This is a genomic window from candidate division WOR-3 bacterium (assembly GCA_039801085.1).
GTDB lineage: Bacteria > Hydrothermota > Tepidihabitantia > Tepidihabitantales > Tepidihabitantaceae > JAOABP01.
This window is the reverse complement of record JBDRTY010000002.1, coordinates 57,672-115,342: the sequence shown is the minus strand read 5'-3', so window position 1 is coordinate 115,342 and position 57,671 is coordinate 57,672. Positions and strand designations below refer to the sequence as shown.

Genomic DNA, 57,671 nt, shown 5'->3' with positions numbered 1-57,671 from the left:
GATTGGTTTCCTTGGTTGTACCGTAGATTGCGCCCAGCATGCCCGCGATGGTGGGCGGCGGGGGAAAGGGAAATGTCAATGGTGAGGTGGTGGTGTAGAACTTGCGGAAGTGAGCAAGATCACCCCAGACATCAAAAGCCAGAACCTTCATAACCGTCGGCTCAGAATGCAAACTGCTGAATGTTTATTTTTTCATTCCTCAACGCCGTGGCGAGATCCACCGGCTGTCCATCTCTTACAAGCTGCAACCGGTCGTCGATCTTTATCCGCACCTGCTCAATAATGTCATTCACCGCTTTGATTGCGTCAACCAGCTGTCCAACCTCCAGTTTCAGCTCGCTGACATTCCGAATCGCCTCGTCCGCTTTTTCCGCACGGATGCTGAGCCGCCGGTCAAGCTCACCGATGAAGTAGTTATTGCCAGGCTTGTAGACGATCTGCAGCAGCAGGCGCGGATTCTGACCAAACTTGGAACCGGAAATGAGGTTCTTGGTACCATGCCAGATCGCCTCAAGCATTAATTCGATATCATCGGAGGTTAAGGGGATCTCCTGGGTACTCGCCGCGGTTTCGTTGACAATTCCGTAGAAGGCGATCAAACTGTAGGGCAGAATGTAGCGTTCAGTAAAGGTACCCTGCTCCTTGCCCTCGCCCGAAGGTATAACCGTCGTGCCTTTGACATATGTGAGATCAACCCGGTGCAGCGACCGGCCATATTTGAACTGAACCGGTCCGGTGAGCGTCATCCGGTCCTTGCCTTCAACTGCGGTGGTCGCACCAAAGAGACGCAGGTCAATGCATTTCTTCAGCAACTCCTCGTTGTTTTTAAATTCCTCTAACCGCTCCTTCTTGGTTTTCCTTGTACCACTCTCGTTCAAAGTTTCGCGGATAAAAACCTCCTGCTTTTTGTATTCGTAAAGGTAGTCCCGGATCGTCCGCTTCAAGCGGACATCAGTAACAAAGTTTATTCCGGTCTCCTCATCAATCCGCGGCTTGTTTTCGTCGTTGGGATCGCCATTGGGATTGGCGTCAACGACATCGTAAACAAACAGGATCTCCGAACGGTTTTCAATTGTTTTATCCATTCTGTTCCTCCTTGGGATAAAGAATTTTTGCTACATCCTCATAAAGGTTCATGCCGCAGGCGAAGTAGAAGTTGAGTTCGTCGCTGGGAATATCCCAGTTTTCACCGGCTGCTAAGAGATAGCGCGCAGCCTCTGCGGCAATAAGCCTTTTGCCCTTGTCAAAGGACTCATACTCCTCCAGCTTGTTTTCCACCCTGGGCAACAACTCCCGGAAATCCCGCTCATTCATCCTCAGACCTTTAAGGTACTTGCGGAATGGAGTGGCTTTACGCTCAGTATACTGCCTATTCAGCAGCAACTGAGTTAATGCCCCGAGCAGAAATACACCCCGCTTTGCCGGCTGTCCAAAGACCGGGCCGTAACGGCTGAATAAAGGTTCAAAGATACTCTGATTCATATCTTTTGCCTCCTGGAATTTAAGCACCGACCTTTTTATCAGAAAAAGCAGCGTCATCAGGCCATCAGTTACCCGCTGCCTGAAATGACGGTCTTCAATAAATTCCTTCCGTATGGCAGGCATCAGAAACCGGAACAGAAACCCGGGCGCAATCTGCCGTTGTTTGAAGACGCTTTCTGTAACGGTGAGAAAATATTTGTCAAGGTCATTTTCCCGCTTCTCCTCGCTTGATTTGCTGAAAAATATCCGGATCCGGGCAAATGTAAACTCCTCGCCGAATATATTTTCAACCGCATCCTTGGCATCGTAAATCTGCCGGATCTGAGATGGAAATATGTCCTCGAGCAGTAGCAGAATCCGTTCTGCACTGTTTTCCTTTCGGAGAAACAGTAGATTGACCGTCAGGATATCCTGCTGTTCCTTAAGCAGATCAAGGATCTCCCGCTCATCGTTGGTGAGTCGCCTTTTAACTCGGCGATCAAGGGACACATTTTTGCCCGAAAATACAAGGATATCAATGATATCGCTGCGGGTTTCTGGAGTGCCAATGATAAAATTGGGAATCAGCCAGTAATCGAAACCGTAGAACTTGAAGACAAGATTTTGCTCAACGAACTTCCGACCCTCCTCCAGATCCAGTTTGCAATCCTCGCAGACCGGAAAGTTTTTCCAAGCGGTCTTCTGGTTAAATCCGCCCGCAACGAATCCCGGTTTGTCGATGGTGTAAAAGGTAAATACCCTGGGGTCACCCGTTACTGACTTTTTCTCCCCACAGAGCGAACAAATTTTATCCTCTGCCACCGCTTTATCGGTTGCCGCTCTGGCATTTTCAATCAGCAAATTGCGAAACTCCGGGAAATCGCCTACATAACGCCAGCTCCCCTGATGTTTAATCTTCAATGTTAACAGACGATTCTTTTCCTTTTTGGGTAGAGAGGTGTTATACTGATTGATGTCATCCATGATCTTTTCGGCATTGCTGTTGAGCAACCCACCGATCGTTGTGAGTAGAGAAGAGCCCGTATGCTTGTTGAAAAAGGCAAGCAGTTTTTTGTAGAATGTTTTCTCCGCTTCTGTCAATTTTGATGTCGGTGAACAGTCCGGTCCGTTAGAGCTCAACCGCCGGTAAAGATAACTTGCTGTTTTGCTGACATCAAAATCCTCAAGTTCTACGCCGCAATACCGGTTATTATCTAGATCAATTTTGATCAGCAGAACCTTGCCCTGCTTAAACGGTTCCTGAATTAATGTCGTCAGCTTTTCTGACTGTTCTTTTTTGCGTAACCAGTTGCCAATTTGTCTCACTGCGGAAATCATCTTTACCTCCAAAGGTCTCGGTCATTGCGGTATTTATAACCATCGGCGGTCAACTGTCAAGAAAAGAACTTTGCCCTGCCGGGGTTGCCAGAGTCGTTTTTCTGTGTTATTATTTGACGCTATGAATACAAGCGAAGCGATCCTCAATGGCCTGAAGGAGGCAATGGTTGCCGAGCGGACCGGCATCGAGTTCTACCGGACCGCAGCTGAGCGCACCCGGGATGAGCAGGGGAAAGCGGTTTTTCTCCGGCTTGCCGCCGATGAGCAGAAGCATCTGGAGTATCTGCAGGAGCAGTACCGACATCTGTTGAAAAATACCGTGAGTCCGGTGAAGCTGGAGCTGCCCGTGACTGACACCACCGGCGCGAGCCCCATTTTTTCGCCTGAGCTGAAAGCCCGGATTAATCAGGCACACTGGGAGATGACCGCCCTTTCGGTCGGGCTGGCACTGGAGCAGGCATCAATCGCCCGCTACCGGCAGCTGGCAGCAGAAGCGGAAGGGGCAGAGCTGCGCCGGTTTTTTGAGTCGCTGGTGCGCTGGGAGGAGAGCCACGCCGCTGCCCTGCAGCAGCAGTTCAATCTGCTGCGCGAGGACTACTGGCGGGAAGCCGGTTTTGCCCCGTTCTAACGGCTTTTGGGTGCGCGGGCGAAATCGGAGATCAACTTGTTGAGCCGGCGCTCAATCTCGGCGATCTCAGCCTGAATTTCGTTCCGGCGGGCGGAGCTGACACCGGCGCCGAGTTCGGCGATCCGGGAGTTCATCGTCCCGAGCTCACGCTGGATCTGGCTCATCAGGTTCTGCTGTTCGGAAGTAGGTTTTTCGCCCAGGACCTGTGACCTGACCTTTTCGTAGCGGGCACGGACCTTTTCCACCCGTTCCCGCAGTCGCATCAGCTCTTCATCACCGGTCCGGACCTTCTGGCTGTCTGACACCCGCTTTCCGCGGAGTGAATCCTGAAGCTGGACTGCGGGTTTGACCCGCACCGGTTTTCTGGCGGCGGTCTGCTTCTTTTTACCGCTGAGAAGCACGCCCATGATGCCGGCAAGGGCGATGACGAACAGAACTGCCGCAAAGATTATAATCCGCGGGTCGGGTCCGGTACCGCGGTGGAGGCGCCGGACTCGCAGCTTTTCTCCGCAGGCAAAGCAGCGCTCCTGTCCGGGCTGAACCGGTTCACCACAGTGGGGACAGCGCATATCACACCTCGTTGTCCGATTGAAAGTTTTCACTCCTGTCCGGCTCAACCGCCTGCGGAATCATGCTTATCCTGTGGCTGTGGTATACGGGCAGTTGCCTGTGGGCAGCGGCTTTTCTGATTTTGTTTCTGATCACCAGACCGCCAATACCGATGCCGAAGAGCAGGCAGCAGAAAAGGATAATCCGGAGATTGACCGGGTTTGCCAGATACCGGAACCGGCGAAACCGGAAATCGGCATCACAGGCAAAGCAGCGGATCTGCTTCGGGTGAATCGGTTCGCCGCAGTCCGGACAGCGCATTTTCAGCTCCGAAGCAGGGCTTCAATCTCCACCTCAGCCAGCACCACCGGCACGCCGACGCCGAGCCGCTCCAGAATTTCCGGATGAATTTCACCGCCGTAGCCGAGTGCAACACCGGCAGGTGAAATGATGGCTGCGGACCTGCCGGCGATGAAGGGCATCCGGTCATCAGGGGTGAGGTTCAGCTCCCAGTCCATTTCCCGGAAGAGCGCCTCCAATACTTGGCGCAGCTCCGCAAAGCCGGTTCGGGCATCGGCAATGCCGAAACCGAGATGACGCCGGCTCCGGGCACCCGTTTCTGCCTGAGGCTCAATGGTAAAGATGTCGCCAATTTCAAATATCTTCTGAGGATAGGGCTGGGTGGAGTTGAAACTGAAGGTTTCCATGATCCCGGCAAGGAGATGGCGGCGCAGAATCCGCTGTTCAACACTGATCGGATTTTCCAGCACCACGGTCCTGCTGTCGTCCGCGATGCCCAGTTTTGCAAACTGTGCCTCCGGGCTGGAGAGGTTGAGGCTCATAATCTCAATAAACCCCAGACCGGTCATGACCCGGCGCACCAGGGCACAGAACTCCTCCAGCTGGCGGGGCTGGCTTGCGGTGACGGTGGGCAGGATTTCAGGCTTGAGCCGGTGATAGCCATAGGCGATCGCAATATCCTCAATCAGATCCCGGGTGTGCATCACATCGCTCCGATAGGGCGGAACGAGCACCCGGATTTGCCGATCGGAGAGCGGCTCGGCGCCATAGCGCATCCGCCTGAGAAGCTGAGCCGCCTCGTCAGTATCAAGGCTGATCCCGATGATCTTCCGGACTTCAGCCAGCTCCAGGACCATCGGCTCGGGGCTCATTTCCGGGGTGTTCCAGACCCTGCCGTCCGGATACTGGACCTTAACCCGCTCCACCCTGCCACCCAGATCAGCAAATACCGCCGCAATCACATTCAGGGTCCGGCAGACCGCATCCGGCTCCGGTCCGGTGACATCGATGAAGATGTCGGCAGTCTGCGGGGTCACTCTGGTCTGTTCGCTGTTGATGATCGGCGGCATTGAGAGCACCCGGTTCTTGGAGTCGGCAAGCAGGGGATAGAGTGAGAGTCCATCAAGCAGGTGCCGGTATGCCTGACCCTTGGGATGGGTGGCAAGAATTTCCTCCGGGGTCTGGAGTGTGCTTCCACCCAGCGGAACAAACCTCACTCCATCCGGTCGAACCGGCTGATAGACGATATCCGGCGTGATGGTGTTCAAATCGTAGATGCCGATTGATGCCCGGCGCCGGTCCCGTCCCAGACCCCAGTGCAGATTCTCCTGCAGGTCCATAACAACGCCCACCAGTTCATCATCAAAACGCAGCCCGCGCACCACCGCCGAGGCGATGAAGGGTCGGACTTCCTCCAGCCCGGGCTTGACCCACACCAGAATACCCGAATCCGGAAACCGGTATTCAGCCAGTCCGGTTTCAATCCCGAGGTAGCCCTTCAGCGCCCTTGCCAGTCCGCAGACATCAAACAGGTCCGGCCTTGCCGGCAGGAGGTTGATCTTCAGCGCACCAGTCTGGCTGTCAATCTCCTCAATATCACAGCCCAGCTCTGCCAGCACCCGGGCAATCTCTGCTTCAGAAAGCGTCTTACCCATCAGCCGGCACAGCAGTGCCGGTGAAATCGTTACTACCGGCACAGCTTTGCCTCCCGCAGCCAGCTGATATCTGCCCAGTATAATTTTCTGATGTCGGAAACTCCGAAGCGGAGCATCGCCAGCCGTTCCAGCCCCAGACCCCAGGCGAGCACCGTTGCCCGGCAGCCCAGAGGCAGGGTCACCTCAGGCCGGAAAACACCTGCACCGCCCATCTCCACCCATCCAAGCCGGCCGAGGTTGGCAAACACCTCAACGCTGGGCTCGGTATAGGGAAAGTATGAGGGACGGAACCGGACCTCAGTTGCCCCCATCTTGCGGTAGAACTCCGCGAGTGTCCCGAACAGTGTTACAAGGCTTGCCCGCTCGTCAATGATGATGCCGTCAATCTGGATGAACTCGGGCAGATGGGTGGCATCCATGTTTTCCCTTCGGAACACCTTGCCGATGCAGAACACCTTGCGGGGCGGAACGGGGTTTTCCGCCAGCGCCCGGATGGTTGCGGCGGTGGTGTGGGTGCGCAGCAGCAGCCGTTCTGCCAGCCCCTTCTGCCACCGGTAACGCCAGCCGCGGGAGCCGGTCTCACCGCCGTTCTCATGGGTCTGTGCCACCCGCGCCACCAGCTCCGGATCCGGGAGTCTGCCTGTGCCCGGTGTTGCCAGATAGAATGTGTCCTGCATCTCCCGTGCCGGATGGTCCTGAGGCTGAAACAGGGCATCAAAATCCCAGAATGCGGTCTCAACCACTGGCGAGGCGGTTTCCTCAAACCCCATCTCCAGAAACGCCCGCCGCGCCTCGCTGATGATCCGCTGCAGCGGGTGCTCCTTGCCGGGATAAACCTCCTTTGCCGGCAGGGTGACATCATAGCGCCGGAACCGGACCTGACGCCATCTGCCGGTGGTGATCAGCTCCGGAGTGAGCTGGGTTACTTCAGCGGTCGGTTCGCCGCCTTCCGCCTGCTTCTGTGCCGCACCGACTCCTGCCGGAGTCAGTTTCAGCTCCCGCTCCACCCGCTGCCGGATGCGCACCAGCTCCTCCCTGCCTCTCAGGAGTTTCACCGCTGATTCAACATCAACCCCCGCAAGCCGCTGTTTCAACTCGGGCACTGTGATCCGTTCCTTAACCTGCTCCAGAATCAGCTCATCCGGCTCCCGGACACCGGCAAGCGCCTGCCTGCCCTTTTCGGTCAGAACCAGCCGGTACCGCTCCCGGGAAAACCAGCCCCTTTTTGTCAGCCACTTAACCTCGGAGCGCACATCCTCCTTGCCCAGAATTACCGGCAGCCGGCTGAGCTCAACTGCCGGGATTTCACCCAGCTTCTCCAGCGCGGTCCGCTCCGGCAGTTTTCCGCTCCATTGGGGACCCGGGATCAGCTCTTCAAAGGTATGCTCAATAATCTCCACCAGCCCGGACTCCTTCAGCTTCACCGCCGCCGCCATTACCAGCGACTGATCGGTTTTCAGCCGGTTTACCAGTTCAGTGACAGTCAGCCGGTTTTCCGGCGCCTCAAGCAGAGCCCGCAGCAGTTCCGGCTCGAGGTTCATTTCTTCAGCTGAAGCCGGGTCAGAATCAGCTCCTCCAGATCCGGCCTGGACTTCTCCTGGAGCCGGTAGCGGACCCGGATCACCGGTTTGTTGGTTTTGATCAGCCGGCTCAGATCAATCGGGGTTCCGCTCACCACCACCTCACACTCCGCCCGGTTGATCGCCTCTTCCAGCTCTTTCAGCTGTTCCGGTGAATAGCCCATTGCCGGCAGGACCCGGTCCAGATGCCGGCTCCGCTCCAGCTCTTTTGCCAGCGTTCCCCGCGCATAAGGTCTGGGATCGATGATCTCCCGGGCGCCGAACCGCTCCGCCGCAATCCTGCCCGCACCATAGGGCATCTCACCATGGGTCACGGTCGGACCGTCCTCAATCACCAGCACCCGCCGGTCCAGGATCCTCTCCGGATCATCAACACTCAGGGGGGAATCGGCATGGACGATCACCGCCTGCGGATTGACCTGCCGGATCTGCGCCATCAGGCTGGCGATCGCCTCCGGTGTCGCGGAATCCTCCTTGTTGATCACCACCACATCCGCCATCCGCAGATTCACCTCACCGGGATGATAGGCAAGGGTATGCTCCTGGCGCAGCGGATCGGTGAGCACAATCAGCAGGTCCGGCACATAGAACGAGATCTCGTTATTCCCGCCGTCCCAGACAATGACATCCGCCTCCTGCTCCGCCTGTTTCAGGATCTCCTGATAATCACAGCCCGCATAAATCACCATCCCCTGCTCAATATAGGGCTCATACTCCTCCCGCTCCTCAATCGTCACCCCGGCACGGTCCAGGTCCTCAAACGATGCAAACCGCTGCCAGATCTGCTTCTCCAGCTCGCCGTAAGGCATCGGCTCCCGGATCGCCACCACCCGCAGGCCCTGACCCTTCAGAATCTCATAAACCCGCCTTGAGGTCTGGGATTTGCCACAGCCGGTCCGGACCGCACACACCGCCACCACCGGCCGGTTCGCCTTAATCTGCAGCAGGCGCGGCGGCAGCAGCCCGAACCGGGCACCGGCAACCAGCGCCTCGGATGCCCGGTGCATGACAAACTCATGCTTGACATCCGAATAGGCAAAATACACCTCATCCACCTTCAGTTTTTTTATCAGCTCGGGCAGGTCATGCTCATAATAGGTCGGGATTCCGTCCGGATAAAGTCTGCCTGCCAAGACCGGAGGATAGCGCCGCAGCTTGCCAACCGTTCCCAGATTCTGCTCTGCTGCCATCGTGAACCCCACCACCTCATACTCCTCATTGTCCCGGAAGAACATATTAAAGAGGTGGTAGTCCATACCGGCAGCACCCATGATAATTACCCTTCGGCGCATCAGAACCTCTCCGTCATTGACTTCGCCTGGAGAAACAGCAGCAGATAGTCCCTTCCGCCCGCCTTGGAATCGGTCCCGGACATGTTGAACCCGCCAAACGGCTGGACATCCACCAGTGCACCGGTGCACTTGCGGTTGAAATACAGATTACCGACATGGAACTCCCGCTTTGCCCGCATGATCTTCTCCCGGTTTTTCGTATACAATGCACCGGTCAGCCCGTATTCAGTGCCGTTGGCAATCGCCAGCGCATCGCTGAAGTTGCGCGCCCTGATCACCGCCAGCACTGGTCCGAAGATCTCCTCCTGGGCGATCCGGGCGTTGCGTTTGACATCGGCGAAAATCGTCGGCTGAATGAAATAGCCCTGCCGGTCGTCACCTCTGCCTCCGCACACCAGCCTGCCCTCGTTTTTACCGGTCTGAATATAGCCCATAATGCTCTTGAACGCCCGCTCATTGATCACAGGTCCCATCCAGTTCTCCGGCTCCTCAACCGGTCCGACCTTAATCTTCTTCACCCGCGCCACCAGCATCTCCAGAAACTCATCATAAATCTTGGTATCCAGCACCAGCCGGGAGCAGGCAGAACACTTCTGCCCCTGAAAACCGTAGGCGGAAATCGTCACCCCTTCCACCGCGCTCTTCAGATCCGCCTCCGAATCCACAATAATACAGTCCTTACCGCCCATCTCCGCAACTACCCGCTTGATCCAGATCTGACCCGGTGAAATTTTGCCTGCCCGCTCAATGATTCCCAGCCCGACATCCTTGGAGCCGGTAAAGGAGATGAAGCGGGTTTTCTGGTGCTCAACCAGATAATTGCCCACCGTGCTTCCCGGACCGGTGATAAAATTCACCACCCCCTCGGGCAGTCCAGCCTCCTCCAGACACTCCATAAACAGGCTGGCAATCAGCGGAGCATCCGATGCCGGCTTCAGCACCACGGTATTACCGCTTACCGCCGCTGCAGTGGTCATGCCCGCCATGATCGCACAGGGAAAGTTCCAGGGCGGAATCACCACCCCGACCCCGAGCGGAATATACCGGACCTCCTGAATCTCACCCGGATACGGCGTCACCCCGCACGGCTGTTCATACCGGATCGCCTCCCGGCTGTAAAACTCAAGAAAATCAACCGCTTCCGCAAAGTCGGCATCCGCCTCAATCCAGTTCTTACCCACCTCCAGCACCATCGCCGCATCAAACTCAAACCGCCGCTGCCGCATAATCCGGGCAGCACGGAGAAAGATCGATGCCCGCTCAATCGCCGGCACAAACCGCCAGCTCTCAAAGGCGCGCCAGGCCGCCGAAAGCGCCGCCTCCGCCTCCTTTATGGTTGCCTGCTGAAAGGTGCCGACCGGACTCCTGTCTGACGGGTTAAAGGACTGAAACTTCTCCCGGGTCTTAACCCTTTTACCGCCGATGATCAGCTCAAACTCCCGGTCGCTTTGCGCCTTCAGCCGGGAGATCGCCTGCTTCATCCGTTCAATATTTTCCGGCTTGGAAAAATCAAGATACTGCTCATTGGCAAATGGTGTCAGCATAACTCCTCCTGATTGTTTTGATAACACCTGCTGATTACTATTATTTTCAAACAGTGGTGACCGCCTGCAACCATTTAAAATAAAATACCCGCTCCTGCCTCAAAAGTCAAATTCACCCCTGCCCTGAAAAAGGAAACCGCCCGGAATTTGCGGTCCGGGCGGCATAAACTGCAACCGCTTTTTACCTGCCAATCACCAGCTTGCCTGTTCCCGCAAACCCCGGTCCCCGGACCTGAAGATAATAAACACCCGGTGCCAGCCGACCGGAGCTGAACTCCGCCCTGCCCGCATTAAACCTGCACCAACCGCGCTGAACAGCCCTGCCCGCAGGATCAAACAGCACCAGCTCCGCCTGCCCGTTGCCCGCACCCGGCACCTGAATCCAGACCCGGTTCTGCGAAACCAGCCCGGCTTGCACCCGCAGGACCGCACCCGGCTTTGCAACGCCCGGACTCATCCCTCCGCTCCGGATGTCCCCTGGCGGCAGGGCATACCGCCAGAACTCCAGGGTCTTATTCCCCTTGAACGCATAAAACGCATCGCCACCGTAAACGATATCTGCGCCCGCCTTCACCCGCTTCTTCTTACCGGTTGACCCCTGCGACGGCATCGTATCAATCTCCACCCAGCTGTCGCCAGCAATATCGTACCGCCAGAACTCGCAGGTATTGGCACCCTTCAGCGCATAGATACTCCCATTAAAATAGGCACCACACCCGCCATCCTTGAGCTTCGTGCTCCTGCCGCTTCTGCCCGCAAACGGCAGACCGCTCAACAGATGCAGGGTATCCCAGTGGCCCGCACCGATATCATAACGCCACAGCTCATTATACTTCGCCCGGCAGCCATAGATACTCCCCGCATTGTCATACACCATAAACGAACCGTTATCCCACTTCGGCTTGCCCGCAGGCGGAGCCGGCTCCAGCTCCTCCCAGGTCCCGGTGCTGATCCTGAACCGGTAAAACTCATTCTTATAACCCTTAAGCAGGTAGATGCAACCTTCCGCCTCAATATAAACCATGTCGGTCCCGCCCTTCACCGCCTTACCGCTCACGCCTGCAGGAATGTCCTCAAGCTGAACCCACCCGCTGTCCGCATTGAACCGCCAGAACTCCCGCGTGTTATTGCCCCGCACCAGATAAACATTACCCTGGTTATCACTTGCCAGCCGGGCGCCCTTACCGGGCAGCTTACCGTTCGGCCCGGTCGGAATCACCGGCAGCGTCACCCAGCTTCCCAGATTCGGCTGATAGAAATAGAAATCACCGCTCCGATTACCTTTAATCGCATAAATCCGGTTCTCCGCCTCACAAAAGGCGAGCGCACCACCATCCTTAACCTGTCTCCCCGAAGGTCCGCTCGGCACTTGTGTCATCTCCATCCAGCCATAAGGACCGGCGGTGATCTGAAATTCAGCCTGAACTACATTATTGTTTAGGTTCTGGTCAAAAGCCCGGTAGGTGGAACAGCGCACAACATAACTGCCGAGTGGATGGGGCTTGAACCATTCAACAAAGGTGACCTGAGTGGACTCACCCGGACCCAGACCGGTCACGGTCACACTGTCCAGATATAGCCGCGCACCGCCCGCACGGAAAATTGCGCAGTATGCCTTCAGACCGCTCGGCGCACTCCCCCGGTTTGCGACCACCGCCCGGGGCTGGATTACCGTGGCGGTATCAATTGTTCCGGTCGGAAAGAGAACTCTCAGCGCGGCCACATCCGGCTGAATGTATTTAATGACCAAAGCATCATACCCGCTCATAGAACCGCCGTAACTCACTCCGCCTACAAACACATTCCCCCAGGCGTCAAGTCTGAGCCCGTAGCCGTAATCCATCCCGTTTCCCGGTCCGTTGTAGGTTGCCTCCCAGCGCAGATTTCCATCCGGACTGTAGGAAATGGTCAGAAAGTCGTAATTGGAGCCCCGGGCAACTGAACCGGTAACATACACATTACCCCTGCTGTCAATGGCAATCGCCCGGCCGTATTCATTATTGTTCCCGGTATCATACCGCCGCAACCAGACCTGCTGGCCCAGACTGTTATACTTGATGGTCACCACATCGTAAACCGTATTCAACCCGGTACTGTAGCCGGTCACATACACATCACCATTCCGGTCCGCAATCACCCCATAGGCATAATCATAATCGTTACCATCGCCATTGTAACGGGCAACCCATTCCCGGATGCCCGAGGGCGAATACCTGATCGTCAGATAGTCATAATCAGCGGTCCCGGTACCCAGACTGTAACCGGTAATATAACAGTTACCCAGGCGGTCGGTACAGACCGCAAACGCCATATCGGCTCCATTGCCATCACCATTATAACGATCAAGCCACTGCTGGACACCGTTGGCGTTGTATTTGATCGTCAGCATGTCATTACCCGCCTGCGTATAGCCGGTTACATAGACACTTCCGCTGAGATCGGTAGCGATCGCCTGCGCCCGCTCACTGCTGGCACCGGCATAACGGGCAACCCACTGCCTTGCTCCAACGGCAGTGTATTTGATTGTGCAGATATCATCGTAGGTACTTGCGCTGTAACTGTAGCCGGTAACATACACATTACTACTGGAGTCAAGCGCAATTCCGTAGGCAATATCGCCGGAACTCCCCGGACCGTCATAACGGTCACTCCAGCGGAGGTTGCCGTCCGGGTCATAACTCAGGACCACATAATCAGAGCTGGTAAGACTGTCGGTCGAGTAACCGCAGACATAGATGTTACCGTTCTTATCCACCACGACCCCGTTTGCCACATCGTTAAGCCCGCGCCAGTCATAACGCCGGACCCAGCTGAGCGTGCCATCGGGCGTATACTTCACAACTAAAATGTCCTGAGCGGTCAGCTCGCCGATTGCATAACCGGCACCGATCACATTCCCCCATTGGTCGGTAGCGACTGAGACAATTAGATCGTTATAATTTCCCACCCCGGTCCAGCGCCGCACCCAGCCGGTGTCAACCTGTGCCAGACCGGTTGCGGATAACAAAAGCATCAAAAACAGAACTGACAATGCGCCTGACCTGATTACCCCCTCACGCCCGGTAAATGCCCTGTTTGACAGTAATACCTTCTGCCGAGCCATACCGCCTCCTTTTTTAAAACAATTTCCCCGGGAAACTCGGATGTAACCACCGATGCCCGCGCTCCAGTTATCTTATCAAAAATTCTGCTGTCTGTCAATGGAAATCATTCAGGGTGCCGGGCTGATCCAGCAGGAGTGAATCCGGCTGTTTTATAACTTGCTGCAGGAGTTTGAACTTCTGGAGGTTGGCGATCACAATCAATCCCAGTGCAACCAGCAGCACCACTTGAAAAAGCCAGACCAGTATCCCGAGCCGGCTCCGTGCCCGCTCCTGCCGCTCCAGTCGCCGGAACGCAGCCAGAATCTGACGCGCCTTTTCCTCATCCGGATCAGGCAGGGGCGGCTTCACACTCAATCATATTTTGATCCGCATTAATTGTCAAGCAGGAATTTTGCTGTTATAGTGTCTAATTATTGTAAATGCCAGACAAAAAGGAGTTAGCACGATGAGTATGAAAATCAAGGCTGGATTTACTGCCCTCATATTTCTCAGTCCGGTCTGGTCCCTGCTCTCTGCCCAGCCGGCACCGGAAGCTTCGGTCCGGGGCATGGGATTAATTACCGGACAGATCTGGAATCCGCACGACAGCACTCCGGTAGAGTATGCCAATATTGTGCTTTACCGCCAGCGGGATTCCGCACTGGTAAACGGCACGGTTACCGATGCCCAGGGTAGATTCACCCTTACCCAGCTGCCGCCGGGCAGATACTACCTTGAGGTCTCATTCATCGGCTTCCGCACCAACCGGGTGCACAACATCCAGCTTGCACCCGGCGCCCGGCTCGACCTTGGGAAAATCCCGCTTGAACCGGCGGTCATCTCGATGCCCGGAGTTGAAGCAACCGCACAAAAGCCGAAACTGGAATTCAGAATTGACCGCAAGGTGATCAATGTCGCCCAGAACCCGGCGCTCCAGACCGGCACTGCGGTTGATGCGCTGGAAAACGCGCCATCGGTCAAAGTTGATCTTGAGGGCAATGTCAGCCTGCGCGGACTCTCCAGCTTCACCGTCCTGATCGACGGCAGGCCCTCACCCCTTGAAGGCAGTGAGGCGCTCCGGCAGATTCCCGCCAGCACCATTGACCGGATTGAAATCGTCACCAACCCCTCGGTTAAATACGACCCGGAAGGCAGAGCCGGCATCATCAATGTCATCCTCAAAAAACAGCGCCCCGCCGGCATCTCCGGCATTCTGAACCTTAATGCCGGCACCAGCGAACAGCTCGGCGCCAGCCTGCTTTTAAGCCTCAGAACCGGCACCAGCACCTTCTACCTCAGCCCCAACTTCAACCAGGGCGGATTCCCGGGCAGCCGGGAAATGACCAGCTGGGTTCTGAACCCGGCAGGCGACACCACCCACCGCACCTCCACCGGCACAATGTCCTTTCAGCACCGGTTTTACGGACTCCGGGGCGGTGCGGACTTTCAGCTCACTCCTTCTGACTGGCTCAGCCTCTCGGGCTATTTCGGCGGTAACGGCAACCGGCGCGGTCAGCAGGCAGACTATTATGAATGGAAAACACCGGACCCGACCGCCGAGACCCTGAACTATCAGGGTGCCACCGCCTCCTTCGGCACCGGCACCATCTTCACTGCCAGCCTGGATGCGGGCCACAACTTCGGCAGAAAAGGGCACGACCTCCAGCTCCACACCACCCTCCGGGGCAGATCCAGCACCGACTCCACCCTCACCGAAGAGTCACTTGCCGGCAGAATCAGAGCCGGGAGAATGACCCGGGAGACCCATCAGGGCATTCCGCTTGATCTCAAACTGGACTACGCCCTGCCATTGAGGGAAAAGGACAAATTTGAAGCGGGCTACCAGCTCCGGCTCCGCTTCGGACCGGACCAGAACACCTCTGCCGCAACCTATGACACCGCCACCGCCCGCTACCAGGAGGACACCATCTACCGTCAGAGCTCAGTCCAGCGCGACCGGGTTCATGCCTTCTACTCCACCTATTCCTTCAACTGGCAGGGCTTCGGTGCCATGCTCGGCATCAGAACCGAATACTCCGGCAGGACCGTCACCATCAACAACAGCACCTTCACCCCGCTCAATCGCTGGGATTTCTTCCCCAGCCTGCACCTCTCCTACAGTTTTCCGCAGGAACAGCAGATCATGGCAAGCTACACCCGCCGGATCGACCGGCCCGGCGGCTGGGACCTCTCACCCTTCCTCACCTGGATGGATGCCAGAAATGTCCGCCAGGGCAACCCCGGCCTCAAACCCGAATACCTTGACTCCTATGAAGCCGGATTTGTCCTCCCCTTTGGTGCCAACCGGCTCGCCCTTGACGGCTACTACCGGATTACCCACAATGTCATTGAGCGCTTCCAGTCCATCTACCGCGACGACATCATCCTGCACACGGTCCGAAACATCGGCTCGGACCGGGCACTGGGCTTGGAAATGAATCTGGATCTCTCCCCCTTCCGCTTCTGGAACATCACCCTCACCGGCGACATCTATGACTACCGGCTCAAAGGCATGCTCGACACCACAACCATCACCCGCAAAAGCTTCAACTGGGAAGCAGGACTGACCACCGACCTGACCCTGCCCACCGCCACCCGGCTCCAGCTCAATGCCCGCTACGAAAGCCCGAGCACAACCCTGCAGGGCAGAGAAGGCGGTCATATCTGGACCGGAATTTCTGCCCGCCAGATGCTGTTCAACCGCCAGCTCTTCATCACCCTTTCGGTCCGCGACCTGCTTGCCACCAGCTGGCACGAAAACGAGACAGAAACGAAGACTTTCTACACCCGGTCCCGCTTTGGCAGGAAAGGACCTCAGCTCTCACTTGGTATAACCTGGAACTTCAACAACTACAAACCGGACCGCCGGCGCCCGACTACTGGCGAAGAAGATGAGGATACCACTGCGCCTGTATTTGAATATTAAAAAACAACGGCGCCCGGTTCTTGTTTCCGGACGCCGTCAGGAGGTACGATGGTTTGCAACCGAGCCTGCTCTGCGGTCTGCAACCGCCCGCTAATTTCCGAGAAAAAGCTTAAAATAGTATTAGAAAAACCTTTTTTGTCAATGAGAAAAAATTGATTTCTTAATCATTGAAAAAAATCAACTTATGCAAACACGCCCCAAAAACAGAACCCGTTCCGGTTTACCCGTAATTACAGGTTATTGATTTGCTATGCTTTAGCCGATTATACCCCCTGGAACCAGGCTTAATCCCGGGGTCGGCACTAAAATCCAGCATCAGCTTAAATACTATCAGATCAGGAACTTAAACACATTAAACCGCCGGCGCTACCGCAAACCCCAGATGTGTAGTTACACTATTTCAAACCTCCTCCCTGAAACTTATAACCCCGACGGTAGGGGGAACTGCGGGGAGGGCAGGTTCTCAAGGGGTATAAAGATGTAATATATTGAAAAACAGAGAGTTAAGCAAACACCCGATTTTTAACCGAGCGCCTTCGTATTTAACTTGTACTTATCGCCATCAGCCTTAACAATCAGCTTCATATCTAAAAGTTTTCTGATATCCCTTGCTGCCGAACGGTCAGAAACATTCTGATACCAGCCCATAAACTCCGCTCTGGATTTCAGTTCTGGTGCCTTGAACTCATTTTCTCCCTCAAGAAGAATCAACAGCAGGGCGTGCTGGCGGCTTGTAAGTTTGCGCTCGGTGCGCAGCTCCTCATAGTATTTACGCAGGGCAAGAATCCGGATCTGGTCGGAAATCCGTTTGTGCATTTCCCGCAGACATGCCACCAGACCATCAAGGCAGAAAATCAGAAACGGGGTGAGATCAAATTCGTTTTTCTCCGCGGCGGTAAATGCCCGGTAATAATCGTCAATGTGCTGGTAATAGTAATTGGACATCATCAGCGGCACATACCAAAACCCTGCCCGCTCCAGAATCTCCGCCTCCAGCACCCGGGCGACCCTGCCATTACCATCTTTAAAAGGATGAATAAGCGCCAAGTGATAGTGAACCAGAAAGGCCCGAACCGCCGGAGCAACCCCTTTTATGATTTCATCACTGTTTACCCACTCCACAAATTCCTGCATCAGCCTTTTAATATCATCCGGAACTTTGGGTGGCCGGTATCTGCCGCCGTGGTCAGCATCTCCCACCTCAACCGCCTCATACCGGTAGATACCAGGCAGATAGCGGCGATCATCAATGCCCCGGGTTATAATCTCGTGCAGCTTGGTGATATGTTTTTCTGATATCAGAAACGGCTCCAGGTTCACAGGCTTCCCCTGTCCGACACCAGCAAATTGGTATGCAGCCCGCAAATTCAAGATTATCCTCTCCCTTTCGTTTTTAGGCACAATATCCCCTGGCGCTGCAACCAGATCCGAAACTTCGTTTTCGGTAATCGGACTGCCCTCAATTGCCGCAGTTCCGAAGATTGAACGCACAATCAACTCCTCATTCAGCCTTGCGACCCAGCCCGGCAGAACTGGCAGCGTGTTAAATGTGGTATTTAGAACCATCGCCTCAAGAACCTTTTCTGAAACCTGCCGGTTGTTAAAATACCAGCTGAAGGCAAAAGGCGCGTGCGCCCTTACCTTCACTGGTTTAATCCGCTTTTCTCTTTCCGCCGGTATGTTTTCCATGAGTTTTAATTATAGCCAATAAGAATAATCTGTCAACAATTTTGTCGTTGTTATTGTCGTTATTTTTGTCAGCAATTTCTAAATTATAACCTGCTCATAAACAATAAAATATAAATTTAATTATATTGACATTTTAATAATAAATGTCAGCAATTTTGTCAGTAATTATGGCTGGTAATACACTATCCGGACCAGCATCATGATTAAAAATTTGCTTTTTGTTTTTGCTCAGGTAAAATTATTCAAACTACCGAAAGGAGTCCGTATGGCTCGGTCAATAATTATCCTCTTGACAATTGTCAGTCTGGTCGTGGCCGGTGAATTTCTGGCACTGATCCCGGATGTCAAGCCCGAACTGCTCAAGGATCAGTTCCGAGTTGTGGGCATGACCAACAGCGGGGTGCTGGTCCTCGGCACTGAAGAGCAGCAGACCGCAGTTTCCGCCCTCAACGGCAGGGTGCTGGACTACCAGCCGCAGGAGAAGCTCTACTTCCGGGTCCACCTCTTTGATCCCGCAACCCGGCAGGAGCTTGCCGCAATCAGCCGGATTCTCGACTTTGATGGTGAGGAGTATCTGGTTTCGGCCGCACCCGAAAACCTGCCGGCACTCCGCTCCCTGCGGGCGATGGTTGCCCGGCTCAGCCTTCAGCCCTGGGTTTTCAGACCGGTCCGGTTTGACCCGCCGCCGGTCCTCGCCGACCCGCTGATTGAGCAGATTGTTGCCTCGGTCTCACCCGATTCGGTGCTCTCTTATGTCCGCCGGCTCCAGCGCTACCGCACCCGCTACTCAACCTCTGACTCCTGCCGGGCGGCTGCGGAGTGGATCCGGCAGAAGTTTCTCTCCTTTGGTTGTGACTCGGTCTATTTTCAGTATCACACCTCAGGCCATGCGCCCAATGTGATCGGGGTCCGGTTCGGCACTCAGGGTCAGCGCAACCCTTATGCCATCATCTGCGGCCATTTTGACTCCTATGCCGCAACCAATGCGCCCGGTGCGGATGACAACGCCTCCGGCACTGCCGCGGTGCTCGAGGCGGCGCGGGTCACCCGGGGTTATCAGTTCACCCGGGACCTGCGCTTCATCGCCTTTTCCGGTGAGGAGTTCGGGCTCTATGGCAGTGAGTATTATGCGGCGCAGGCGCGGGCAGCCGGCGACTCGATTCTCGGTGTGTTCAACTTTGACATGATCGGCTATGTGGACGCTGCGCCTGAGAATCTGGATGTGCTCGGCAAGATCAGCAATCCGCCCTGCGAGCCGTTTGTGGACTGGTTCACTGCGGTTGCCGACACCTATGCCCTCCTGCCGGTCTACAAGCGGATGGTGAACGACAACCAGAGTTCGGACCACGGACCGTTCTGGAACAACGGCTATCTTGCCTTCTGCGGTATTGAGGACTTCTGGCCTGTAAACCCCTATTATCACACTCCGGGCGACTCGATCGGTGCCGGCTATAACAATAACGACTTCTGCACTCAGGTAACCAGAGCGGGTGTTGCCGGACTTGCCCTTCTTGGCCAGCCGGTGCCGGCGAACCGTCCCCTGCTCGGGCTTTTAGGCGTGCGGGTCAATGACTTTGGCGGCAACAACTTCCCGGACCCGGGCGAGAGCATTGCCGTCTATCTCACTTTGAAGAATTTTGGCATGGTAACCGCCCATAATGTCTATGCCCGGCTTGGCACTGCTGATACATTTATCACCATCACTGCGGATTCCAGCTGGTTCGGTGATATCGCCGGCAGTGAAACCGCAACCACCAGCCTGCCCTGCCGGCTGCTGATTTCGGCACAGACCCCGCGCGAGCATCAGGCATCATTCCAGCTGACGATGGTGGCTCAGGAAAGCACCTTTGTCACCAGCTTCAACCTCCAGATTGGCCAGTATCTTATAACCGACCCGATTCCGGACGGACCGCGCTGGCCCCCGCGCTACTGGGCTTATGATGACATCGACACCGGCTATACCCGGCACCCGGAGTTCAGCTGGGTGGAGATCAATTCGGTCGGTAACCGGATTCAATTCGGCCATAATGACAGCGTCCGGGTCATCCCTCTGCCTGAAGGTTTCGGACCGCTCCGCTTCTACGGTCAGAGTTATGACTCGCTCTCGATCTCCGCGGACGGCTGGCTTGTGCCCGGATTCTACCGCACCCCGAACTACCAGAACCAGCCTCTGCCTTCAAGTGGAGCACCACCCCGGGTGATTGCGGTCAACTGGGATGACCTCTATCCCGGCTACAACAGCACCGGCTATGTCTACTGGCTCTTTGACCAGCCGAACCATCGGCTGATCATAGAATACGACAGCGTCTTCTACTACAACCCGCGCACCCTGCGTGACAAGTTTCAGGTCATCATCTATGATACCACGGTCACCACCCCGACCGGTGACAACGAGATTGTCTTCCAGTATCTGACCGCCAACGGCTACTCAAGCTCGACAATCGGCATCCAGGACGGGACGCGCCAGATTGCAATTCAGTGCCTCTACAACGGCAGCTATGCCCATGGTGCCGCACCGATTGCACCGGGCAGGGCGATCCGGTTCACCACCGTGGAACCGGCAACCGGAATTGTCGAACGGCTCAACCGCCTGCAGGGACGCACACTGACCATCAGCCCCAACCCGGCACGGCTTGCTGCCCAGATCCGGCTCAACACAACCGGCACCACCCGTCTTGCCCTCTATGACCGTTCCGGCAGGCTGGTGCGCAGTCTGCACACCGGAGCAGGCGAAAACTCAATCCGGCTTGACTGCCGCAACCTCGCACCCGGTGTCTACTTCCTGCGCGCAGATATTCCACTGCTTACAGCTAAGTTAACCATTATGAAATAAAAAGGGGACTAACTAATTTATCTCCCTTTAAGCGCGGTGCTTTCTATCTCGAACTTTAAAAAGGGTTAAAGGTGTTGTTCTTCGTTGAGGTCCGTATCTGCCCGTAAATTCACCTTTTGCTTTTCGTTCTTTGAATGTTTTAGTAACTTTGTGTTTGGCAATTTCTTCGTTTACTAAAGGAACCTCTTTCAGGTAATTACTCAACCGTTGCTCTGTTAATCTCGTATATTCTTCGGAAATATCAATGCCAATAAAACTATGCCCAAGAATTTTAGCCACCACCAGCGTAGTACCGCTACCACAATAAGGATCAAGAACTAAACCCTTTGAATCATTTAAAATTGATATAATTACACGCACCGGCAACGCTATCGGAAACGGCGCAGGATGAGGATTATTCTGCTCGGGCGGAAAACGCCAGATTGATGTTAACCGAGCATGCTCGGGTCTCAGCTCGTCGCCAATTAGATTTCTACCTTTAGGCTTAAACAGCCAGTATATCCTTTCTTCCACCTGCCAGAAGCGCCAACCTCTAATATTGGCGGCGATCATTCGGTCCCAAATAATCTCTTGCCGTATTATCCACTTAGTCTTTCTAAGCCAATCCATAGGATGTAGCAAAATTCCCTTTTCCCATCTAACTTTATGGTTATAGAAGAAAGAACCGCCTGGTTTTGTAATACGATAAATCTCATTTAGAACATCAATTTGTTGTTCCTGATATAAACTTTCAGGTAGTCTATCACTCGCGCCTACATACCTTACAGCCGGAACCAACCACCCTTTTTTGTTTTCACCTTTATTGTAAGGTGGCGAGGTTATACCAATATCTACAATATTATCTGGCAGTTCTCTGAGAACGGTAAGGGCATCGCCACAGATTATCTTGTTAATGTATTTGCTACTCATTTAGCATGACGCAATAAAAATTGATAGAATTCCTTAATTATATATTTTCTATACTTCTCTAATTCCCGACGATTAATAATATAAACAATGTTCACATTCGAACTTTTTATATAATCACGATAGTCAAAATCGGCGCTCCTTAAAAACTGCCCTTTTGTCGAGGTACTACCCTTTAATTTCAACTGCCAACGTCTGACTTTTTCTTGGAGGTTCCTAACAAAGTCCGGTGTATTAAAGGGGAATTCAATTATGTAAATGAGCTTCCCATCAATAAATCCACTTACCAGCATATTTAAATGTCTCTCACTAAGGTCCTTCTTTAATCTCTCTGAAGTGTAGTCAGTGAAATTGCCACCACCATTAAGTTTTGCTGGCGGAGATTTACGCTCTCCTCGCTGATACTTTTCAAATTCAGAAGTATCTATATTCTTAGGTTTTGCTTCGCACTTTATTGTCTCACCGGGTACAATAGAATTGTGTTTATATCCATTATAACCAATTTTAGCCTCTCTATGCTCATATCCTGCCAAAGTAACTGTAACAAATTCTCGAAGAGTAGAAGAATTTTTATCATTAATATACATAGTCAAAAGGTCAACGAGAATGGCGATTAGATTGTTTTGGGACTTGCTTAATAAGTAATCATTTAACTGCTTATGCGAACCAGTTGCATATAGATTAACAACATGTGCTAACTCTTGATTCATAAATAAAATTTAAACAATCGGAGTCAATTAGTCAAGCAGTTATAAAAATTGGCAGCAAATCGCCTCACAACACAATCAATTAAGCTGAGTTAAGCTACCGGCTGACCACGATCCGCGTATAAACCGTTCTCCTGCCGGTCTTGGCGATTATCAGGTAACAGCCGGATTTGAGACCGGCGATATTCACCATCTCGCCCGGTTTCAGCCTGTCTAAACTCAACACCCGCCTTCCCCCAGCGTCGTAAAGGCGCAGTAGACTGACCGGTTCGCCCGTAAGCAGTTTTGCCTGCCGGCGCACCGGACTCGAAAAAACTGCTTCCCCGGGTTCAAACCGGAATTCTGCCTCTTTAACACCGGTGCTCAAATCCATCCGGTAACAGGAGCGGTTCTGTGTGCCGGCAAGCAGCATCAGCCCGGGTGCGCGCACAAACTCCATTGCGGTCAGGCGCGGTGAACCCAGACCATGATTCATCGGTTCCCAGTCCAGTCCCCGGTTTCGGGAAATCCAGCAGCCGGAATCACCGGCAGCAAAAACTGTATCCGGAGCTTGAGGATGAATCCGGACCGAGCGGACAGCTGAACCGGAAAACAGCTGCTCCCAGCTGACACCGCGGTCAGTGCTCAGGTAAACCCCGTTCCGGGTTCCCGCATAAACCCGGTCCGGCTCCAGCGGGTCAACCGCCAGTGCAAAAACGGTGTCTGCCGGTGCACTCCGGGTCTGGCTCCAGCTGAACCCGCCATCGGTTGAAATGTAAACCGCACCCGCACCCAGCACCTCGCCACCGGCATAAACAATATCACTTGGCGGTGAAACCGCCAGACAGTAGCAGAATCCGGAGTTGACACCGGAGAGGTTGCATCTGGTCCAGCTGATCCCGCCATCGGTTGAATAGGAAACCACAAATGACCAGTTGGTCTGAGTTGAAGGTCCTCTGCCGCCGGTCAGAATCCGGTCCGGGTCAGAGGGATAAACCAGACAGCAGCCACCATCATCATAATAGGAGTCAACCTGTGTCCAGACGGACCCGCCGTCTGTGCTCTTGTAGAGCTCGGAGGTCCCTCAGCCCTTGCCTTCAAGCGCATACAGAATATCAGCACCCGCGCCCGGTGCAACCCCGATCCCGCAGATGTTTCCGCAGTCCAGAAACTCGGGACACCGCTCCCAGGTGATCCCGCCATCATCCGACCGGTAAACCCCGTTCTCATAAAACTCCAGATACACCCGGCTGGAATCTGTCGGACTGACGCTGATGGTGGAGATATGAGCAAAGCGCATTCCCGTGTGCCGTTCTGACCAGTGCGTCCCAGCGTCAGTGGAACGGAAAACACCGCGGTTGCAGTAGATATAAGCCAGATCCCGAACCTGCGGATCAGCAATCAGTCCGCCACTCTTTGCCAGCACCATCCCCGGCTCTGCCGCACTCCAGGTGACACCGGTGTCAGAGGAAACAAAAACCCGCTCGGTAAAAAGCACGGTGTCATAACTGACCGCATATGCCCGGCTCGTGTCGGTCAGGGGAAAAACAACAATCCGGGTCCGGCTCAGACCGAGCGGAGTCCAGTGAAGACCGCCATCGGTTGTCCGGTAAATTCCGGCTGATGTGCCAGCCAGAAGCAGCTCGCTGTTTGCGGGGCTGACCGCCAGCCTGTATACCCCAGCCAGCGGTGCCACACCGGTGTGCCTCGGCTCCCAGGTAAACCCGCCATCGCTTGAACGGTAAATCCTCCCTGCAATACACCCTGCCCAGACCACATCCGGAACCGATGGATCAAATGCAAGATGCTGCACCGGCCGGTTGTTTGCGGTTGAATCAATAATTACCCTTGTCCAGCTTGCACCATAATCGGTGGAAATCTGAACCACCGGCAGATAGTTGCCGTTAATCACATCATAACCCCCAACGAGAACCCTGCCCGCATGATGCGGATCCGGTTTCAGGGTATTGTTCAAACCCGGCAGTATTCCCATCCGCCAGCTCGCACCGCAATCGGTGGAAATAAGCACATAGCCCGAACCGCCAAGCGCATAAACCCGGTCCTGAACAAACGGATCCAACTCCAGCGCCGATGCTGAAATCTGGTCAAATCTGCCCTGCACCTGCCAGGATGCTCCGCGGTCAGAGGAAAAGTAGACCTGCGGTGTGTCCGGATAGGTGTAGGAGATTGCCAAGAGCCGGTCCGGATTCTGCGGGTCAACTGCCAGCGCCTGGACATTACCGCCGTCCGGACCGACCGACACCCACTGCGCCGAACCGCTCATTACCAGCCCGGCAAAAACCAGAACTGTCCAACATCTCATAATCTGCTCCCTTTCTGCACTCCGGAAAAGTTTAACCCCTGCCTGATCTTTGTCAACACACCAGCAGCTGACCGCTCTCGGACGAGCATATTGATTTGAAACCGGTTTAACATATAATATTTGCCGGGAGTAATGAACCCCGGACACCTGCTTTTAACATTGCTTATCACCGCCAGCCTGCATGCCCAGCTTCTGGAGAAGACCGTTCTTCTTCCCGATTCACTGGGCGGAATTGTCAACCCCCGCTGCTGTGCGTTTAACCCGTTGAATAACCGCTTTTATGTTGCCGGGCAGGACGGTGAGGCAACAGTTGCCATTGATGGCGCCACCGGTCGGAAAATCGCCCGGATTCCAACCGGCTACTTTTCACTGGCAATGTGCCATCATCCCGGGGTAAACAAAATCTATGTCGCCAACTACTACTCCGGCGCTCTCACAATAATTGACGGTGCCGCCAGTCAACTGCTCCGACAGCTTGATGTCGGCTGGGGCGGTTATGCCCTCGCCATCAACCCGCTTACCAATCGGGTATATCTCGCCAATTACATCAGGGACCAGGTACTGGTAATCGACGGTGTCCGGGACTCGGTAATTGCCACTGTTGCTGTGGGCTCAAGACCATCAGCCCTGGCGGTTAACACCACAAGCAACCTGATTTATGTGGCAAATGAGCTTTCCGCCTCGGTCTCGGTGATTGACGGCCAGACCCATCAGGTGCTGACCACCGTGCCGGCAGGCAGCAACCCGCGCAATCTGTGCTATAATCCGGTTGCCAACCGGGTTTACGCCGCCAATGCCATCAGCAACAATGTCACCGTAATCGACGGTGCGACCCAGGAGGTGCGGGCAACCATTGCCGTGGGCAGAACACCCCGGTATCTGCTGTTCAATCCTGATGCAAACAGGATCTACTGCAGTCATGACAGCGGTATAACCGTGATCGACGGTGCGGGCGATACGGTTATCAGAACGGTCTTTACCGGCGGCACACCGGCGGTGATGGTCTATGATTCGCTTGACCACCGGATTTTTGCCGTCGAACCGGCAGGCAACCGGGTTATCGTGCTTGATGCCCGTACCGATTCAATTATCGCTTTTGTAGCTTGCGGCACATACCCCTGGACCCTGGGTTTCAACCCGGTTGAAAAACTGGTGTATACGGTCAACTGGCGCAGTAACGATGTCACCGCAATTGACGCCGTAACTCTTGCTGGGGTCAAAACCATCCGCCTCGGTGCCTGGCCCATTCATCTGATCCGGGCAGGCAACAAAATTTATGCGGCAAACCAGTGGAGCAACTATGTCTCCGCAATTGACATCGCCACCCTGAATCCGGCTGCGGAAATTCCGGTTGCCGGCTGCCCGTGGCGCTTATGCGCGAACGATGACAGCACCAGAGTTTATGTTGCCAGCCGGGACAGCGGTTTGATTGCGGTGATCGCTGTTAATGAAGACAGTATAATCAAGCAGGTTAAAACCGGTAATCGCCCGGAGGCGCTTCTTTATCTGCCTGCCGAAAGCTCACTCTATATTGCCAATTACGGTTCAGGCACAGTGAACATTTTCTCAGAAAATGGAGACAGCATCATCGCCACTATTGCGGTCGGCAACGGACCGAAATCACTCTCTGCCGGTCCGGAGCAGAACCGGGTCTACTGCGCCTGTGCCGGCTCCGGAACGATTGCGGTCATTGACACCCGGTCCCGCTCCCTCATCAAAACTATTCCGGTCCGCCCCTGGCCCTCATTTCTGCTGTTCGATTCTGCTTATCACCGGATTTACTGTGCCCACAGCACCGGCAACACCGTGACAGTAATTGACACCCGCACCGATTCGGTGATTAAAACCATAACCGTCGGCAATCAGCCCGCATACCTGGTTCAGGACCGGACCGGCAGCCGGGTTTACTGCGTGAACTCCGGTTCCGCTTCGGTGAGTGTGATTGATGCCGGAGCTGATTCGGCAATCACCGCCATCAGCGTTGGTACAATGCCGATAAATCTGAGTTATAATCCGGCTGACCACCATCTCTACTGCACCAACTCCTATGATGACAATGTCACGGTGATTGACTGCGCCACCAGTCAGGTCCTGACCATGATCCCGACCGGTATTGCTCCCGCTTTTGCCCTCTGGATTCCTGAGGGTAACCGCACCCTGATTGCCAACAGCGAAGGTGCCTCAATCTCGGTTATCGCCGGCAATGTTGGAGTTGGCGGGAAGTTTCAAGAGGACAGGCGCCTGATTTCAATTACACCCAGCCCGTTCCGGGCTCAGACCACGATCCGTCTTAATCCCGGTCAGCCGGCACCGGTAACCACTCTGCCCATCTACAATTCGGCAGGCAGGCTCGTCCGCACCCTCAAACCCCGGGCTGACAATCTGACTTTCCTCTGGGATGGAACCGGTGATTCCGGCAAAAAACTGCCTGCCGGTGTCTACATCACCGAATTTCTGAACCAGCAGGCAAGGCTCGTCCTTCTCCATTAGATTCATAAAATGCTCTTCAATTCCTGAACACCTGCCAGCCCAACAGCACCACCAGCGTCAGTGTCAGACCGATGTGATACCAGAGCCAGACCGGCAGACCGAGAAACAGCGCTCCGACCCGGTGCCAGCTCCAGAAGTCATTTGCCAGAATGAAAACCAGTAACAGCGCACCGAGTGGGCGCCAGTTGAGATTTCTGACTGAGCTCCAGGGGTTCAAGCCCCGGGCAGGGAAGAGCAGACTGCCTGCAATCAGCACCAGAGCACTCACACCCACTACCGGAATTACCGGCAGAAAGCCGAAATCGGGCAGAAGCTTGAAGTGATATAGCACAACCAGCGCCTCGCCCACCATAATTGACAGCATCCCGGCCCATGGGTTTGCCTTCTGCCAGTAGGCACCGGCAAGGGTAACCGGGAAAAGGACCGCCAGACCGGTAAAGGTCTCGGTCGCAATCTCAAGGATTGTTGCCGGCGGTTTCAGGGCAAGAAGCCAGCCGGTAACTGCCAGCAGGATAATAACCGCCAGCCGTGCCCGATTCCCGGTTTCCGGGTTTTTGCCCAGAAGCTGCCTGCCATCCCGGAGCACCATTGAGGACAGGGTCAGGAGCTGGGAGTCCATCGTTGACATCAGGGCAGACAGCCCGACTACGGTCAGCAGACCGGAAAAAACCGGTTTCAGGGCCCGGCTGACAAGAAGGGGCAGGACCTGATCCGTTTTACCTCCGCTCAAATTGGGCAGAACCGAATGTGCCAGCACGCCCAGTGCCACCGGAAAGAAGAAGAGCACCCCGGTAACCAGCGGATAGAGCTGGGCACTGCGCCGGAGCGCCCGGTCACTGCCCGCAGCAAGAAACCGCTGAAACAGCTGGGGAAACATCGGGTCACATAAGAACCAGAGCGCCAGATAGGAAAACCAGATCCTGGGGGTAAAGAATCCGTCTCCGCCGGGCCGGGAGAAAAGCCCGGGCAGTTTTGAGACCAGTTCCCTGCTGACCCGTTCAAAACCGCCCAGCGCTGAAATCAGGGCAAAAAACAGCACCCCGGCACCGATAAGCATCAGCAGCCCCTGAAACAGGTCGGTATAAACATCGCCCCGCAGACCCGCCACCAGCACATAGACCAGACCGATGAGCACCACCAGCCCGGCACCGGCGGGATGGGGAATACCGAACAGCGCCTTAAGCATATAGCCCGCACCCAGCGGCTGAAGCGCCAGATAGGGCAGGGTAAAGACAACCATCACCAGCAGATAGGCAGAATACAGTCCGCGATGGCGGAACCGGTGCCAGATCAGCTCGGGTGGTGTGATCACACCTGTCTCCTTGCCTGCCCGGTGCGCCGGAATGCCCAGAAGAATAAAGGTCAGCGCCATGAATCCGGTGCCAAACGCCATGATCGGATACCAGCTGTAGCCGAACCGGTAGCCCGCTCCCGCAAAACCGAAGACCGTAAAGGCGGAGAAGTTGGTCGCCGCCAGAGTCAAAAGCAGCATCAGCGGACCGAGCGTCCGCGAGGCAAGAAAGAAGTCTTCAGCACCGGGCCTTGCCTTCTGCCGTGCCCGCAGGGCGAGCATTAAAAGAATCAGCAGATAACCGGCGAAAATTACCACTGTCATCAGATTTTCCTTTCCGGCTCAAAATCAAAAAGCCATCCCGGGCTGGCCGGGATGGCTTGCGCCTGACATAACCAGCCGGTTAATATATCACATCCATTCCCAGCTGTCAATTATTCACCCGAAAAGGAAAGGGATTGCTCCGCTCCGGTCGAAATGACCTGGAAATGAATTCAGGCAGGAGGGTTAGCCTGCGGGACGCCCTTAGCGCCGCTGGAGAAAGGTCCGGATAAACTGGTCGCCGTGGAGTTCACCCAGGATGCCGCGGGTTGCTGAAACTTCATCAAACTGTTCAACCCGGTCCGGGCTCAGGTGCGGGTGGTAAATCGTCACCGGCACCGGCCCGTGGACATGATTGCCTCTTGCCACTGGTGTCAGGTGGTCGGGCAGGACCGCCACCGCCACCTCCAGCCCCCGCTCCTCAATCCCCCTCATCACCCGCGCCACCAGCCGGGCGTCAAAACGCTCAATCGCCTCAATCTTCTGCCTGACATCCCGGCTGTGACCCGCCTCATCCGGCGCCTCCAGATGAACAAAGACAAAGTCATGATCCGCCAGTGCCCCACGCGCCGCATCCGCCTTGCCCTCGTAATTGGTGTCCAGCAGCCCGGTCGCACCCGGCACCTCAATCACATCAAACCCGGCATAGACCCCGAGCCCCTTGATCAGGTCTACTGCGGCGATAACCGCACCCTTGAACCCGTAAAGCTCCTGATAAGTGGGCATCTGCGGTTTTCTCCCTGGTGACCAGAACCAGATTGAGTTTGCCGGGTCCTTACCCTGCAGGGTGCGGTTGAGGTTGACCGCCTGACCGGGCAGAATCTCCCAGGATTTGAGAATCAGCTCCCGCAGCAGCTGTGCGGTCTCCTCGGCTGCCGGTGACTTCGCCCGGGGCAGAAGTTCCAGGGCACTCTCACCCACATGGTCATGAGGTGGAAAGCACTCCAGCTCCGGCGAGCCATTCTTCAGCACGCACAGGTGGCGGTAGGTGAAGCCGGGAAAGAACCTGATCTCAGGGGTTGCCAGCCGGCGGTTGAGCTCCTCAATCAATAGCTGTGCCTCCTCAGTTGAGATATGGCCTGCAGAATGGTTCTTGATCCTGCCATCCTTGATGCAGAGCAGGTTACAGCGCAGGGCAACATCCTCCGGTTCAAGTTTCACACCTAAACTCGCCGCCTCAATCACACCCCGGCCCTGATAGTAGCGCTTCGGATCGTAGCCGAGCACGGTGAGGTTGGCAACCTCGGAACCGGGCGGCATGTCCGGCTCAACCGTAACAAAGGTGCCGTTTCTGCCCAGCCGGGCGAGCCGGTCAATCACCGGCTTGTTTGCCACCTGGAGTGGAGTCCTGCCATCAAGCTCCGGCAGGGGATAGTCAGCCATGCCGTCGCCGAGAAAAATCAGGTATTTCATTTCAGCCGGCTCTGCAGAAACTCCCTGAACCACCGGTAATCTGCCGGTCCGGTCTCGTAATACTCCGGCTTCGTGTCCAGTCCGGCAAGGCTGGGCGGCAGCTCAGGTTCAATCCCGAGCAGTGACCTGATCTCCTCAGGAAACTTTGCCGGATGGGCGGTTTCAATTGCGACCGCCGGCTCTGCCGGTGCCATTTCCAGATACCGCTCCAGCCCGAACCAGCCGACCGCACCGTGGGGTTCAAGCAGGATGTGATAACGCTGCCAGGTGTCCACGATTGTCTGCCGGGTCTGCTCATCGGTGATACTTGCGGCAAACATCTCCTGCCGCATCGCCCCAAAGTCCGGCTCCTTTTTTACATTCCCCTGCTCATCCATCACCCCGCCATAAAGCGCAACCAGACGGGGAAGATTGGAGGGATGGCCCACATTCATCGCATTGGAGATGCACTTGCGCGAGGGGACAATCTTTTCGTATCGGCCGGTGGCAAGGAATCTGGGAAATTCGTCATTCTCGTTCGTGGCGATCACAAACCTCTGCGCCGGCAGCCCCATCCGCCAGGCAAGCATGCCTGCACACATGTTGCCGAAGTTCCCTGAGGGCACCGCAACCACCAGTCTTTCACCCTTCGCCGTAAGCCGGCTGGCGGCATAGAAGTAGTAGACCGACTGGGGCAGGAGCCGGCCGATGTTGATTGAGTTGGCTGAGGAGAAGCGGATGTGATTGAGCCCCGGGTCGGCAAACGCCTGCTTGACCAGCGCCTGGCAGTCATCAAACTTGCCGTCAATCCCGATGGTTGTGACATTGCCGCCAAGGGTGGTCATCTGCCGGCGCTGCCGGTCCGAAACCTCCGCGAGCGGGAACAGCACCACCATCCGGATCCGGTCCACATTGTGAAATGCCGATGCCACCGCACTGCCGGTATCACCCGAGGTGGCGGTCAGGATTACCAGTTCACCGCCTTCAGTCTGCATGATGTGCCGCAGCAGTCGTGCCATCATCCGGGCAGCAAAGTCCTTGAATGAGGCGGTCGGTCCCTGGTCCAGCCGGAGCAGATAACGCCGGCCGGTAACCCGCTCCAGTGGCACCGGATAGTCATAGCACTCATGGCAGATTTTCAGCAGCTCATCGTCGGTGAGCAGCCCGCCGGTCCAGCGCCGCATCACCGCAAACGCCACCTCCGGATAGGGCTGATCCCGCCACGAATAAACCTCATCAGCCGGAATCAGCGGGATATTCTCCGGCATGTAAAGTCCCTTGTCCGGTGCCTGACCGGTCAGCAGCGCCTGACGCAGATCAACCGGAGGCGCCTGCAGGTTTGTGGAGTAGAATCTCATCTCATACTCCGCTCAACGCCTGCTCCAGATCGGCAATCACATCCGCCGGGTCCTCAGCCCCGACCGAAAGCCGGATCAGATCCGGTGGAATGCATGCCATCTCCCGGCACTCCTCTCCCTGGAGCAGGTGGGTGGAGATGGCGGGAATGGTGGCGACGGTTTTAATTCTGCCCAGATCAGTTGCCCGATAAATAAGCCGGAAACGGTCAAACACCTGCCGGGTCTTCTCCGGTCCCCCCTTGACCCGGAATGCGAGCAGATGGGTATAGCGCTTTTCATCACTGTCTGCCAGTTTCAGGTATTTCTTTGCCACCGGATGCAGCGGGTGGCTCTCAAGCCCCAGATAGCTGACCTCAAGCACCTTCGGGTGCCCCTCCAGAAACTGCGCCACCGTCAGCGCATTCCGGCTCAAAAGGTCTACCCGGTGCCGCAGATCCCGCAGGTCATTTAAGGTCATCAGCGCCTGAAACGGATGCAGACATCCGCCCTGGTCGCGCTGGGGATAGCGCTTGAGATAGAGGGCGAAATCGGCTTTCAGCTCTTCATTCGGAATACTGGTAACAATCGGCTGGCGGGCGACCACCGCACCCGCCATCCCCATACCGGATGAGCTCATCACCTTGGTGGCGGAGTGAATCACAATATCCGCGCCAAGGGTCAGCGGTCGCAGTAAAGCCGGCGAAGCGATGGTGGAATCAACCACCATCGGAATACCGTATTCATGTGCCAACTCAATCACCGGCTTCAAGTCAAAGAACTGCAGACCCGGATTGGAAGGGGTTTCGGCATAGAGAAACCGGGTATTCTTGTCAATCCTTTTCCGCCACTCATTCACATCCTCGGGCTTGAGCACCCAGCGGACCTCAATCCCCCGCTCCTGAAACTTCCGGACATTGAACTGCTGAAAGGTCCCGCCGTAAATCTGGCACTGGGAGACAAAGTTCGGCGGCTCGTTTCCGAGCCGGACCAGCAGAGTATCGGTGACATTCTCAATCGCCGCCATCCCTGAGGAGTAGACACAGCAGCCGGCTCTGATGTCCGAACCGTAGGTCTCAAGCAGCGCCAGCGTATCCTCAAGATAGCCCAGAGTCGGGTTGTGAATCCGGGTGTAGCACCAGGTGGGAATCTGGTAGCTGAGCGCCGCCTCCAGTTCATCTGAATCCCGGTATGCCTGTGCCGATGCCAGAAACAGCGGCTCAATAATTGCCCCCTGATTCTTTGCAATTGCCTCCTCCATCGTGTAGAGCCCGTGCACCGCCAGCGTATCAAACTTCATCCTCTTTGCCCGCTGCCAGCGTGCCTCCCGTTCCGCAAGCAGTGCCTGAGCCTCTTTAATATAACGGTCCAGTCTGTCGGCGCCAGAACTGTTCATAAGCAACTCCTCCCGGTTTTTTATAGCATATCCCGCAGTCAGCTGCAGTCAATCTCGATCACTGCCCAATCCCTCTCCCGATTGACTGAAAGTCCGATCCCGCTAAAATAAAACAATCATGCTCGGCAAGTATACATTCAGGAAACTTGCTTTTATCGGCACCTATGTCCCGCGCCGCTGCGGAATTGCTACTTTCACCGCTGATCTGGTGGAGGCAATTGCCGCGGAGGCACCGGAGCTGGACTGTCTGGTTGCGGCGATTAACGACATACCTGAAGGCTATCCGTATTCGGAGCGGGTCCGGTTTGAGGTTGCCCAGAACAATCAGGATTACTACCGCCAGCTCGCCGAATATCTGAACATGACCCGGGTTGACCTTACCTGCCTGCAGCATGAATACGGCATCTTCGGCGGTCCGGCTGGCAGTTACATCCTGACCACGCTCCGGCGCCTGCGGATGCCGATCGTCACTACCCTGCATACGGTGCTTGCCGAGCCGGACGAACACCAGCGCCAGGTGCTGGAAGAGATCTGCCGGCTCTCGGAACGGCTGGTGGTAATGAGTGAGCGGGCAATCCGGTTTCTGGGGGAAATCTACGGGGTGCCGGTGGAAAAGATTGATCTGATCCATCACGGGATTCCGGATATGCCTTTTGTCGACCCGAACTATTACAAGGACCTGTTTGGCGTCGAGGGCAGGCGGGTGATTCTGACCTTTGGTCTGCTTTCACCAAACAAGGGAATTGAGTATATGATTGACGCCCTGCCCGAAATTGTCCGGCGTTTCCCGGATGTGGTCTATATTGTGCTCGGCATCACCCATCCCAATGTCCGGCGGGAACAGGGAGAGGAATACCGGCTCAGCCTGCAGCGCCGTGCCCGTGAGCTTGAAGTTGACCGCCATGTCATCTTCCACAACCGTTATGTTACGCTTGAGGAACTGTGCCGGTTTCTCGGTGCGGCCGATATCTATGTCACCCCATATCTCAACCCCCAGCAGATTGTCTCCGGGACGCTTGCCTATTCACTCGGTGTTGGCAAGGCGGTCGTCTCCACCCCGTACTGGTATGCCGAGGAGCTGCTGGCTGAAGAGCGGGGCAGACTTGTTCCCTTCCGGGACAGCAGCGCACTTGCCAACACCATCATCCAGCTGTTTGAGCAGGAGAGCGAACGGCATGCGATGCGCAAGCGGGCTTATGCCTTCGGTCGCAGGATGGTCTGGAAAGAGGTGGCACGCGCCTATCTGGATACATTCCAGCGGGCATCATCAGAACGCCGCCGTGGTCCGGCGGTGCTCTATCCTCCTGCTGCCTCCAGCGACCCGCTGGACATTGACCTGCCGGATCTGAACCTGAATCACCTCCTGACCCTGACCGATGACACCGGGATCCTCCAGCATGCCCGGCGCACTGTCCCCAACCTGAGTGAAGGCTACACCACCGATGACAACGCCCGGGCACTGCTCGTCGCCCTGCGCGCCCGGGAACTGGAATCAGATAAGCATCTGCTCTCCCGGCTCATCCGACGCTATCTTGCCTTTGTCGATTATGCCTTTAACCGCCAGAACGGCCGGTTCCGCAACTTTCTCGCCTATGATCGGCGCTGGCTTGAAGAGTATGGGTCTGAAGACAGTCATGGCCGGGCGCTCTGGGCGCTGGGTCATGCGGTTAATCTGGCACCGGAGGAAGGGGTGCTTGCTTTAGCGATGAACCTCTTTGCTGCAGGCCTGCCGGCAGTGGAGCTGTTCACCAGCCCGCGTGCCTGGGCATATACCATTCTCGGGATCAGCGCCTACAGCCGGCGCTTTCCAGGCGACAGCAACGCCCGGCGTTTCCGGGAACTGCTTGCGGAACGGCTGTTTCAACTCTACCTTGCCAATACCGTACCGGACTGGTGCTGGTTTGAACCGGTCCTGTCCTATGCAAACGCCCGGCTCAGTGAAGCGCTGATCGCCGCCGGCCGGGAGCTGGGCCGGCAGGACCTCATCGATGCCGGGCTGAAATCGCTCGAATGGCTGATTCAGGTCCAGACCTCCGAGCACAATCATTTCATTCCCATCGCCCACACCGGCTGGCGCCGTGGGGGCAGTCGCGCCCGGTTTGACCAGCAACCGATTGAAGCCCACTGCATGATTGAAGCCTGCTATCAGGCGTATCTGGTAACTCATGAACGGCGCTGGCGCGAAGAAATGCGCCGGGCATTTGAATGGTTTCTGGGCCGAAATGACCTCGGCCTGCCGGTCTATGATTATACTACCGGTGGCTGTCATGACGGCTTGCACCCGGATGGCGTCAATGGTAATGAGGGCGCGGAGGCAACTCTGTCATTCATCGCCTCGCTGCTCACAATCCGGAGCGCCCAGTCCCCCACCGACAACCGATGAACGGTGATCATCAACCGCTGCTTCAGCGGGCGGCAAACAACCCCATTCTTGCGCCCCGTGACTGGCCTTATCCTGTAAATTCAGTTTTCAACCCGGGCGCGGTGCTGCTTCCTGACGGAACCACACTGCTTCTCTGCCGGGTTGAGGACCGCTGCGGCATATCTCACTTCTGTATTGCCCGATCCCGAAACGGCGTTGATAACTGGGAAATTGACCCCGTACCCGCACTGACCCCTGACCCGGCAAATCACCCAGAAGAGCTATGGGGAATTGAGGACCCCCGCATCACCTTTGTTCCGGAACTGAATAAATATGCAGTAGTCTATACCGCCTACTCCCGCGCCGGTCCGGCAGTTGCTCTTGCCCTCACCGTGGATTTTAACCGGTTTGAACGGCTGGGCGTGGTGATGCCGCCGGCAGATAAGGATGCGGCACTCCTGCCACGCCGGTTTAACGGCTACTGGCTGATGATCCACCGGCCGATAACATCGCTCGGCGCCCATATCTACATCTCCCGCTCACCGGACCTCATTCACTGGGGCAGACACCATCTGGTCCTGCCGGCGCGCCAGGGTGCATGGTGGGATGCGAGCCGGGTTGGCCTCGCCTCCCCACCTCTGGAAACTCCGCACGGCTGGCTGATGTTCTATCACGGGGTCAAGGACACTCCGGGTGGCTGTATCTACCGGGTGGGACTGGCACTCCTGGATTCAAATGAACCCTGGCGCTGTGTCCGGCGCAGCACCGAATGGATTTTCGGGCCCGTGATGGAATACGAACGGGTGGGCGATGTTGCCAGTGTCGTCTTTCCGTGCGGAAGTATTCTGGAACCGGATGGTGATACCATCCGGGTATATTACGGTGCGGCCGATACCACCATCTGTCTTGCCTATGCCCGGCTGAGCAACCTGCTGGACTGGCTGGACCGGCACAGCGTGCACAGTTGCGACATCCCCGGCGAAAGCATCATCACCTGACCGCTGAAGTTGACGCGGGTGCGGCAGCGGGTATGATTTAAATATGCGTTGGCGCGCAGGCTTGGTGCTTATGCTTTCGCTGTTGATAACCCTCGGTTCTGCTGCCCAGCTGCCTGTGCTGACCCGAACGGAATCACTGCCCGCGCCGGTAGTCCATGCCCACTCATTTGAACTGCTTGCCAACAGCCGTTATTCAGTGCATTCCGGTTTTGACGGTCCACTGCCGGTTCAGGTGCTGGCCAATGTGCTGTGGGCGATGAGCCGGGTGCCGTGTTCCGGCGCCTACCGGGAGTTTTATGTTGCCACTGCTGATAATGTCTACCGTTATGATCCCGATACCCGGACGCTTTCACTTCACCTTCCCGGCGACCATCGCTACAACTCGGGTTCCGCCTATGAGATCGGAGTTGCCACCCCGCGCCATGAGGACGCCGGGATGTCGATCCAAGCCGGCCTGCTCGCAGCAATTGCCTTCTGGACCGATACCGGCGAGGTAGTCTGCTGCCCGATGAAATGGGCGGCCGATTACGCCAACAGCAACTGGCAACCCGCCCATCCGATTCTGATGGTCAATGTTCTGGGCCGGGCGCCGGCACGCGGAGTTGATTCAACCCTGGTTGCGATCTCCTCCGATTCCAGTCTGCCCGCACCGTTAGTGAAGGGCATTGACACTTTTGAAATTCTGCTTGCCGAACTGGCACCCGATTCTCAGTTTACCGGCATTCCGCCATCACTGGAGACGGCCTCTCAGCTGCTCTGGGCTGCCTATGGTGTCACCCCGCATCGCACCTCCAATAACCGGCAGGGCTTGACAGTTCCCAGTGCGGTCGCCGGCTACTTTCTCACCGGTAAAATCTATCTGGTCGCTGAGGAAGGTGTCAGCCGCTACTGGAACCGCCTGCCCCCGGGAAATAACCTTGCCACCCGGGACCACCGCCTTGAACCCCTGCTTTCCGGAGACTGGCGGCCTGCCCTGCGCAGCGCTTCGATCCGCATCCCATCCACCGCGCCAATTTATCTGGTCATCTGTGTTGACGACACATCATCCTACCGCACAATGCAGGAAGCCGGTTTCGCCATTTTCAATCTGCTGATGCAGACCCGGGCGCTGGGTATCAACGGCTACGCCACAATGCCCCTGAGCCTTACGGAACGGAGTGCCGTCCGGAACGCACTGATGCTGCCCGCAAACCAGTTTCCCGTCGCAGTGTTTGCCGCCGGCGAAGCGGCAACCGGCATCCGGGAGCGTTCCGGCGGCGAAAATGTGCTCCGGATTGTCCGGGCACAGCCGGCAGTGCGTCGGGGTTCACTCCGGATTGAATATCTCCTGCTTCAGGCAGGCATGGTCCGGGCTGAGGTGTTCGATCTTGCAGGCAGACCGGTCAAGGTTCTGCTGGAACAGCAGCAGTCTGCTGGCTACCATTCGCTGGTCTGGGACGGAACTGATGCGCATCATCAGCCCGTCCGCCGTGGAACCTACCTGATTACAATTACCACCGGCACCATCACCGTCCGGCACAAGGTCACCTGGTCGAGATAGAGTTATCAATTGACATCTGGCGGTAAATTGAATAGAATATAGCAGATTTAGCAGAGAATTTTAAATTTTCAGGAGGATATTTATGTCCGGACATTCGAAATGGGCAACAATTAAACACAAGAAAAGTAAGCTGGACGCAGCACGGGGAAGAGCATTCTCCAAGCTCATCCGTGAAATCACTACCGCTGCCCGAATGGGAGGCGGTGATATTGAAGCCAATCCCAGACTGCGCACCGCGGTTGAGGCGGCACGGGCAATCAATATGCCGGCGGAAAACATTGAACGGGCAATCAAGCGCGGGACCGGTGAACTGCCGGGAGTTTTTTATGAAGAGGTTTTTTATGAGGGATATGCACCGGGCGGAGTTGCCCTCTTGGTGCGTGCCCTGACCGACAACAAGAACCGGACTACTGCTGAAGTGCGCCATGTGTTTGACAAATACGGCGGCTCCATGGGCGCAGCGGGCTGTGTTGCCTGGCAGTTCAAACCCAAAGGTATTATTGTAATTGACCGCTCAAAAACCGACGAGGATACGGTGCTGAGCGCGGCAATGGAGGCGGGCGCTGATGATGTCCAGAGCGACGCCACAAACTTTACCGTAATCACGCCAGTCGAAAGTTTTGAGGCGGTAAAGCGCCAGCTGAAGTCGGCGGGGGTGGAATGGGATCGGGCTGAGCTCACTCAGATTGCGACGAACACCGTGCCGGTTTCGGAGTCGGACGCACCCAAGGTGCTGAAACTGATTGAGATGCTGGAGGAGCTGGAAGAAGTCCAGCAGGTTTATGCCAACTTCGATATCCCGGACGAGGTGCTCGAAAAGCTCAGCTCGTCCGGAACCTGAATCAATCCAGGGCAGAATCCTCGGCATTGACCCGGGTCTGAGTGCCACCGGTTTTGGAATTATTGAGCCGAATGGTGCACTCGTTGCCCAAGGAGTGATAACAACCTCACCGCAGGACACCATTGCCACCCGGCTGCTGGTGCTCAATCAGACAATCTGCCGGATTGTCCGCAGATATCAGCCGGTCTGCTGTGCGATTGAAACCCTTTTTTTTAAAGGGGGTGGGGCACGCAGTGTCATCCTTTCCGCACAGTCCCGGGGCGCCATCCTGACCGCCCTGGCAAAAAACCGGATCCCGGTTTATGAACTGACTCCGGCAACGATCAAGCTGGCAGTTACCGGTTCGGGTCGGGCATCCAAAAGCCAGTTGAATTATATGATCCGGAAACTGCTCCGGACTAACGGCCGACTGCCTGAGCACGCCGCCGATGCCCTCGCAGTCGCCTGGTGCCTGAAATCCAGACTTGGTCGATGATCAGCCGTCTCAAGGGGATAATCGCAATCAAACAGCCCACGATGATTATTCTTGATGTTAACGGTATCGGCTTTGAACTCCGTGTTCCGCTTTCCACCTCCAGCCGGCTGCCGAACCAGGGTGCATGTGCGCAACTGTTTGTGTTTATGGAGGTTAGTCGCGCCGGCATTGAACTGTTTGGATTTGACACCGAGGAACAACTTACCGTCTTTCGCCAGCTCACTGCAGTGAAAGGGGTCGGACCCAAGGCAGCACTAAATCTGCTTTCCCGTTTCGAGCCGGCTGAAATCCTGGCTGCAATCCGCCGCCAGGACATCCAGCTGCTGCGCTCAGTTCCGGGAATTGGTGAGAAAAAGGCTTCAGAACTAATTATGAAACTGTCTGGCTCTCGACCCGAGACCGCAGAACAGCATCAGCTGACACCTGACATCTTTGAGCAGGCGGTCAATGCGCTTGAATCTCTGGGGTTGAAACGGAAGGAGGCGCTGCAGCGGTTGAAACGGCTCCATATTACCCCTGAAACCACCCTGCCGGAGCTGTTAAAACAGGCACTCGCCCTCCAAGACTGATATGCGTCACCAAAGTCCGGAACGCATCTCCTCTCCCCGGCGGCTGAACGGCGAGGAATGTCTGGATGAAACCCTCAGACCCCGGTTTCTTGATGAGTTCATTGGCCAGACAAAGATCAAGGACAACCTCCGGATCTTTATTGAAGCGGCGAAAATGCGCTCCGAGCCGCTGGAGCATGTTCTGCTCTCCGGTCCGCCAGGTCTCGGGAAAACGACACTTGCCCACATCTTGGCAAATGAAATGGGTGGTCAGATTCGCTGCTCTGCCGGTCCGATTCTTGAACGTCCGGCTGATCTTGCAGGCATTCTGACCTGCCTGAACCGGGGGGATGTATTCTTCATTGATGAAATCCATCGGACTAATAAGGCGGTTGAGGAGTTCCTCTATCCGGCACTGGAGGAGTTTGCCATTGATGTCCTGCTGGATAAAGGTCCGGGTGCCCGGTCTGAACGCATTGATTTGTCGCCATTTACGCTGGTGGGTGCCACCACCCGCACCGGACTGCTGACCGCACCACTCCGTTCCCGCTTTGGCATCATCCTGCGACTGGACTATTATCCACCAGAGGAGCTTTATCAGATTATCCTGCGGAGTGCCCGGATTTTAAAAATTGTAATCGACGAGGACGGCGCGTGGGAAATTGCCAACCGCGCCCGCGGCACACCACGGATCGCCAACCGGCTCCTGCGCCGGGTCCGGGACTTTGCTCAGGTAAAAGGTAAGGAACTGATCGACCTTGAGATCGCCCGCTATGCATTGGAACAGCTGGATGTTGACCACCGCGGCTTGGATGAAATGGACAAAAGGCTTCTTTTAACAATAATAGAAAAGTTCAATGGCGGACCGGTAGGCATCGGCTCAATTGCAGTTGCAGTAAGCGAAGACCCGGGCACAATTGAGGAGGTCTATGAACCTTACCTGGTGCAGCAGGGGTTTATTCAGCGCACTCCAAGAGGCAGAATTGCGACAAAACTTGCTTATCAACATCTGAATCGCACCCCGCCAAAACCGGAACAACCCCACCTCCTTTAGCCGACTCTGTAATTAAATAATTTAAAATCAATAAGTTATAATCAAGGGTGAATTTCTTGACACCCGTGCCTGCTATCGGGATAATTAAAAGGAAATGTCTAAGTGGTTTGTTTTCGCGGTTTTTTTATTCTCCGGATGCCTGGGTCCTCAGGTAAACACCGCTCCGGTGTCCGGAACCTGGCGGCCGCCACCAGCATGGCTGTATTCTGGAATTGAGGGAAAAACAGGCACAGCCCGCTATCTGGGCAGGTTTAAAGTTACTTATTACTGGGTAGTTGAAGAGTCCGACTATCCCAAGAGCCGGACCACACCGCTTTACACCATTGATGGGAAACTGCTGGGCAGATTTTCCTCGGCGTTTGTCAAAGATTTTAAAACCGAGTCTGCTGCCCGGCTCCGGGATGGAAGGTGTATCAGCTACCTCAAGGGCTCGGGCAGGGTTAAGGTTGTGGACCGCTTTCTTGGCCATGGTGGATTTACCCTGACTGAACTGAAATCCATTGCGGTTGATCCCGAAATCATACCACTGGGTTCAAAACTGTATATTCCGCAATTTGAAGGGGTTAGTGTTAATGGCCGGCAGTTGAACGGCGTATTTTATGCCCATGACATCGGGGGTGCGGTCAAAGGTAAACATATTGATGTGTTTATCGGGAAAAGGGAGTATATGAATTTTTTAAGCTCAGCGGGGGTTAAAAGTTCCGGTTTTGTCGACATCTACCTTCTTGAGTAACACTGAATCAGAGTCCGGAATCAGTCCGGCAGTATGGCGCTCACTCAGCATCAGCGCCACCACCCCCTGCCGCCATTCATAATAAAGTTCAGCCAGCGTTCTCGTCTGAATCCTGTTTTCCGCCATCCACGCCACCAGGTCAGCAAAACTATCCATCGGCCATTCAGTGAACACTCTGGGATTAGGGACAACACGGTGCAGGAGTAGAACCGCGACCGGATTGTTTCGAATGTGGTTTTTTACCGCCTCCAGTGTAGTCCCGCGCCGCAGCTCAAACTCGGGAACCCGGTAAGGGTCTACCCAGAAGTTCACCACCCCGGGACGAACCGCTCTTGCCAGCCGGTAGCCGGCGCGACGTACCATTCGCACCGTCCGGAAGTCCATGTCTCCATAAGGGTAAACAAATGTAATCACCGGCACGCCAAAAAGTGACTCAAGAACCTCTTTTGATCGATATATTTCCCTCCAGGCATCGGCACTGTCGAGGCGGGTCAACCACGGATGAGAAAGGGTGTGGCTGGCAATTTCAATTCCTGCTGAATCAAGCATCTCCCGGACCTGCTGATAACTCAGAAATGTCGCCGGATTGCCATACCGCCCTCCGGGACCGGCAAGGTAATCCGTAATCAGTCCGATGGTAGCGGTCATTTTATGTTTTCTGAGGAGAGGATAGACATAATCATAAACCGAACGATAACCATCATCAATGGTAAAAACGACGATATGCCGGCTCAGATCCGGCTCCCGACTCGAGAGACTTAACAATAGAGAAAAGAGCAGTAAGAGCATCTTACAATTTAGACATCGTAATCTGTTCGCAGGGGTCCAGATAAAATATGACCCTGCTCATTGATAATACACCAACCTGCTTTCCTGTCAAAAATGTAAGCCCGGACCCACAAGGGCTTGCATGGACTTTTAAGTTATTGTTTATCCGAATATTGTGCCCATAAATCAAAAGGACCTTTCTCTTCCCCCGGGGCAGTTCCGGTAACCGCACCCACTATCCACAGGCCAGCCCTGTTCGGAATAAATCATCTCAGGGCTCTTCCCCAGTCCTCATCTCGGTTAAAACTACCGGCTCTTCCCATAACCCACCGAACCGTCAGCCCATTCGGGCTACTCCAGGGTTAAACCTGACATTGCATTTTTTGACAGTCTGCCGATAATTGGCACACTATAAATCATGCGGGTTGCTATCGCCCAGTTGAACCCGGTAGTTGGTGACATTGCCGGAAATATCCGGCAGCTCGAGGCAGCACTCAAGCAGGTCTGCAGTCAGCGGGTGGATCTATTAGTTCTGCCTGAGCTCTTCATCACCGGGTATCCGCCCAAGGATCTGCTGGAGTTGCCTTGGTTTGTCCAGAAGGCAGAATTGGCACTTAAAGATGTCGCCCGGCTTTCGCATGAGTACAGGTGTGCGATTCTGGTCGGTGGACTCATCAGAAATCAGCGCCCGACCGGCAGAGGAATTTACAACTGTGCCCTCGGCTTTCATCAGGGAGAGCAGGTCTTCTGTCAGCCCAAACTCCTGCTGCCGTTTTATGACGTGTTTGACGAAACTCGGTACTTTGATCCCGGTTCGGAAGTCACGCTCTGGAATTTTGGTGATGAACGGCTGGGCGTCTCCATCTGCGAGGATGCCTGGAATCTGCCCCAGCTCCAGCCCAAGTACCGCTACCAGCTGGACCCGATTGCTGAACAGGCACGACTGGGAGCCACCCTCCTGCTCAACATATCTGCCTCGCCCTTCTGGCTGGGTAAGCCGGCACTGCGTTTGGAAATGTTTAAACACCACTGCATACGCCATCGCCTGCCGTTTATCTTTGTCAATCAGGTTGGAGCCAATGATGAGCTGATCTTTGACGGTAACAGTCTTGTTATGGATGCCGACGGCAACATCCGGGCACACCTCAATCCATTTCAGGAACAGATTTTCGTTTTTGACACCCGCTCACTGCCGGCAGCCCCAACCATACGACCGGGCACAGAGACAGAGGAAGAGATGGAATCGGTCTATCAGGCGCTTGTTTTGGGTATTCGCGACTACTTCCGGAAGTGCGGATTTCAAAAGGCGGTAATCGGCCTGTCCGGCGGTATTGATTCGGCAGTTACTGCCTGTCTTGCAGTCGCCGCCCTTACCCCGGAAAATGTACTCGGTGTAACCATGCCTTCTGAGTTTTCCTCAGAGGGCAGCGTGAATGACTCCAGACGCCTTGCCACTAACCTCGGGATTGAACTTCTAACCATTCCAATAACTCCGCTCTTCCGTCAGTTCCTTACATCCCTGAAACCGGTGTTTGGCGACCGCCCCTGGGATGAAACCGAAGAAAACATTCAGGCGCGGCTGCGGGGTAACATCCTGATGGCACTCGCCAACAAGTTTAATGCGCTGGTCCTTGCCACTGGGAACAAGAGCGAACTGGCGGTCGGTTATTGCACTCTTTACGGCGACCTCAGCGGCAGTCTGGCAGCAATCGGGGATCTGCCGAAGACCATGGTCTACAAACTTGCCTGTCATATCAACCGATTCCGGGAAATCATTCCCCAGGCGATCATTACCAAAACTCCATCGGCAGAACTCCGGCCCAATCAGAAGGATGAGGACAATCTGCCTCCTTACCCCTTACTTGACCAGATTCTGGAACTGCATATTGAAGCCGGGCATTCAGCCGATGAAATCATTGCCCGGGGCCTGCCACCAGAAACGGTCCGCTGGGTAGTTCGTCAGGTCGCCCGAATGGAATACAAGCGCCGCCAGGCGCCGCTGGTACTTCGGGTCACCAGTCGGGCCTTCGGTACTGGCCGACGCTTTCCAATTGCTGCCCGCTATCAGGACTGAAATTCTCAGCTATCCTGGACTTCTCATTCCAGCCGGGCCTTCAGCGCCTGCAGCTCCTGGAGATTCGGCATCAGCCGCAACGCCTGCCGGACATAGACCATCGCCTCCGCCCTGTTGCCGCGATTGATCATCAGTACCGCCAGGTTGTAAAGCGCAGGCACACACTCCGGGTCCAGTTCCAGCGCCCGGCGGTAATAAAGCTCAGCCGGCGCCGTGTCTCCCAGTACCACCAGCAGACTGCCCAGGCGATTAACCAGCAGCGCCCGGCTCTTGGCGGTGAGCACGCTCGTATCTGCCGACTGAAGACGGTAAAACCCGCTGATTATCAGCCGTGCACTGTCACACCATGCCGGTTCAACCGTCACGAGCCGGCTGAGTATCTCACCAGCCTCATTTATTCTCCCGCCAATACCGACGGTGAGCGCCCGACCCAGCAGGGATGGAACCAGGGTGGAATCAATCGCCAGTGCCTGCCTGAACCGCACCTCGGCGCTGTCAACTTTCCCGGCAAAGAGATATCCGTAGCCGAAGTTGTTATGCACCCGGGCAGAACCGGGTTCCAGCTCTTCGGCAAGCCGGAGATGGTGAAACATCCGGCGCAGGTCACCCTTGCGCGCATAAAGCCCGGCGATGTTTATATGCGCTTCAACCAGCCCCTGATCCAGAATGATTGCCCGGTTCAGAAGCCGGATTGCCGAATCGGGATTTGACGGACTCAGCACCCGCGCCAGTCCCATGTAGGCGCTCGGGGCTCCCGGTGCCTCCCGGACCATCGCGGAAAACAGACTGAGTTCATTCTCCCAGACCGGCATCCGCCGGAAACTGTCATATCCGAACACCATGGCGATCAGTGTCAGCAGCACCCCAGCAGTCTGCCGGGTACGGTTGAGCGACCAAAGCAGTCGGGATAGAATCACAATTACCAGTCCAACCAGACCGGCGGAGGCAGGATACAGGAGCCTTTCTGCTGCCTGCGGCCCGAGCGGAATGATGTTACTCACCGGTAGTAAAAGGAAAAATGTCCAGGCATAAGTCCAGAGCGCCAGCCGGAACCTCGGCCGAAACGCTGCCAGTGGCACTGAAAAAAGAAATATCAGTGCATAAAGGAAATAAGACTGGGGTTTCAGAAATGCCGGGTTTACTGGGATCTTCGCATGGTGATCAAAGGGCCAGAAAAACATCCGAATGTAATAGCCGAAGGTGTTGAGCGCATTAGTAAGATCAACCGGGAAAAAGCCGGCTGGCATCGGTATTGCTTGACGGAATACAATCCACCGCATGACCAGATATGCCGCCGCCGCGAGGAAAACACCCAGTACCATCAGATAAAATCCCCGCAGCGGCCGCACCTGAATCAGAAGCGGCGTCAAAAGCACCAGCACCGGAAACATGATCCCGGTCTCCTTGCTTAACACCCCGAAAAGAAAAAGCGGCGGCACCAGCCACCACCAGCGCCGATCCCGCTTCCGGAACGAGCGCAACAGCGCAAAACCGGCTCCAGCAATGAATACGGTGAGCAGCAGGTCGGTCCGGCCCGAAACAAAGGCGATCGACTCCACATGAGCCGGATGGGTGGCAAACAGCAGCCCGGCAATTCCAGCCCAGACACCGGAATGCAGCAGTTCCCACACGATCAGCGCAACCAGCACTGTTGATATTGCTGCCAGGACTATATTCACCAGATGGAAATATGCCGGGTTCAGACCGGCAAGCTTGAAATCCAGCCAGAAACTCAGTGTAGTCAGTGGACGGTAGTAAACCAGATGCCGGTTCCATTCCGCCACCTCGGTTCCGCTCCAGAAGGGACGGGCGAATATTCCCCAGGGTCCGGATTTAGTCAACAGACGATTCTCGACAATCAGCAGCCGGTCGTCCCAGACAAACTGATACTTCAGAGTCTGGAGATACAGCACCACCTGAATCATCGCCAGCGCTGCCAGAATCAGAGTCAGCCCGGGACGGGTGCGGAGTCGTTCGGCAATCTGCTGACCGCTCATTAATTCAAAGTTTCTAAAACCTGTTTACTCTGTCAACTAAATAAATGCAGGTCTTGCTGTTTGACAGCCGCCCACTGCCCGATATAATAGCCCTATCAGGCGACTGAATCTGGTACTAATCCCTCTGGCTCTGCTCATCTCCTGTCTTTGCCGCCAGGCAGGCAGAACAGTACTTCAACCCATCGCCCGATTCGCACCACCACCGGTAGTTGATGGCGAAACCGTCGTTTATGAATGGATCAATCTGAGCGGCAACCCAGCACCGTTTGGGTCCCGAGTGATGAAAGTCAGCCGGGTAAATCTTGAAATTCCATGTTTTCGGCTCGCCACCGTCGACCGGTTCCCGGTTCTGAATTCCCGAGCGGCAAACCGCTACCGGACCGAATCGACTGTAGTTACCTTCAACCGTGAGGACCTCACGCCTCTGAGCTCGCTCATCTATCCGGCAGAAAATGATACCCTGCTGTTTATTGCCACGCTCTATCAGGAGCGAAACGCCCGGATCATCACTCGCACTTCTGACGGCGATATTGAAAACCTTCTGCCCACCGGTGCCCTGACCTATGATTTCTGCCAGCTGCCGTTCCTCTGCCGGAGCTTAAAAATCATCAGCGCTGATATACCACTCCATATTCTCGTGGTCACTCCGTTAACCGTGCCTCCGGGCGGAATGTCAACTATTGCTGAACTGAGTCTTACTGGAACCGATACTATAGACATTCCCGCCGGATCATTTGAATGTGAGAAAATTCTGGTCCACCAGCCACACCTTGACGAAATTTACTGGATTGAAAAAACCGGCGCCCGGAAAATCATACTTTACGAAAACCTGTCCACTGGCAGGGGGCTGAGGCTAACCGCCTCCACTGTCAACCCTTGACACCGGTCGCATCGCTAACAGATTAAAAAACCGAAGCTTACAGTGCAGACCCTTGACTCGGCTTAAAAATGTCGCACTTGAACCAGAATTAGCCTTAACCATGTAACTTATTGATAATTAATAACTTGTATTCATGGTTTTTATTGGCATGCGGGGTGCTATATAATAATAACGGGTTACATCCGAGAGCGGATGTAATAAGAAGGAGGGAGTTTGGGGGTTGCGTTAGGTCGGTTTATAACGCTGGCGGGCTGATGCAGGCCCCATAGTTTACCACCCCAGCAGTCCTCTCCAAAAATCGGGCCTGTCTGAAAGAAAGGCTCGCGCCTATCCACCTTAAGTCTCTGACTGCTTGCTGCCTGCATCAGCCCGCCCCCAAATTAAGCCTCGAGGATGGAAATTTGCGGCTACCGCCGGTTGCCTCCTTAAAAAGATCCGGGGCTTGACGCCATGTCAAGCCCCGGTTTTCGTCTCTGCCCGTTATTCGATACGGACCACTTTTTCCGTCTGTCCGTTAACCTTCAGGAAAAATATACCCCGCTCCGACACCCTGGGCACCCAGTGCCAGTTTCCCGAAACCCCGGCATCGGGGATGTCCACCTGCTCCATCAGTCTCCCACTTGAATTATAAACCCGCATTTCCAGTGATCCAGGCTGATCCTTAATATAACTGATGGTTACATTGCGGCTGAAAACCTTCGGCCGAACCTGGATCCGGAGCCGGGACAGGCGGCCCGGTCCTGCTTCCCGCATTCCGACCTGTGGTTCGTACCAGTTGAATGCGGTATCGGATGCAGCACTCATCTGCGCCACCGTTCTGCCGCCGACAATGACGAAGGCAACGATCTGGCTGTCTCCGGGCAGAATTGTAAACGGCCCGCAGGAGACCAGAGCATGCCAGTTCCCCATGTTTGTTCCGGATACAGCACGCTGGGTGCCATCAAGAAAGTCCATCTTTTCCCTTTTGGTGAAACCGTCCTGAATACAAGTCTGATGGAAGATGCAGTTGGCAAAACCGGACACCTCTGGTGGATAAATCGGCCGGACACCCAGCGTCAGTGTTTCCGGCTGTGCCCGGACATAGGCAAGGTTACGGACGGTGTCCACTCCGGGGTAATCCACCGAATCGTTCTGGTTCCAGAACGCGGTCCGGAAATCGCATGCAACACCAGCCCAGAGGTTGGTAACCGGCATCGTATCGTTATTATGAATCCGGTATTCAAGCACCATGAAATCCTTGTGCTGGGTCCGCGCGCTCACAAATGAACGCTGAGTAACAGATATTCCCTTCGGCTGAGAATGCCGGGCATCGGAAAATACCGCAACGAACTCCTGATCCCCGAATTCCGGCGGCAGCACCGGCCGGATCGAATCCACGATCGCAAAGTCCTGCGCCGTCGCCTGCCAGGGTGTGCCGTAATAATTGTCCGCCACCCAGAAAGTATCCGGGTATCTGATGCCTAACAGCAGTGCACCGTGCATCATTGCTGATGAGGACCAGGGGTGATTTTTCGGATAAATAAACCCCAGCCCTTCGCCCCGCCAGCTGGTAGTTCCGATACCACCGTTCGCACACACCGCGGCAACAAAGTCTGCAGTATCGTGGACCGCCCAAATCCCGGCGCGGGCATGGGGCATACCGACGACGACTTCCAGCTGTGAGATAAAGGCTGCCGAATCGGCATTGACCGTCAGTTCAAGCTCAACCCGCTGTCCGTGAGGGCAGTCTGGGCTTACCCGCAGCCGGAACGGTTCGCCCGAGGCGGTATCGCCCGGAGCGGTCGCGGGATAGCTGCTCACCGAATCTATTAAAGTTATCAAGGGCGAACAAGCATGCAGAATTGCGGTCGCACTTTCTGCTGCCTGATTGCCATCGTTCGCGATTGTAATATACACATTCGCCTCGTCGCCAGGGTCCAAACGCCCGTTTTCGTCATCAACCCGGAGGTCGCGATACACAAGCAGGGGCCCGGTGTTACCGCTCCTTACTGCCAGCCTTCTCTCCACCGGTGCACCGTCCTGTGCGGTTACGCTCAGGATCAGGCTCCAGGTATCACCAACCTCTCGGAGCACTACCTGTGCCCGGCCATTCCCGCCGGTGATACCGCGTCCTATCAGCTCGTCACCATGAAGTATCGCCACCCGGGCACCAGCTGCTGGCTGCCCCTCGGCATACCGCACTTCTACCGCGAGCACCTGAGGTTCTGCCCGAATCGTGTCCGGGCAGGAAACGAGCAACCCCTTGGGCGCAGTGCGCCACAACAGCATTGTCGGATCCCCTTGCAGGGTCCACTCATAAACCGACCAGCGATAGGTCATCTGACTGAAAGCGGCGTTCCGGAAGAAATCCTTGGCTAAAGCATAGGCCCTTCCCTGATTGCAGCCCCGGAGGTAGTTATTGTAAAACTCCATGCACAGATTCTCCGAAGGTCCCATATTCGGCGGTGCGCCCCAGCCGTAACGGGCGTTCAGACAGGTTGATACCGCACCGCCGGCGGTAGCATTGATAAACTGCTCGCCCAGGCCATCCTGCTGGTCGAAGTTTCCGCAGTCACATGCCATTGAGTTGACGATGACCGGCATGGTCGTATTGGTCAGTGAGCTGAGGTTGCTGGTGGAAAATGTTGAGCCGAATGCACTCACCGAGCCGTGGCCCGCAAAATGAAACAGATGCCGGCCGGAGTTGATGCTCGCTACGCACTGGGACGGACTCATATTGTAGACTGAGTCCACAGTCCAGGCTCCTGACCCCGACAGGGCAATGGCGATATTTCTGTTCACAATCCGGCCGTAATAGTCAATATTTGACCACAGGGCTTCAAATGGCAAAAGTACTCTATGGAGGTAGGTTGTATCCGGATGGCGCTCATAGAGCGTATCCTTGCGCAGAAAATTGGCGAGGTGACTGGCGTCATCAAGAGGCAGCCGGCCCACCACGATATCGGAAAATAAATCCACAGAATCCGGATTGTAACTGGTATAGGAATACTCACCAAATTGACCATTGTTGTTAAAATCCCAGGTCCCGTCCAGGTCCGAATAGTAAAGGTCGGCAGGAACGTTGTAAGGCGAATAGGGCAGATAACCGGTCCGGCAGGGCACATGCTGGACATCCCCGGCTAAAACCACATACTTGAGCCCGCGGGTGACAAACAGCTCCTTGAGCAGATTCCGGATCTTCTCGGGATTGTCCCGCCCCGGATACTGAACATAAATTGACTCCGTTGCGAATACCTCGGTAAAGTATCCCTTACGCCGCAGATAGCCGGCAAAACTGCTGACTGCGGGCATTAAGGTGCTGGAGGTGATCACCGCCACATCCAGCTCCGGGCCATCAGATTCCACTGTTGCCGGCGCAAATCTTTCGATATCCTCGTGATTAACCACCAGCCGGGCAACATCTTCACGCGCCAGCATCAGCTGGCCGGGACTGAGATGTGCAACCGGGACAGAACCGGCTTCATACTCAACCGTCAGCACCGCCTGCTGTGCCATTCGCAGTCTGCCTGATGCCGGGTGATATGCAAACGGACAGAAAAGAAATCCGGAAAGCCGGAACCCGGCTTTGGAGCCGGGAGGAACTGCCTGAACCATCTCTGCCGGGTAAGCCAGATCCGAACGGTAAATTTCAGCTTTGGGCGCTACAAACGGAACCGAGTTAAACCGGGATAGCGGTCTCATCGGCTGCACCGGATAGAGCTTGAAACCTGTCCCGAGCTCCTGCCACTCCACCACCTTGAGGTGGACTGACTTCAACCGGGCATCAGGCGGAATCAGCACATTCCCCGACAGCACTGGCAACAGCGGTTCTCCGGGCTCATCCGTTGCCAGCACAACCGTTCCCTCAGGAGCAGCAGCCAGCCGGACCACCGTCCAGCTGTCCTGCTGACTCAGTATTACTGCTGCCGGGTCAAGATGCAGGCTGATGCTGAGTTCAGCTGCACCGGCAGATACGGCAAGCAGTATTATTGTCATGAACATATTTTTCACTGTGCCTCCTTTGTCAATTGGTAACTGTTCTCCTGTTCCACACCTCCTGCCACACCCGGAAAAAGTTCAGCCCTAAAATTTTTCTGACATCCGGTTCAGTATAGCCCAATTGCACCAGCCTGCGGGTAATTTCCGGCAGTTTGCCCGCATTTTCCAGCCCTTTCAGCCTGCCGGAAAACCCGTCAAAGTCCGAACCCAGGCCGATTACACCGGGGCCGAACTTCTGGACAACATAATCGATCGAATGGATAACATCATCAATTGATGCCCGGCCCGGATCCGGGCAGAGAAACGCCGGCAGAAACACCTGCCCCATCATCCCGCCCTGCTGTGCCAGCGCGCTCAGCTGATCGTTCTTCAGGTTACGGTTGTGGCGGCGAAGGGCATAAACCCCGGAATGGGAAGCGATGACCGGTGCCGAACTCAGCTCCAGCGCCTGATAGAAGCTGGCTTCTGCGGCATGGGACAGATCAATTATCATCCCCAGCCGGTTCATAATTCGGACCGCTTCTCTGCCCAGAGGGGAAAGCCCGTTATGCAGCCGGGTCTTATCCCAGCTCGCATCTGCCAGCTCGTTGGAATTGCACCAGGTGAGGGTCAGTATCCGCACCCCGGCACGATAGAAGCGGTAAATCCGCTCCAGGTCTCCTTCAAGCGCATGCCCTCCTTCAACTCCGATCACCACCGCAATCCTGTCCTGACCGACGAGCCGTTTCAGACCGCTGGGCGAGAGCGCCAACCCCAGTCGGTCCGGATGCTGCTGACATAATTTCCGGATTGCCCCTGCGGCGCGCAGCACAAAGGATTCATACTCTCCGGCTTTGATCTTCTTCGGATCCGGGAAGATGGCAAAGACCTGTACCTTGACACCACCGGCGGTCAGCTTTGGCAGATCAACATGGCCCCTGGTTCTGCGGGTAATATCCCGACGGCCAGAGATGTGGTCTAAAATCGAATCACAGTGCAGATCAACAACCGGTGCCTGGCGGTGGATCGACCGGAAATTAATCTTTGCCTTCCTCCTCAAGGCCGGAAAACCGCCGCTGATACCGCTGCCAGGCTTCATCCTGAATCCGCTCCATTTCCTGCGCGGTGGTCTCCGCCTCCTCAATCCTCCCGAGCATCAGCAGGGCATCGGCAAGTACTCCGTAGGCTTCCTGGTCATACCGGTTGAATTCAACCGCCCTTCTTGCTGCTGCTGCCGCCGACTGATATTCACCAGTCTGATAATACAGTCGGGCAAGCTCAGACCAGAGCGGTCCGGCATCGGGGTCGTCCGGAACTGCCTTCTCAAGCCGGTTGAGCGCCTTTGCAGACTGACCGGTCTCCTCATAGGCGCGACAGAGCCGGAGCAAAATTTCCAGATCCTCCGGGTGCTCTTTATTCAGCCGCTCGAGGAGTGGCAATGCCTCATTAAACATCCGGAACTGCTCAAAGAACTGGCTCATGACTTCGGGCTCGTGAGCGAACCGCATCCGGATCTGCTGATAGGCATCAAGGGCTTCATCTACCTCGCCCAGTCGCCGGTAACAGTCCAACAGAAAGAAATAAGCTGCCGGCTGTTCCGGTTCTTCGGCAATTGCCTGCAGAAACTCCTGTGCCGCCTCGGCCAGCAGTCCGTCTGCATAGAAATCTCTCCCGAGATGCTGGTGGGGATTTTCCACGCTCGGGTCCAGCCGTTTCGCATACTGATACTCGGCAAAGGCGGAAAGGTACTCGCCGCTCAGGGCATAGCTTATACCCAGCGAGATCCGGGCGCGGATGTTGTCGGGCGCATACTCCAGGACCCGGCGGTAGGTTTCTGCGCACTTCTCCTCCTGTCCCATCTGCTCGCACAAAATGCCCAGCCCGATACAGAGGTCAATATCATCGGGCAGCGCCTGCAGTGCCAGCTCAAAAAGATGCTCTGCCCGTTCATAATTGGCATAGAACATCGCCCGCACCGCTTCACAGCCCAAGGCATACGGATGCCGTACTCCGTACCGGCGCACCGCACGACATACCTCTTCCACCGTCTCCTCATCGCTCAGATTGGCAGCGCACAGCACCGTCAGATATGCAGCCCGCAGGTTATCAGGCTGACTCTCAAGAACCTCAAGCAGTAATGCCAGTGCTGTTTCATCATCGTCTCGGTAAAATGCATTCAGTGCCTCCTCCCAGAGCTGATTTTCTGCCGAGGTTTCCTGATGGTTTCGTGACAGATATGGATTATTGGAGGAGTTGGGCATACAAGATATTATAAACCCGATTCCGGATAATGCAATAAAGAACCGGCGGCTAAAATTTATTCGCCGTAAATCAGTCTGCCCAGGCTGTCATAAACAGAAAATGTCGCGCCCTGCTCAGCCAGTTTGATCACCAGCCTTCCCCGATTTTTAGGGTCAAGCAGTGTGAATGCGAACCCGTTGGAGGTAATGAGCAGATTCCCGGGAATCTTTTCATCGGAAAAGTTGATGCGGAATGTATCCTGCTGAGCCTGCTGCTGCCGGAACATTCGGGCTAATCCGGAATCAACGAGCACAATCGTTGCCCGCAGGCTGTCCTTTCCCTGATAAAAACTCAAAATTAAGCTGTCGCCCCGCACATGATGGGCAAGATGCAGCCGGCCGGGCCCACTTTTTGCATTCACTGAATCGCTGGGCACGATTAGCACCTGAACCCGCTCCGGGACACAGGCAGTTAAAAGAAATATCCCCAGCGTGACTACCAGCCGGACCGGGATCGAGCCGATGTTGTCGCTCATTACTGCGCCCGGTTGTGGCCAGTATGGTTTTCATCTGATCCCCGCTCCTGCTGGGCAAGCCGCACCAGCTCCGGCGCCCGGTGTGCTGACTTCTCCGCCTGGCGCCGGGTGGCTTCGAAGAATACCACCCAGGCAAGCACGGAAAAGACAATCAGGCTGCCGGTCAAAAGCGGCCGCCGGGGCAGGACGATCACAATAAAGTCATAAACTCCGTGAGCAGCAACCGCCAACAGCAAACCGACTAATCCTAAGCGATTGGCATCTCCGGCCGAGCGGGCAAACTTCGCTTCGCCCAGAAAGAAGCCCATCAAAACCCCGTAAAATGCATGACTGGGCACCGCCATGAACGCCCGCATAATGCCGATCCGCAGTCCCCCGAGCATCCCCGGGCTGAAGACATAAAGAATATTTTCCAGTGTGGCAAAGCCGAGCGCAACCGCAGTGGAATACATAATCCCGTCATAAGGTTCGTCAAACTCCGGCCGGTGGTAGCAGTAGAAACGCACAACAAAGAACTTCCACCCCTCTTCCACGAGCCCGACAATTAAAAAGGTGCCCAGGAATATCTGCATAATACCCGCGCCCGGACTCAGCCAGCCGCTCAACCGCTGGAGAAATGAGGAGCTGGCCGAGGCGGGCAGGGTCACAAACGCCCCTAAAACAAAGGCAAGAAAGATGGGCCAGAGCGGTTCCTTCTTGTAGCGATCCCGGAAGTAGAAGAAAAGCAGCAGGGCGATCCCGGGTAAGATTGCCAGCAGCAACAGCCAGAAGCTCACAGATAATTTTCCTGTGTTATCAGGCAAAGTCAACGGGCGGTTGCTCTGATGATAAATGCCGGTGGTTTGAGCACGCCGGTAAAAATCAGCCCGACAATTACCGCGGTCCAGCCGAGCGCAGTCAATGCCTCCACCAGCCAGGCACGGCGCCGGTGCTGTGCGGATGGAAGCTCCTGCCCACTGCCCGATCTCAGCCGGACAGCGATGTCCCAGCCGGCCCGGTGAATGAGATACAGCCCCAGAAGATTGGTCAGCCAGTAACCGATCACCATCGCGGGGGCAAAAAGCCGGCGCTGGAGCAGACTCATCCCGGCAGCGAAGAGATAGGCAATCGGCAGATTGATGAAAAAATCGTTCCACCAGGAAAGGGGCGAGAGAAAATATCCGATAATCAGCATCAGCATCTGCCCGCCCAGTCTGCGCTGAATCCGGATCTTTTTCATGGTTAATTTTATTTTAACTTATGCCCCGCCTGAGGCAAAAAACATCGGCCTGAATCTGAATTCAAGTTCCAGCCTTGACATTTTTAAAATATCAGTTATGCTCCTCTATGCACATTCTTTTTATCAACTGGCGCTGTCCCAGAAACCCCCTTGCCGGCGGGGCGGAAATCTACCTTTATGAAGTCTGCCGGCGCCTGCTCCACCGGGGCTATCAGATTACCCTGCTTGCCGAGAAGTACCCCGGAGCCGCGCCGGTTGAGGAACTGGAAGGTATTCGGATTATACGGTTGGGCGGAAAGTGGACTTTTAACTGGACCGTCTACCGCCAGCTTCCTTCAATTCTGCGGCAGGGCTCATTTGATCTGGTTGTCGACGACCTGAACAAAATCCCATTTTACTCCCCCTGGCTTACTGACAAACCGGTTCTTGTCCTTCTGATGCACCTCTTCCGGAAGAGCATCTTTCATGAGGTACCGGCGCCGCTCGCCGCCTATATCTACTTTGCGGAAAGTCTGATCCCCATTGCCTACCGGCACTGCCGGTTTGTAGTGATATCGGAAAGTTCGCGTCAGGATGTCATCCGGCTCGGCATCCCACCGGAACAGATTTATGTTGCCCCGCCGGGAACCGATTTTGAACGCTTCCGCCCGGTGCCCGAGGCGCCGCGTGAACCGGTAATTCTGCATGTCGGCCGGCTGAAAAAATACAAGTCCACCGATCATCTGCTTTCTGCTGCCCGGCGGCTGAAGGAAAAGGGGCTTGATTTCCGGGTCGTAATCGTCGGTGACGGCGATGACCGGCCCCGGCTGGAGAAACTTGCCCGGAAACTGCAGATTGCCGACCGGGTGCTTTTCACCGGATTCGTCAGCGAGGCGGAGAAAATCAGCTGGTATCAGCGCAGCGCCGTGCTGGCAGAAAACTCAATTAAGGAAGGCTGGGGCCTGATTGTTCTGGAAGCCAATGCCTGCGGCACGCCGGTAGTTGTTGCCCGTTCACCCGGACTGGTTGACTCCTCCCGCGACGGGGTTAATGGTCTGTTTTATGAATACGGCAATATCAATGAGCTGGCGGAAAAGCTTGAACTGCTTCTGACCGACGCTGAACTGCGCCGGCGACTGGGGAAGCAGGCAATTGAATGGTCGCATCAGTGGACATGGGACGGAACGGCGGATAAAATTAACGAATTAATTGAACGGACCTTATATGACCGATAATACCCATCAGCTTCCGGACACCGCGCTGCTCTGTGACAATGTTGTCAAGTTCTTCCGCCGCGGCCGGGGGCTGAAGAAAAAGGTGGTCCGGGCGCTGGACGGTGCCAGTCTGACCGTCCCCCCGGGGGAACTGTTCGGACTGCTGGGACCGAACGGTGCCGGTAAAACAACCCTCGTGCGTTGCATTGCCACCCTCCTGATCCCGGATTCGGGCACAATCCGGCTCTTCGGTCATGATGTGTTTACCGACTCGCTATTCTGCCGGCAGCGTATCGGCCTGCTTACCTCGGGCGAACGCACCCTTTACTGGAAACTTTCTGCCCGCGATAACCTCCGTTTCTTTGCCGCCCTCTACGGACTCCACGGCAAGGACCGGGACCAGCGGATTGACTATCTGCTGGAGCTGCTCGGCCTGCGTGAAGTTGCCAATGAACGGCTCGAGCGCTACTCCTCGGGCATGAAACAGAAGGTCAGTCTGGCGCGGGCGCTGCTTCACAACCCGGACATCCTCCTTCTGGATGAACCCACGCTCGGCCTTGACCCCCAGTTCGGACGGTTCATCCGCCGGTTCATCAAGGAGGAACTCAACCGCAAACAGGGCAAGACCATCCTGCTCACCACCCATTATATGGATGAGGCGGATGAACTGTGTGACCGGATCGCCTTCATCAACCGGGGTAAAATTGTCGCCATCAGAACACCGGCAGAATTCAAAAGGGAGATACCCCACAAGGAAATCCTCGAGGTGCGCTGTCTCGGTCAGCCGGACACAGCCGGTCTCAAGCACCTTGACGGTATCGAGCAGGTGCAGGCGGATTTCCGTGACGGCATTACGACCCTGCGCCTGGTCATGCCCAAGGCCGAGCGGGTGCTGAGTGAGGTCATTACTCTGCTCCAGCCTCAGGTGCGGCTTCTGGGAATTGATGTCAAGGAACCGACGCTGGAGGATGTTTTTATCTACATGACCGGCACATCCCTCGCTGCGGACACCAAGGAGGAAATTCAGTAGATGCCGGGCCGGGGAGTTAACACGGAACTGCGGGCAGTCGGTGCCGAGTTTATCAAAACGATGCGGATCTGGTTTTCCTATCCGATCATGCTGGTCTTCTGGGCGGTATTCCCGCTGCTCTGGGTTCTCCCCTATGTCTTTCAGGGCCGGGCACTCGTCGGCAGCGGCACCAGTGAAGCCTTCCGCCAGCTTACCGGTTCCGGTAACTA

45 protein-coding genes (2 of these 45 cut by a window edge) are annotated in these 57,671 nt (G+C 55.5%); 17 read left to right on the top strand and 28 right to left on the bottom strand.

Annotated features, from left to right (window positions below):
- The 3 genes in view from cas5b to ABIK48_04820 are tightly spaced (at most 10 nt apart) and all read right to left on the bottom strand, a layout consistent with a single transcriptional unit that may run on beyond the window.
- Nucleotides 1-151: the start of a type I-B CRISPR-associated protein Cas5b gene (cas5b, locus tag ABIK48_04830; protein ID MEO0021480.1), read on the bottom strand. The gene continues 584 nt to the left of window position 1, outside the view; only the first 151 of its 735 coding nucleotides appear in the window; the start codon lies at nucleotides 149-151; its stop codon lies off the left edge, out of view.
- Between the two features lie 10 nt (nucleotides 152-161).
- Nucleotides 162-1,085 carry a type I-B CRISPR-associated protein Cas7/Csh2 gene (gene cas7b, locus ABIK48_04825; protein MEO0021479.1) on the bottom strand — a complete coding sequence of 308 codons (924 nt, stop codon included), beginning with the start codon at nucleotides 1,083-1,085 and terminating at the stop codon, nucleotides 162-164.
- Nucleotides 1,078-2,799 carry a TIGR02556 family CRISPR-associated protein gene (locus ABIK48_04820; protein MEO0021478.1) on the bottom strand — a complete coding sequence of 574 codons (1,722 nt, stop codon included), beginning with the start codon at nucleotides 2,797-2,799 and terminating at the stop codon, nucleotides 1,078-1,080. Before ABIK48_04820 ends, cas7b begins: the two co-directional genes overlap by 8 nt.
- Nucleotides 2,800-2,920: 121 nt before the next feature.
- Here ABIK48_04820 and ABIK48_04815 point away from each other — a divergent pair, with 121 nt between their 5' ends.
- Entirely contained in the window at nucleotides 2,921-3,427 is a 507-nt protein-coding gene (locus tag ABIK48_04815) for a ferritin family protein (protein MEO0021477.1), read from the top strand.
- Here the strand turns inward: ABIK48_04815 and ABIK48_04810 are convergent.
- The 8 genes from ABIK48_04810 to ABIK48_04775 all read right to left on the bottom strand — a co-directional run bounded on the left by ABIK48_04810 (nucleotide 3,424) and on the right by ABIK48_04775 (nucleotide 13,799).
- Complete coding sequence (locus ABIK48_04810) at nucleotides 3,424-3,996, bottom strand: zinc ribbon domain-containing protein (protein MEO0021476.1); 573 nt, start codon at nucleotides 3,994-3,996, stop codon at nucleotides 3,424-3,426. The genes ABIK48_04815 and ABIK48_04810 overlap by 4 nt on opposite strands.
- A 1-nt stretch (nucleotide 3,997) precedes the next feature.
- Nucleotides 3,998-4,297, bottom strand: coding sequence for a hypothetical protein (locus ABIK48_04805; protein ID MEO0021475.1), 300 nt, complete (start codon nucleotides 4,295-4,297; stop codon nucleotides 3,998-4,000).
- 2 nt (nucleotides 4,298-4,299) lie between these two features.
- Entirely contained in the window at nucleotides 4,300-5,973 is a 1,674-nt protein-coding gene (gene pheT, locus ABIK48_04800; GenBank protein MEO0021474.1) for a phenylalanine--tRNA ligase subunit beta, read from the bottom strand.
- Entirely contained in the window at nucleotides 5,964-7,472 is a 1,509-nt protein-coding gene (locus ABIK48_04795; protein MEO0021473.1) for a phenylalanine--tRNA ligase subunit alpha, read from the bottom strand. The genes pheT and ABIK48_04795 overlap by 10 nt, the downstream gene beginning before the upstream one ends.
- A complete protein-coding gene (locus ABIK48_04790; GenBank protein MEO0021472.1) occupies nucleotides 7,469-8,803 on the bottom strand; it encodes a cyclic 2,3-diphosphoglycerate synthase in 1,335 nt (444 codons plus the stop codon). The genes ABIK48_04795 and ABIK48_04790 overlap by 4 nt, the downstream gene beginning before the upstream one ends.
- Complete coding sequence (pruA, locus tag ABIK48_04785; GenBank protein MEO0021471.1) at nucleotides 8,803-10,347, bottom strand: L-glutamate gamma-semialdehyde dehydrogenase; 1,545 nt, start codon at nucleotides 10,345-10,347, stop codon at nucleotides 8,803-8,805. Before pruA ends, ABIK48_04790 begins: the two co-directional genes overlap by 1 nt.
- Before the next feature lie 181 nt (nucleotides 10,348-10,528).
- The gene (locus tag ABIK48_04780) at nucleotides 10,529-13,450 is read right to left on the bottom strand and encodes an SBBP repeat-containing protein (GenBank protein MEO0021470.1); all 2,922 of its coding nucleotides are present in this window, start codon (nucleotides 13,448-13,450) and stop codon (nucleotides 10,529-10,531) included.
- A gap of 94 nt (nucleotides 13,451-13,544) precedes the next feature.
- Nucleotides 13,545-13,799 carry a hypothetical protein gene (locus ABIK48_04775; GenBank protein ID MEO0021469.1) on the bottom strand — a complete coding sequence of 85 codons (255 nt, stop codon included), beginning with the start codon at nucleotides 13,797-13,799 and terminating at the stop codon, nucleotides 13,545-13,547.
- A 103-nt stretch (nucleotides 13,800-13,902) separates the two neighbouring features.
- On the opposite strand from ABIK48_04775, the gene ABIK48_04770 reads away from it, so the two are divergent.
- Nucleotides 13,903-16,356, top strand: a complete 2,454-nt coding sequence (locus ABIK48_04770; GenBank protein ID MEO0021468.1) for a TonB-dependent receptor — start codon at nucleotides 13,903-13,905, stop codon at nucleotides 16,354-16,356.
- 522 nt (nucleotides 16,357-16,878) lie between these two features.
- On the opposite strand, the gene ABIK48_04765 is transcribed toward ABIK48_04770, so the two are convergent.
- A complete protein-coding gene (locus tag ABIK48_04765; protein ID MEO0021467.1) occupies nucleotides 16,879-18,045 on the bottom strand; it encodes a Fic family protein in 1,167 nt (388 codons plus the stop codon).
- Between the two features lie 265 nt (nucleotides 18,046-18,310).
- Here ABIK48_04765 and ABIK48_04760 point away from each other — a divergent pair, with 265 nt between their 5' ends.
- Nucleotides 18,311-20,878 (top strand): M28 family peptidase, encoded by a 2,568-nt coding sequence (locus ABIK48_04760; GenBank protein MEO0021466.1) that lies wholly within the window; start codon nucleotides 18,311-18,313, stop codon nucleotides 20,876-20,878.
- A 27-nt stretch (nucleotides 20,879-20,905) separates the two neighbouring features.
- Here ABIK48_04760 and ABIK48_04755 read toward each other — a convergent pair whose 3' ends face one another.
- The 4 genes from ABIK48_04755 to ABIK48_04740 all read right to left on the bottom strand — a co-directional run bounded on the left by ABIK48_04755 (nucleotide 20,906) and on the right by ABIK48_04740 (nucleotide 24,793).
- On the bottom strand, nucleotides 20,906-21,787 hold the full coding sequence (locus ABIK48_04755) for a site-specific DNA-methyltransferase (GenBank protein MEO0021465.1): 882 nt from the start codon (nucleotides 21,785-21,787) through the stop codon (nucleotides 20,906-20,908).
- Nucleotides 21,784-22,494 (bottom strand): hypothetical protein, encoded by a 711-nt coding sequence (locus ABIK48_04750; GenBank protein ID MEO0021464.1) that lies wholly within the window; start codon nucleotides 22,492-22,494, stop codon nucleotides 21,784-21,786. Before ABIK48_04750 ends, ABIK48_04755 begins: the two co-directional genes overlap by 4 nt.
- A 94-nt stretch (nucleotides 22,495-22,588) precedes the next feature.
- Nucleotides 22,589-23,395: a T9SS type A sorting domain-containing protein gene (locus ABIK48_04745; protein ID MEO0021463.1), complete on the bottom strand. Its 807-nt coding sequence runs from the start codon at nucleotides 23,393-23,395 to the stop codon at nucleotides 22,589-22,591.
- Between the two features lie 159 nt (nucleotides 23,396-23,554).
- The gene (locus ABIK48_04740) at nucleotides 23,555-24,793 is read right to left on the bottom strand and encodes a hypothetical protein (GenBank protein MEO0021462.1); all 1,239 of its coding nucleotides are present in this window, start codon (nucleotides 24,791-24,793) and stop codon (nucleotides 23,555-23,557) included.
- A 132-nt stretch (nucleotides 24,794-24,925) separates the two neighbouring features.
- Here ABIK48_04740 and ABIK48_04735 point away from each other — a divergent pair, with 132 nt between their 5' ends.
- A complete protein-coding gene (locus tag ABIK48_04735) occupies nucleotides 24,926-27,283 on the top strand; it encodes a FlgD immunoglobulin-like domain containing protein (protein MEO0021461.1) in 2,358 nt (785 codons plus the stop codon).
- 16 nt (nucleotides 27,284-27,299) lie between these two features.
- Here the strand turns inward: ABIK48_04735 and ABIK48_04730 are convergent, their stop codons facing one another.
- From ABIK48_04730 to ABIK48_04715, 4 genes are all read right to left on the bottom strand, one after another.
- Nucleotides 27,300-28,892: a sodium:solute symporter family protein gene (locus ABIK48_04730; protein MEO0021460.1), complete on the bottom strand. Its 1,593-nt coding sequence runs from the start codon at nucleotides 28,890-28,892 to the stop codon at nucleotides 27,300-27,302.
- Nucleotides 28,893-29,099: 207 nt separating this feature from the next.
- Complete coding sequence (locus ABIK48_04725) at nucleotides 29,100-30,308, bottom strand: cofactor-independent phosphoglycerate mutase (GenBank protein MEO0021459.1); 1,209 nt, start codon at nucleotides 30,306-30,308, stop codon at nucleotides 29,100-29,102.
- Complete coding sequence (thrC, locus tag ABIK48_04720; protein MEO0021458.1) at nucleotides 30,305-31,645, bottom strand: threonine synthase; 1,341 nt, start codon at nucleotides 31,643-31,645, stop codon at nucleotides 30,305-30,307. Before thrC ends, ABIK48_04725 begins: the two co-directional genes overlap by 4 nt.
- 1 nt (nucleotide 31,646) lies before the next feature.
- Entirely contained in the window at nucleotides 31,647-33,017 is a 1,371-nt protein-coding gene (locus ABIK48_04715) for a PLP-dependent transferase (GenBank protein MEO0021457.1), read from the bottom strand.
- 118 nt (nucleotides 33,018-33,135) lie between these two features.
- Between ABIK48_04715 and ABIK48_04710 the strand changes: the two genes are divergently transcribed.
- The 8 genes from ABIK48_04710 (at nucleotide 33,136) to ABIK48_04675 (ending at nucleotide 41,568) form a co-directional block, all read left to right on the top strand.
- Nucleotides 33,136-35,400: a glycosyltransferase family 4 protein gene (locus ABIK48_04710; GenBank protein ID MEO0021456.1), complete on the top strand. Its 2,265-nt coding sequence runs from the start codon at nucleotides 33,136-33,138 to the stop codon at nucleotides 35,398-35,400.
- Nucleotides 35,397-36,377 (top strand): glycosidase, encoded by a 981-nt coding sequence (locus ABIK48_04705; protein ID MEO0021455.1) that lies wholly within the window; start codon nucleotides 35,397-35,399, stop codon nucleotides 36,375-36,377. Before ABIK48_04710 ends, ABIK48_04705 begins: the two co-directional genes overlap by 4 nt.
- Before the next feature lie 43 nt (nucleotides 36,378-36,420).
- Nucleotides 36,421-37,917 (top strand): FlgD immunoglobulin-like domain containing protein, encoded by a 1,497-nt coding sequence (locus ABIK48_04700; protein MEO0021454.1) that lies wholly within the window; start codon nucleotides 36,421-36,423, stop codon nucleotides 37,915-37,917.
- 82 nt (nucleotides 37,918-37,999) lie between these two features.
- A complete protein-coding gene (locus tag ABIK48_04695) occupies nucleotides 38,000-38,758 on the top strand; it encodes a YebC/PmpR family DNA-binding transcriptional regulator (GenBank protein MEO0021453.1) in 759 nt (252 codons plus the stop codon).
- Nucleotides 38,700-39,233: a crossover junction endodeoxyribonuclease RuvC gene (gene ruvC, locus ABIK48_04690; GenBank protein ID MEO0021452.1), complete on the top strand. Its 534-nt coding sequence runs from the start codon at nucleotides 38,700-38,702 to the stop codon at nucleotides 39,231-39,233. The genes ABIK48_04695 and ruvC overlap by 59 nt, the downstream gene beginning before the upstream one ends.
- The gene (gene ruvA, locus ABIK48_04685) at nucleotides 39,206-39,802 is read left to right on the top strand and encodes a Holliday junction branch migration protein RuvA (protein MEO0021451.1); all 597 of its coding nucleotides are present in this window, start codon (nucleotides 39,206-39,208) and stop codon (nucleotides 39,800-39,802) included. The genes ruvC and ruvA overlap by 28 nt, the downstream gene beginning before the upstream one ends.
- Before the next feature lies 1 nt (nucleotide 39,803).
- The gene (gene ruvB / locus ABIK48_04680; GenBank protein ID MEO0021450.1) at nucleotides 39,804-40,835 is read left to right on the top strand and encodes a Holliday junction branch migration DNA helicase RuvB; all 1,032 of its coding nucleotides are present in this window, start codon (nucleotides 39,804-39,806) and stop codon (nucleotides 40,833-40,835) included.
- Nucleotides 40,836-41,001: 166 nt separating this feature from the next.
- Nucleotides 41,002-41,568, top strand: a complete 567-nt coding sequence (locus ABIK48_04675) for a 3D domain-containing protein (protein ID MEO0021449.1) — start codon at nucleotides 41,002-41,004, stop codon at nucleotides 41,566-41,568.
- Here the strand turns inward: ABIK48_04675 and ABIK48_04670 are convergent.
- Nucleotides 41,518-42,357: a polysaccharide deacetylase family protein gene (locus tag ABIK48_04670; GenBank protein ID MEO0021448.1), complete on the bottom strand. Its 840-nt coding sequence runs from the start codon at nucleotides 42,355-42,357 to the stop codon at nucleotides 41,518-41,520. The genes ABIK48_04675 and ABIK48_04670 overlap by 51 nt on opposite strands.
- Nucleotides 42,358-42,754: 397 nt before the next feature.
- On the opposite strand from ABIK48_04670, the gene ABIK48_04665 reads away from it, so the two are divergent.
- Entirely contained in the window at nucleotides 42,755-44,410 is a 1,656-nt protein-coding gene (locus ABIK48_04665) for an NAD+ synthase (protein MEO0021447.1), read from the top strand.
- 23 nt (nucleotides 44,411-44,433) lie between these two features.
- Here ABIK48_04665 and ABIK48_04660 read toward each other — a convergent pair whose 3' ends face one another.
- Nucleotides 44,434-46,407 carry a tetratricopeptide repeat protein gene (locus ABIK48_04660; protein MEO0021446.1) on the bottom strand — a complete coding sequence of 658 codons (1,974 nt, stop codon included), beginning with the start codon at nucleotides 46,405-46,407 and terminating at the stop codon, nucleotides 44,434-44,436.
- A 280-nt stretch (nucleotides 46,408-46,687) separates the two neighbouring features.
- Between ABIK48_04660 and ABIK48_04655 the strand changes: the two genes are divergently transcribed.
- Complete coding sequence (locus tag ABIK48_04655; protein MEO0021445.1) at nucleotides 46,688-47,287, top strand: hypothetical protein; 600 nt, start codon at nucleotides 46,688-46,690, stop codon at nucleotides 47,285-47,287.
- Nucleotides 47,288-47,767: 480 nt separating this feature from the next.
- Here ABIK48_04655 and ABIK48_04650 read toward each other — a convergent pair whose 3' ends face one another.
- The 6 genes from ABIK48_04650 to ABIK48_04625 are packed head-to-tail and all read right to left on the bottom strand — an operon-like array spanning nucleotide 47,768 to nucleotide 55,239.
- A complete protein-coding gene (locus ABIK48_04650; GenBank protein ID MEO0021444.1) occupies nucleotides 47,768-51,268 on the bottom strand; it encodes a C25 family cysteine peptidase in 3,501 nt (1,166 codons plus the stop codon).
- Nucleotides 51,269-51,290: 22 nt separating this feature from the next.
- On the bottom strand, nucleotides 51,291-52,304 hold the full coding sequence (locus tag ABIK48_04645) for a dipeptidase (protein MEO0021443.1): 1,014 nt from the start codon (nucleotides 52,302-52,304) through the stop codon (nucleotides 51,291-51,293).
- Entirely contained in the window at nucleotides 52,282-53,505 is a 1,224-nt protein-coding gene (locus ABIK48_04640; GenBank protein ID MEO0021442.1) for a tetratricopeptide repeat protein, read from the bottom strand. The genes ABIK48_04645 and ABIK48_04640 overlap by 23 nt, the downstream gene beginning before the upstream one ends.
- Nucleotides 53,506-53,561: 56 nt before the next feature.
- Nucleotides 53,562-54,020: a hypothetical protein gene (locus ABIK48_04635; GenBank protein MEO0021441.1), complete on the bottom strand. Its 459-nt coding sequence runs from the start codon at nucleotides 54,018-54,020 to the stop codon at nucleotides 53,562-53,564.
- Nucleotides 54,020-54,796: a PrsW family glutamic-type intramembrane protease gene (locus tag ABIK48_04630; protein ID MEO0021440.1), complete on the bottom strand. Its 777-nt coding sequence runs from the start codon at nucleotides 54,794-54,796 to the stop codon at nucleotides 54,020-54,022. The genes ABIK48_04635 and ABIK48_04630 overlap by 1 nt, the downstream gene beginning before the upstream one ends.
- A gap of 29 nt (nucleotides 54,797-54,825) precedes the next feature.
- Nucleotides 54,826-55,239 (bottom strand): hypothetical protein, encoded by a 414-nt coding sequence (locus ABIK48_04625; GenBank protein ID MEO0021439.1) that lies wholly within the window; start codon nucleotides 55,237-55,239, stop codon nucleotides 54,826-54,828.
- 107 nt (nucleotides 55,240-55,346) lie between these two features.
- Between ABIK48_04625 and ABIK48_04620 the strand changes: the two genes are divergently transcribed.
- The 3 genes in view from ABIK48_04620 to ABIK48_04610 are tightly spaced (each overlapping or abutting the next) and all read left to right on the top strand, a layout consistent with a single transcriptional unit that may run on beyond the window.
- A complete protein-coding gene (locus ABIK48_04620; GenBank protein ID MEO0021438.1) occupies nucleotides 55,347-56,453 on the top strand; it encodes a glycosyltransferase family 4 protein in 1,107 nt (368 codons plus the stop codon).
- The gene (locus tag ABIK48_04615) at nucleotides 56,428-57,462 is read left to right on the top strand and encodes an ABC transporter ATP-binding protein (GenBank protein MEO0021437.1); all 1,035 of its coding nucleotides are present in this window, start codon (nucleotides 56,428-56,430) and stop codon (nucleotides 57,460-57,462) included. Before ABIK48_04620 ends, ABIK48_04615 begins: the two co-directional genes overlap by 26 nt.
- Nucleotides 57,463-57,671, top strand: the 5' portion of a protein-coding gene (locus tag ABIK48_04610; GenBank protein ID MEO0021436.1) for an ABC transporter permease. Its footprint extends 628 nt past the window's final position; the window shows 209 of its 837 coding nt (coding positions 1-209); it begins with the start codon at nucleotides 57,463-57,465; its stop codon lies off the right edge, out of view.

What these genes read in the sequence shown, in the direction of transcription:
- ABIK48_04655 (MEO0021445.1), top strand. Translation starts at nt 46,688, where the DNA reads ATGAAAGTCAGCCGGGTAAATCTTGAAATTCCATGTTTTCGGCTCGCC.
- ABIK48_04710 (MEO0021456.1), top strand. Translation starts at nt 33,136, where the DNA reads ATGCTCGGCAAGTATACATTCAGGAAACTTGCTTTTATCGGCACCTAT.
- ABIK48_04640 (MEO0021442.1), bottom strand. Translation starts at nt 53,505, where the DNA reads ATGCCCAACTCCTCCAATAATCCATATCTGTCACGAAACCATCAGGAA.
- thrC (MEO0021458.1), bottom strand. Translation starts at nt 31,645, where the DNA reads ATGAGATTCTACTCCACAAACCTGCAGGCGCCTCCGGTTGATCTGCGT.
- ABIK48_04740 (MEO0021462.1), bottom strand. Translation starts at nt 24,793, where the DNA reads ATGAGATGTTGGACAGTTCTGGTTTTTGCCGGGCTGGTAATGAGCGGT.
- ABIK48_04780 (MEO0021470.1), bottom strand. Translation starts at nt 13,450, where the DNA reads ATGGCTCGGCAGAAGGTATTACTGTCAAACAGGGCATTTACCGGGCGT.
- ABIK48_04770 (MEO0021468.1), top strand. Translation starts at nt 13,903, where the DNA reads ATGAAAATCAAGGCTGGATTTACTGCCCTCATATTTCTCAGTCCGGTC.
- ABIK48_04755 (MEO0021465.1), bottom strand. Translation starts at nt 21,787, where the DNA reads ATGAGTAGCAAATACATTAACAAGATAATCTGTGGCGATGCCCTTACC.
- ABIK48_04625 (MEO0021439.1), bottom strand. Translation starts at nt 55,239, where the DNA reads ATGAAAAAGATCCGGATTCAGCGCAGACTGGGCGGGCAGATGCTGATG.
- ruvB (MEO0021450.1), top strand. Translation starts at nt 39,804, where the DNA reads ATGCGTCACCAAAGTCCGGAACGCATCTCCTCTCCCCGGCGGCTGAAC.
- ABIK48_04815 (MEO0021477.1), top strand. Translation starts at nt 2,921, where the DNA reads ATGAATACAAGCGAAGCGATCCTCAATGGCCTGAAGGAGGCAATGGTT.
- ABIK48_04725 (MEO0021459.1), bottom strand. Translation starts at nt 30,308, where the DNA reads ATGAAATACCTGATTTTTCTCGGCGACGGCATGGCTGACTATCCCCTG.
- ABIK48_04665 (MEO0021447.1), top strand. Translation starts at nt 42,755, where the DNA reads ATGCGGGTTGCTATCGCCCAGTTGAACCCGGTAGTTGGTGACATTGCC.
- ABIK48_04650 (MEO0021444.1), bottom strand. Translation starts at nt 51,268, where the DNA reads ATGTTCATGACAATAATACTGCTTGCCGTATCTGCCGGTGCAGCTGAA.
- ABIK48_04765 (MEO0021467.1), bottom strand. Translation starts at nt 18,045, where the DNA reads ATGGAAAACATACCGGCGGAAAGAGAAAAGCGGATTAAACCAGTGAAG.
- ABIK48_04760 (MEO0021466.1), top strand. Translation starts at nt 18,311, where the DNA reads ATGGCTCGGTCAATAATTATCCTCTTGACAATTGTCAGTCTGGTCGTG.
- ABIK48_04750 (MEO0021464.1), bottom strand. Translation starts at nt 22,494, where the DNA reads ATGAATCAAGAGTTAGCACATGTTGTTAATCTATATGCAACTGGTTCG.
- ABIK48_04715 (MEO0021457.1), bottom strand. Translation starts at nt 33,017, where the DNA reads ATGAACAGTTCTGGCGCCGACAGACTGGACCGTTATATTAAAGAGGCT.
- ABIK48_04795 (MEO0021473.1), bottom strand. Translation starts at nt 7,472, where the DNA reads ATGAACCTCGAGCCGGAACTGCTGCGGGCTCTGCTTGAGGCGCCGGAA.
- ABIK48_04735 (MEO0021461.1), top strand. Translation starts at nt 24,926, where the DNA reads ATGAACCCCGGACACCTGCTTTTAACATTGCTTATCACCGCCAGCCTG.
- ABIK48_04805 (MEO0021475.1), bottom strand. Translation starts at nt 4,297, where the DNA reads ATGCGCTGTCCGGACTGCGGCGAACCGATTCACCCGAAGCAGATCCGC.
- ABIK48_04660 (MEO0021446.1), bottom strand. Translation starts at nt 46,407, where the DNA reads ATGAGCGGTCAGCAGATTGCCGAACGACTCCGCACCCGTCCCGGGCTG.
- ABIK48_04705 (MEO0021455.1), top strand. Translation starts at nt 35,397, where the DNA reads ATGAACGGTGATCATCAACCGCTGCTTCAGCGGGCGGCAAACAACCCC.
- ABIK48_04695 (MEO0021453.1), top strand. Translation starts at nt 38,000, where the DNA reads ATGTCCGGACATTCGAAATGGGCAACAATTAAACACAAGAAAAGTAAG.
- ABIK48_04790 (MEO0021472.1), bottom strand. Translation starts at nt 8,803, where the DNA reads ATGCGCCGAAGGGTAATTATCATGGGTGCTGCCGGTATGGACTACCAC.
- pruA (MEO0021471.1), bottom strand. Translation starts at nt 10,347, where the DNA reads ATGCTGACACCATTTGCCAATGAGCAGTATCTTGATTTTTCCAAGCCG.
- ABIK48_04620 (MEO0021438.1), top strand. Translation starts at nt 55,347, where the DNA reads ATGCACATTCTTTTTATCAACTGGCGCTGTCCCAGAAACCCCCTTGCC.
- ABIK48_04810 (MEO0021476.1), bottom strand. Translation starts at nt 3,996, where the DNA reads ATGCGCTGTCCCCACTGTGGTGAACCGGTTCAGCCCGGACAGGAGCGC.
- ABIK48_04700 (MEO0021454.1), top strand. Translation starts at nt 36,421, where the DNA reads ATGCGTTGGCGCGCAGGCTTGGTGCTTATGCTTTCGCTGTTGATAACC.
- ABIK48_04820 (MEO0021478.1), bottom strand. Translation starts at nt 2,799, where the DNA reads ATGATTTCCGCAGTGAGACAAATTGGCAACTGGTTACGCAAAAAAGAA.
- ruvC (MEO0021452.1), top strand. Translation starts at nt 38,700, where the DNA reads ATGCCAACTTCGATATCCCGGACGAGGTGCTCGAAAAGCTCAGCTCGT.
- cas7b (MEO0021479.1), bottom strand. Translation starts at nt 1,085, where the DNA reads ATGGATAAAACAATTGAAAACCGTTCGGAGATCCTGTTTGTTTACGAT.
- ABIK48_04670 (MEO0021448.1), bottom strand. Translation starts at nt 42,357, where the DNA reads ATGCTCTTACTGCTCTTTTCTCTATTGTTAAGTCTCTCGAGTCGGGAG.
- ABIK48_04635 (MEO0021441.1), bottom strand. Translation starts at nt 54,020, where the DNA reads ATGAGCGACAACATCGGCTCGATCCCGGTCCGGCTGGTAGTCACGCTG.